The 54,914-nt window shown below is 62.0% G+C and carries 63 protein-coding genes (1 of these 63 running past the window's edge); 42 read left to right on the top strand and 21 right to left on the bottom strand.

Annotated elements, in window-relative coordinates:
* From AC13FN_RS14510 to AC13FN_RS14485, 6 genes are all read left to right on the top strand, one after another.
* Positions 1-1,099, top strand: partial view of a TraM recognition domain-containing protein gene (locus AC13FN_RS14510; protein ID WP_263934763.1) — the 3' portion only. 1,412 nt of this gene lie to the left of the window's left edge; the window shows 1,099 of its 2,511 coding nt (coding positions 1,413-2,511); its start codon lies off the left edge, out of view; its stop codon occupies positions 1,097-1,099.
* On the top strand, positions 1,096-1,725 hold the full coding sequence (locus tag AC13FN_RS14505) for a peptidoglycan L,D-endopeptidase MepK (RefSeq protein ID WP_263934764.1): 630 nt from the start codon (positions 1,096-1,098) through the stop codon (positions 1,723-1,725). Before AC13FN_RS14510 ends, AC13FN_RS14505 begins: the two co-directional genes overlap by 4 nt.
* Positions 1,710-2,570 (top strand): thiol:disulfide interchange protein DsbG, encoded by an 861-nt coding sequence (dsbG, locus tag AC13FN_RS14500; RefSeq protein ID WP_263934765.1) that lies wholly within the window; start codon positions 1,710-1,712, stop codon positions 2,568-2,570. Before AC13FN_RS14505 ends, dsbG begins: the two co-directional genes overlap by 16 nt.
* 80 nt (positions 2,571-2,650) lie before the next feature.
* Positions 2,651-3,127: a hypothetical protein gene (locus AC13FN_RS14495; RefSeq protein WP_263934767.1), complete on the top strand. Its 477-nt coding sequence runs from the start codon at positions 2,651-2,653 to the stop codon at positions 3,125-3,127.
* 515 nt (positions 3,128-3,642) lie between these two features.
* Positions 3,643-4,665, top strand: coding sequence for an ArdC family protein (locus tag AC13FN_RS14490; protein ID WP_263934769.1), 1,023 nt, complete (start codon positions 3,643-3,645; stop codon positions 4,663-4,665).
* Between the two features lie 6 nt (positions 4,666-4,671).
* Positions 4,672-5,238 carry a hypothetical protein gene (locus AC13FN_RS14485; RefSeq protein ID WP_263934771.1) on the top strand — a complete coding sequence of 189 codons (567 nt, stop codon included), beginning with the start codon at positions 4,672-4,674 and terminating at the stop codon, positions 5,236-5,238.
* A gap of 380 nt (positions 5,239-5,618) precedes the next feature.
* Here AC13FN_RS14485 and AC13FN_RS14480 read toward each other — a convergent pair whose 3' ends face one another.
* A complete protein-coding gene (locus AC13FN_RS14480) occupies positions 5,619-5,813 on the bottom strand; it encodes a hypothetical protein (RefSeq protein ID WP_263934772.1) in 195 nt (64 codons plus the stop codon).
* Between the two features lie 222 nt (positions 5,814-6,035).
* Between AC13FN_RS14480 and AC13FN_RS14475 the strand changes: the two genes are divergently transcribed.
* The 18 genes from AC13FN_RS14475 to AC13FN_RS14390 all read left to right on the top strand — a co-directional run bounded on the left by AC13FN_RS14475 (position 6,036) and on the right by AC13FN_RS14390 (position 23,617).
* Positions 6,036-6,635, top strand: coding sequence for a hypothetical protein (locus tag AC13FN_RS14475; RefSeq protein WP_263934773.1), 600 nt, complete (start codon positions 6,036-6,038; stop codon positions 6,633-6,635).
* Positions 6,636-6,645: 10 nt separating this feature from the next.
* Entirely contained in the window at positions 6,646-7,734 is a 1,089-nt protein-coding gene (locus tag AC13FN_RS14470) for a hypothetical protein (protein ID WP_263934774.1), read from the top strand.
* Between the two features lie 78 nt (positions 7,735-7,812).
* The gene (locus AC13FN_RS14465; RefSeq protein WP_263934775.1) at positions 7,813-8,595 is read left to right on the top strand and encodes a hypothetical protein; all 783 of its coding nucleotides are present in this window, start codon (positions 7,813-7,815) and stop codon (positions 8,593-8,595) included.
* Positions 8,596-8,786: 191 nt separating this feature from the next.
* Positions 8,787-9,380: a hypothetical protein gene (locus AC13FN_RS14460; RefSeq protein WP_263934778.1), complete on the top strand. Its 594-nt coding sequence runs from the start codon at positions 8,787-8,789 to the stop codon at positions 9,378-9,380.
* The gene (locus AC13FN_RS14455; protein WP_263934779.1) at positions 9,380-10,906 is read left to right on the top strand and encodes a DNA cytosine methyltransferase; all 1,527 of its coding nucleotides are present in this window, start codon (positions 9,380-9,382) and stop codon (positions 10,904-10,906) included. Before AC13FN_RS14460 ends, AC13FN_RS14455 begins: the two co-directional genes overlap by 1 nt.
* Positions 10,907-10,922: 16 nt before the next feature.
* The gene (locus AC13FN_RS14450) at positions 10,923-11,255 is read left to right on the top strand and encodes a hypothetical protein (protein ID WP_263934781.1); all 333 of its coding nucleotides are present in this window, start codon (positions 10,923-10,925) and stop codon (positions 11,253-11,255) included.
* A complete protein-coding gene (locus tag AC13FN_RS14445) occupies positions 11,252-11,578 on the top strand; it encodes a hypothetical protein (RefSeq protein ID WP_263934783.1) in 327 nt (108 codons plus the stop codon). The genes AC13FN_RS14450 and AC13FN_RS14445 overlap by 4 nt, the downstream gene beginning before the upstream one ends.
* Positions 11,578-12,948, top strand: coding sequence for a hypothetical protein (locus AC13FN_RS14440; protein ID WP_263934784.1), 1,371 nt, complete (start codon positions 11,578-11,580; stop codon positions 12,946-12,948). Before AC13FN_RS14445 ends, AC13FN_RS14440 begins: the two co-directional genes overlap by 1 nt.
* A 224-nt stretch (positions 12,949-13,172) precedes the next feature.
* Positions 13,173-14,924 carry a PcfJ domain-containing protein gene (locus AC13FN_RS14435; protein WP_263934786.1) on the top strand — a complete coding sequence of 584 codons (1,752 nt, stop codon included), beginning with the start codon at positions 13,173-13,175 and terminating at the stop codon, positions 14,922-14,924.
* An 84-nt stretch (positions 14,925-15,008) separates the two neighbouring features.
* Complete coding sequence (locus AC13FN_RS14430; protein ID WP_263934787.1) at positions 15,009-15,584, top strand: hypothetical protein; 576 nt, start codon at positions 15,009-15,011, stop codon at positions 15,582-15,584.
* Positions 15,585-15,966: 382 nt separating this feature from the next.
* Positions 15,967-16,494, top strand: a complete 528-nt coding sequence (locus AC13FN_RS14425; protein ID WP_263934789.1) for a hypothetical protein — start codon at positions 15,967-15,969, stop codon at positions 16,492-16,494.
* Positions 16,495-16,568: 74 nt separating this feature from the next.
* Complete coding sequence (locus tag AC13FN_RS14420; RefSeq protein WP_263934790.1) at positions 16,569-20,246, top strand: hypothetical protein; 3,678 nt, start codon at positions 16,569-16,571, stop codon at positions 20,244-20,246.
* 39 nt (positions 20,247-20,285) lie between these two features.
* Complete coding sequence (locus AC13FN_RS14415) at positions 20,286-20,696, top strand: hypothetical protein (RefSeq protein WP_263934791.1); 411 nt, start codon at positions 20,286-20,288, stop codon at positions 20,694-20,696.
* Positions 20,697-20,833: 137 nt separating this feature from the next.
* Positions 20,834-21,358, top strand: coding sequence for a type IV toxin-antitoxin system AbiEi family antitoxin (gene abiEi / locus AC13FN_RS14410; protein ID WP_263934792.1), 525 nt, complete (start codon positions 20,834-20,836; stop codon positions 21,356-21,358).
* Positions 21,358-22,260: a nucleotidyl transferase AbiEii/AbiGii toxin family protein gene (locus AC13FN_RS14405; protein ID WP_263934793.1), complete on the top strand. Its 903-nt coding sequence runs from the start codon at positions 21,358-21,360 to the stop codon at positions 22,258-22,260. Before abiEi ends, AC13FN_RS14405 begins: the two co-directional genes overlap by 1 nt.
* 65 nt (positions 22,261-22,325) lie before the next feature.
* Entirely contained in the window at positions 22,326-22,976 is a 651-nt protein-coding gene (locus AC13FN_RS14400; protein ID WP_263934794.1) for a hypothetical protein, read from the top strand.
* Between the two features lie 48 nt (positions 22,977-23,024).
* Positions 23,025-23,225, top strand: a complete 201-nt coding sequence (locus tag AC13FN_RS14395; protein ID WP_263934795.1) for a carbon storage regulator — start codon at positions 23,025-23,027, stop codon at positions 23,223-23,225.
* Complete coding sequence (locus tag AC13FN_RS14390) at positions 23,222-23,617, top strand: hypothetical protein (protein ID WP_263934796.1); 396 nt, start codon at positions 23,222-23,224, stop codon at positions 23,615-23,617. The genes AC13FN_RS14395 and AC13FN_RS14390 overlap by 4 nt, the downstream gene beginning before the upstream one ends.
* A gap of 56 nt (positions 23,618-23,673) precedes the next feature.
* On the opposite strand, the gene AC13FN_RS14385 is transcribed toward AC13FN_RS14390, so the two are convergent.
* A complete protein-coding gene (locus tag AC13FN_RS14385; RefSeq protein ID WP_263934797.1) occupies positions 23,674-24,084 on the bottom strand; it encodes a hypothetical protein in 411 nt (136 codons plus the stop codon).
* Positions 24,085-24,133: 49 nt separating this feature from the next.
* The gene (locus tag AC13FN_RS14380; RefSeq protein WP_263934798.1) at positions 24,134-25,363 is read right to left on the bottom strand and encodes a DNA methyltransferase; all 1,230 of its coding nucleotides are present in this window, start codon (positions 25,361-25,363) and stop codon (positions 24,134-24,136) included.
* Positions 25,364-25,524: 161 nt separating this feature from the next.
* Between AC13FN_RS14380 and AC13FN_RS14375 the strand changes: the two genes are divergently transcribed.
* The 4 genes from AC13FN_RS14375 to AC13FN_RS14360 all read left to right on the top strand — a co-directional run bounded on the left by AC13FN_RS14375 (position 25,525) and on the right by AC13FN_RS14360 (position 28,609).
* Positions 25,525-25,881 carry a DUF3775 domain-containing protein gene (locus tag AC13FN_RS14375; RefSeq protein ID WP_263934799.1) on the top strand — a complete coding sequence of 119 codons (357 nt, stop codon included), beginning with the start codon at positions 25,525-25,527 and terminating at the stop codon, positions 25,879-25,881.
* Between the two features lie 34 nt (positions 25,882-25,915).
* A complete protein-coding gene (locus AC13FN_RS14370) occupies positions 25,916-27,130 on the top strand; it encodes a hypothetical protein (RefSeq protein WP_263934800.1) in 1,215 nt (404 codons plus the stop codon).
* Between the two features lie 86 nt (positions 27,131-27,216).
* Positions 27,217-27,750 (top strand): hypothetical protein, encoded by a 534-nt coding sequence (locus AC13FN_RS14365; protein ID WP_263934801.1) that lies wholly within the window; start codon positions 27,217-27,219, stop codon positions 27,748-27,750.
* A 184-nt stretch (positions 27,751-27,934) separates the two neighbouring features.
* Positions 27,935-28,609 carry a DUF2026 family protein gene (locus AC13FN_RS14360; protein ID WP_263934802.1) on the top strand — a complete coding sequence of 225 codons (675 nt, stop codon included), beginning with the start codon at positions 27,935-27,937 and terminating at the stop codon, positions 28,607-28,609.
* A gap of 48 nt (positions 28,610-28,657) precedes the next feature.
* Here the strand turns inward: AC13FN_RS14360 and AC13FN_RS14355 are convergent, their stop codons facing one another.
* The 9 genes from AC13FN_RS14355 to AC13FN_RS14315 form a co-directional block, all read right to left on the bottom strand.
* A complete protein-coding gene (locus tag AC13FN_RS14355; RefSeq protein ID WP_263934803.1) occupies positions 28,658-29,332 on the bottom strand; it encodes a YkgJ family cysteine cluster protein in 675 nt (224 codons plus the stop codon).
* A 5-nt stretch (positions 29,333-29,337) separates the two neighbouring features.
* Positions 29,338-29,694, bottom strand: a complete 357-nt coding sequence (locus tag AC13FN_RS14350) for a hypothetical protein (RefSeq protein WP_482985107.1) — start codon at positions 29,692-29,694, stop codon at positions 29,338-29,340.
* Positions 29,687-30,058, bottom strand: coding sequence for a hypothetical protein (locus AC13FN_RS14345; protein WP_263934805.1), 372 nt, complete (start codon positions 30,056-30,058; stop codon positions 29,687-29,689). The genes AC13FN_RS14350 and AC13FN_RS14345 overlap by 8 nt, the downstream gene beginning before the upstream one ends.
* 99 nt (positions 30,059-30,157) lie before the next feature.
* Positions 30,158-31,213, bottom strand: a complete 1,056-nt coding sequence (locus AC13FN_RS14340; RefSeq protein ID WP_263934806.1) for a DNA-binding protein — start codon at positions 31,211-31,213, stop codon at positions 30,158-30,160.
* Positions 31,213-31,461 carry a hypothetical protein gene (locus AC13FN_RS14335; RefSeq protein WP_482995114.1) on the bottom strand — a complete coding sequence of 83 codons (249 nt, stop codon included), beginning with the start codon at positions 31,459-31,461 and terminating at the stop codon, positions 31,213-31,215. The genes AC13FN_RS14340 and AC13FN_RS14335 overlap by 1 nt, the downstream gene beginning before the upstream one ends.
* A 17-nt stretch (positions 31,462-31,478) precedes the next feature.
* Positions 31,479-34,433 carry a hypothetical protein gene (locus AC13FN_RS14330; RefSeq protein ID WP_263934808.1) on the bottom strand — a complete coding sequence of 985 codons (2,955 nt, stop codon included), beginning with the start codon at positions 34,431-34,433 and terminating at the stop codon, positions 31,479-31,481.
* Entirely contained in the window at positions 34,423-34,791 is a 369-nt protein-coding gene (locus AC13FN_RS14325; RefSeq protein ID WP_263934809.1) for a hypothetical protein, read from the bottom strand. The genes AC13FN_RS14330 and AC13FN_RS14325 overlap by 11 nt, the downstream gene beginning before the upstream one ends.
* Positions 34,781-35,239, bottom strand: coding sequence for a hypothetical protein (locus tag AC13FN_RS14320; RefSeq protein WP_263934810.1), 459 nt, complete (start codon positions 35,237-35,239; stop codon positions 34,781-34,783). The genes AC13FN_RS14325 and AC13FN_RS14320 overlap by 11 nt, the downstream gene beginning before the upstream one ends.
* On the bottom strand, positions 35,236-35,544 hold the full coding sequence (locus tag AC13FN_RS14315) for a hypothetical protein (protein WP_263934811.1): 309 nt from the start codon (positions 35,542-35,544) through the stop codon (positions 35,236-35,238). The genes AC13FN_RS14320 and AC13FN_RS14315 overlap by 4 nt, the downstream gene beginning before the upstream one ends.
* 183 nt (positions 35,545-35,727) lie before the next feature.
* On the opposite strand from AC13FN_RS14315, the gene AC13FN_RS14310 reads away from it, so the two are divergent.
* From AC13FN_RS14310 to AC13FN_RS14290, 5 genes are read left to right on the top strand one after another with little or no spacing between them, the layout of a single operon-like run.
* Positions 35,728-36,684 (top strand): hypothetical protein, encoded by a 957-nt coding sequence (locus AC13FN_RS14310; protein ID WP_263934812.1) that lies wholly within the window; start codon positions 35,728-35,730, stop codon positions 36,682-36,684.
* A complete protein-coding gene (locus AC13FN_RS14305) occupies positions 36,671-37,372 on the top strand; it encodes an RES domain-containing protein (RefSeq protein WP_482995113.1) in 702 nt (233 codons plus the stop codon). The genes AC13FN_RS14310 and AC13FN_RS14305 overlap by 14 nt, the downstream gene beginning before the upstream one ends.
* On the top strand, positions 37,369-37,890 hold the full coding sequence (locus AC13FN_RS14300) for a DUF6283 family protein (protein WP_263934814.1): 522 nt from the start codon (positions 37,369-37,371) through the stop codon (positions 37,888-37,890). Before AC13FN_RS14305 ends, AC13FN_RS14300 begins: the two co-directional genes overlap by 4 nt.
* A gap of 50 nt (positions 37,891-37,940) precedes the next feature.
* Complete coding sequence (locus tag AC13FN_RS14295) at positions 37,941-38,996, top strand: tyrosine-type recombinase/integrase (RefSeq protein ID WP_263934815.1); 1,056 nt, start codon at positions 37,941-37,943, stop codon at positions 38,994-38,996.
* Positions 38,989-39,843 carry a hypothetical protein gene (locus AC13FN_RS14290; RefSeq protein WP_263934816.1) on the top strand — a complete coding sequence of 285 codons (855 nt, stop codon included), beginning with the start codon at positions 38,989-38,991 and terminating at the stop codon, positions 39,841-39,843. Before AC13FN_RS14295 ends, AC13FN_RS14290 begins: the two co-directional genes overlap by 8 nt.
* 1 nt (position 39,844) lies before the next feature.
* On the opposite strand, the gene AC13FN_RS14285 is transcribed toward AC13FN_RS14290, so the two are convergent.
* Positions 39,845-40,309 carry a hypothetical protein gene (locus AC13FN_RS14285; protein ID WP_263934817.1) on the bottom strand — a complete coding sequence of 155 codons (465 nt, stop codon included), beginning with the start codon at positions 40,307-40,309 and terminating at the stop codon, positions 39,845-39,847.
* Between the two features lie 325 nt (positions 40,310-40,634).
* On the opposite strand from AC13FN_RS14285, the gene AC13FN_RS14280 reads away from it, so the two are divergent.
* From AC13FN_RS14280 to AC13FN_RS14270, 3 genes are all read left to right on the top strand, one after another.
* Complete coding sequence (locus tag AC13FN_RS14280; protein WP_263934819.1) at positions 40,635-41,117, top strand: translesion error-prone DNA polymerase V autoproteolytic subunit; 483 nt, start codon at positions 40,635-40,637, stop codon at positions 41,115-41,117.
* Entirely contained in the window at positions 41,101-42,351 is a 1,251-nt protein-coding gene (locus tag AC13FN_RS14275) for a Y-family DNA polymerase (RefSeq protein ID WP_263934821.1), read from the top strand. Before AC13FN_RS14280 ends, AC13FN_RS14275 begins: the two co-directional genes overlap by 17 nt.
* Positions 42,352-42,438: 87 nt before the next feature.
* Positions 42,439-43,104: an SOS response-associated peptidase gene (locus AC13FN_RS14270; protein ID WP_263934822.1), complete on the top strand. Its 666-nt coding sequence runs from the start codon at positions 42,439-42,441 to the stop codon at positions 43,102-43,104.
* A 183-nt stretch (positions 43,105-43,287) separates the two neighbouring features.
* On the opposite strand, the gene AC13FN_RS14265 is transcribed toward AC13FN_RS14270, so the two are convergent.
* Positions 43,288-43,827, bottom strand: a complete 540-nt coding sequence (locus AC13FN_RS14265) for a hypothetical protein (protein ID WP_263934823.1) — start codon at positions 43,825-43,827, stop codon at positions 43,288-43,290.
* Positions 43,828-44,251: 424 nt separating this feature from the next.
* Here AC13FN_RS14265 and AC13FN_RS14260 point away from each other — a divergent pair, with 424 nt between their 5' ends.
* A complete protein-coding gene (locus tag AC13FN_RS14260) occupies positions 44,252-45,178 on the top strand; it encodes a hypothetical protein (RefSeq protein ID WP_263934824.1) in 927 nt (308 codons plus the stop codon).
* A gap of 426 nt (positions 45,179-45,604) precedes the next feature.
* Here AC13FN_RS14260 and AC13FN_RS14255 read toward each other — a convergent pair whose 3' ends face one another.
* The 7 genes from AC13FN_RS14255 to AC13FN_RS14225 all read right to left on the bottom strand — a co-directional run bounded on the left by AC13FN_RS14255 (position 45,605) and on the right by AC13FN_RS14225 (position 51,213).
* A complete protein-coding gene (locus AC13FN_RS14255) occupies positions 45,605-46,177 on the bottom strand; it encodes a hypothetical protein (protein ID WP_263934825.1) in 573 nt (190 codons plus the stop codon).
* A gap of 144 nt (positions 46,178-46,321) precedes the next feature.
* Positions 46,322-47,134, bottom strand: a complete 813-nt coding sequence (locus AC13FN_RS14250; RefSeq protein ID WP_263934826.1) for a phosphoadenosine phosphosulfate reductase domain-containing protein — start codon at positions 47,132-47,134, stop codon at positions 46,322-46,324.
* A gap of 95 nt (positions 47,135-47,229) precedes the next feature.
* Positions 47,230-47,577, bottom strand: coding sequence for a carbon storage regulator (locus tag AC13FN_RS14245; RefSeq protein ID WP_482985108.1), 348 nt, complete (start codon positions 47,575-47,577; stop codon positions 47,230-47,232).
* A 50-nt stretch (positions 47,578-47,627) separates the two neighbouring features.
* Positions 47,628-48,566, bottom strand: a complete 939-nt coding sequence (locus AC13FN_RS14240) for a recombination-associated protein RdgC (protein ID WP_263934827.1) — start codon at positions 48,564-48,566, stop codon at positions 47,628-47,630.
* Positions 48,567-48,585: 19 nt separating this feature from the next.
* On the bottom strand, positions 48,586-49,410 hold the full coding sequence (locus AC13FN_RS14235) for a class I SAM-dependent methyltransferase (RefSeq protein ID WP_263934828.1): 825 nt from the start codon (positions 49,408-49,410) through the stop codon (positions 48,586-48,588).
* A gap of 298 nt (positions 49,411-49,708) precedes the next feature.
* The gene (locus AC13FN_RS14230) at positions 49,709-50,497 is read right to left on the bottom strand and encodes a hypothetical protein (RefSeq protein ID WP_263934830.1); all 789 of its coding nucleotides are present in this window, start codon (positions 50,495-50,497) and stop codon (positions 49,709-49,711) included.
* Entirely contained in the window at positions 50,494-51,213 is a 720-nt protein-coding gene (locus tag AC13FN_RS14225) for a DUF7168 domain-containing protein (protein WP_263934832.1), read from the bottom strand. Before AC13FN_RS14225 ends, AC13FN_RS14230 begins: the two co-directional genes overlap by 4 nt.
* 162 nt (positions 51,214-51,375) lie before the next feature.
* Here AC13FN_RS14225 and AC13FN_RS14220 point away from each other — a divergent pair, with 162 nt between their 5' ends.
* The 5 genes from AC13FN_RS14220 to AC13FN_RS14200 form a co-directional block, all read left to right on the top strand.
* Positions 51,376-52,032: a hypothetical protein gene (locus tag AC13FN_RS14220; RefSeq protein ID WP_263934833.1), complete on the top strand. Its 657-nt coding sequence runs from the start codon at positions 51,376-51,378 to the stop codon at positions 52,030-52,032.
* Between the two features lie 84 nt (positions 52,033-52,116).
* Positions 52,117-52,524: a single-stranded DNA-binding protein gene (locus tag AC13FN_RS14215; protein WP_263934834.1), complete on the top strand. Its 408-nt coding sequence runs from the start codon at positions 52,117-52,119 to the stop codon at positions 52,522-52,524.
* Positions 52,525-52,633: 109 nt separating this feature from the next.
* Entirely contained in the window at positions 52,634-53,206 is a 573-nt protein-coding gene (locus tag AC13FN_RS14210; RefSeq protein WP_482995112.1) for a hypothetical protein, read from the top strand.
* A gap of 54 nt (positions 53,207-53,260) precedes the next feature.
* The gene (locus tag AC13FN_RS14205) at positions 53,261-54,382 is read left to right on the top strand and encodes a hypothetical protein (RefSeq protein WP_263934836.1); all 1,122 of its coding nucleotides are present in this window, start codon (positions 53,261-53,263) and stop codon (positions 54,380-54,382) included.
* Positions 54,357-54,914: DnaB-like helicase N-terminal domain-containing protein (locus AC13FN_RS14200; protein ID WP_482995111.1), on the top strand; the 558-nt coding region annotated here is incomplete at its 3' end. The genes AC13FN_RS14205 and AC13FN_RS14200, both read left to right, overlap by 26 nt.

The following is a 54,914-nucleotide window of genomic DNA, read 5'->3' as shown; positions in this document are numbered from 1 at the left end:
CATTGTCTCCAACTCTAACGTCAAGATTTTCGGCAAGTTGGAAGATCCCAACGAGACCTACGATCTCTTCGAGAAGCGCGCTGGCGAGGCTTGGGTCTCCGAGCTGGACTCGTATGACCAGGATACCGAAAGCTATGTCGGGGGCTACCGGCCAGGTACCGGTGCGCGGCACACGCGCAGCAAGCGCGTGGATATGCAGGACATGGTGGAGCAGATTGAAGGTGAAGTGCACATCCTTGTGAAGTCCGACATCATCCGTGCACGGATGTTCTATGCGGTTCCGGATAAAGCCAAGCACTACAAGCTCAACCACTTCATCAAGGTGTTGCCGCACTCCGAGGCAGACATCAAAAAGCGGCTGGTAGATACGCAGGCGCTTCTCAAATCGCTGATGCAGTATCCGCTCGCCGACCAGGCCGTTGATCCGGACCATGTGCTTGGCGCCGTTGAGCGGGCGATTGCTGGGCCTCGCATCCAGTCGTACAGCACCGGGCGTCAGGGAGCTGAGATCGGCATCGCCATGTTCGTGGCTGCGCGGCGGGCGCTTCAGGCGCCCGCGGCGGTCGACGTCGGCGAGACAGGCGGTGCCGGCGGTGCGGGCGGGCATCAGCACACCATGGAGCCCTCTGCCGATGCCGCCGTCGAACCCGCTGTTGCCGTGTCCGTGGCCTCTCTCATTGAGCCTGGTGCTCCGGAGGAGGATGTGGTCTTTGACGGCGCCCAGCTGGACTCCTACTCGGTGTTCGGCCCGCAGGCGGGCGGCCTTGCGACCACCGATGAAGATGCGCTGTTCGCAACTGCAGCTGCTGACCTTGTGTACAGCTCGGTTGGTGCTGCTCCGGTCGATGGCGAGGTTCTGAGCTTCCTCAAGCAGAGCGAGACGGCGACGGCGTTGCGTGATATTGCGTCAGCCATGGGGGCCTCTCCGGCAGAGGCTTCGTCCGTCGCTCGCGGGATGGTCGCTGAAGCCGAGGGTGGCACGCGGTATCCAGTTCAGCCGAAGCCTGCCAGAACGCCGGAGGCGGAGGAAGAGATGAATCAGACGCTGAGCGACCTGCAGCAGCTGGTGGATCGGACGATCGAGGGCTCACGGCAATGAATGACCATGCGTTGCTGCAGCAGCGACGTCGCTTCCTCATGGCTGGCATCGGCGCAGGCATAGGCGCCTTGGCGAGCGGCGGTACCCGCGCAAACCCGTTGACACTGAGTAGCGGCATGGCGCTGCCGACACGCTACGCGAACAAGGCAGATGCAGACGCGTTCTGGCTTCAGCCCAGGGTGGTCCACTTGAAGAGGCAGGGAACGGGCGACCAGGTGCGCGCGTGCTATTGGCGTGACGGCAAGCTCGTGCCTGGTGGCTACCAGGAGATCTGCTATCTGCTCCGAGACGTCCGCGCCGGTAGGTCAACCCAGATGGATTTGACGCTACTGAACATGATGTTTGCCGGCCAGTCATGGCTCTACACGCAGGGCTTTGATGACCCCTTCCTGGTGACGTCGGGGTATCGGACTGAGACGACCAACGCAAACACCGAAGGCTCCGCAAAAAACTCGCAGCATACGTTGGGGCGAGCAATTGACGGTCGATTTGAAAGGCTCGATGCGGCGTACACGGGGACGCTTCTTGCGGGGTTCCGTGCCGGCGGCATCGGGTTCTATCTGAACACGAAACGAAACTTTATCCACGTAGACACAGGAAGGGTGAGATTTTGGACGCAAAAGTAGGGTTGGTACGAGTCGGAATTCTGGCGCTGGTGTTTATTTTGGCGTCATGCGGTGAAGGTGGCCCGGCGGCGCCTGCAGCGGGTGCCGCCGGTGCGCCGCCCGTTGATGCGTCGCTCCCGACACCCACCCAAGGTGTGGCCACCGATACGGGCGCACCCACGCCTGCGGAACAGTTCCTGATTGGCCAAGGTGCGAGCATCACCAAGGCGTTCGTGTCGGAAAGTGGCTTGAAAGCTGTGGTTGCGGACAACGGCCGCACCAAGAAGCTCTTCTACATCAGCCCCAACGGAAAGTACGTTTTGAGCGGCACCATCTACGACAGCGTCGGTGGAAACGTGACGAGCAACGACGTGGCTCGGGGCGGGATTGAGGATGGTGGAAAGGCTGAGGCGTTGACGCCTGAGGCAAGCGGCGCGCTATGGCAGCAGGCCGAACAGGCGAGCTGGATTGCGGAAGGTAGTGGCGATCGGGTCGTTTACGTCATATTCGACCCCAGTTGCCCGTATTGCCATCAGCTGTGGGCCAAAATTTTGGCGGAGGGTAGCAAAGAAAATATTCAAGTTCGCTGGATACCGGTCGCTATTCTCATGGAGGAGTCGAAAAATCTCGCGGCTGCCATATTTCAGGCGAAGGACGCAACCAAGGCGCTGCATGCAATGGGCGATCGAACCTTGACTCCCGTCTCGGTTCGTGAAGAATCCATGACGAAGATGGATCGGAACCTGAATCTACTCCGTACGTCCGGGTACACTGGCGTCCCCACGATCATTTATCAGGATCGTGAGGGCGTGCAGGTCACTATGGACGGGTTGAGGCCCGAGACGTTCCAAAAGATCTTCAACTAGGCACGCTCAGGTCCGCTGTCCAGGAAAGAGGCCAGCACAGATGCGTGACTGCATTAGGTATTGATCAGGGGATTGTATTCATGGATGTTGGTTCGCGTTCTTTGGCGGTAGACCTTTACGAGCGACTTTCGTCGGCTCGCGTTGATTGCAGCCTCATTGCAGACGCGATCGAGGAGGCCTGCGAGTCCCAGCGGCTGAAATTCGATCGCGATGATGTGATCGATCGGCTGACCGACGATGATCACGCGGCTGTGCTGCAGAAAGAGGTGACCGACGTCGTCGTGCTGGTTACCGGGGCGATGGAAGCGAAGTCGGTCCAGGTGTACCGCGACTTCGTGCTTCACGTTGAGCAGCAGGTCCCGCTGGAGGCCTTTGACGACATCACCGCCATCGTGCGCCAGGTGCTGGCAAGGAAGATGGCCGAGGCAGCGCTGGAAGACATCGTGGAAGACCGATCAACCGTCATCGCCAACCTGCGTATTGGTCTGCAGTTCCTTGGAGACGCCGATCCGTTCTTCGAGGACGAGCTGCCGGCCTCGGCAGCTGCTGTTGCGTAGAGCCGCGGTTGCGGCTTGCGCTGAGCGAAAGGCCCCGGTCGGTGATCGGGGCTTTTGCCTTTTAGGCGTGTGGGCCGGCCAGATGCGCCCAGGCGTAGCCTATGGGCCCGGCCGTCACGTAACGCACGCTGGCACCAGAGCGGCCAGCTCATGCTTAGATTCCGCGGCCGACTCATGCTTGATCCGCCTCGGGGCACGATGTTGACATTCGCGGTGACTCTTATAACAATGAAAGTCAGGACGGCAACCGCTGTCTTTTCTGAGGACGCCATCATGACCGTTGCCAATGACCCCCAGTTCGACCAGGACCCCGATCGCCTGTCTTGGACCGATGTTGATGAGTGCGGCTTGCAGCCGGCGGAAGCCTCCGAACCCAGCGACGAGTAAGGCGACCCATGTCCAGAGTCTCGATCGGTTCCCTGGTCGGTGGGCACGCGGTCGCTTCCTCGGCGCGCGCCCTGGCGAGCTCGTCCCCCCGGGTTTCCTCCACTGCTCCCGCCCAATCCCCCAGGCAGGTGAGCAATTTCGATCTGAATCGAGATGCGCTTGTTGATGCCGTGGAGGCGGGCTGTCTCGCTCCTGTGAATGCGTATGGCGATGTCGCTCCGTGGCCAACCTCGGCGTCGAGTGGACGCTCGTATCATGGTTCCAACGTGCTGCTGCTCGCGCAGCGGGCGGCTGAGAAAGGGTATGAGTCTGGCGCCTGGTGCACGTTCGATGCTGCAAAGAGCCGTGGTTGGAGCGTACGCAAGGGCGAACAGCACACGAAGGTGTTCTTCTTCTCCATGGCCACCCGTGACACCGGCGAAGTAGATGCCGAGACGGGCGATCCGGTGATGGAATCCTACCCCCGGTTGGTCCACCACAAAGTCTTCAATGTCGCCCAGCTTGACCTGGGCAATGGTCAGCCCGTTGCAGAGCCTATCGGTGTATCGCTCCCGCGCTCGCGCGTGCCGTCCAACGAGGCCGTCCACGCGCTGGAGCGCATCGCTGATGGCATGGGGGTTGAGATCCACCATGATCCGGCCCTGCCGCAACCGAAGATTTCGGCCGACCACGAGCGAATTTCACTGCCGCATTCGGCCACCGGCCGCGACGCGGCGGCTGTCTCTGATCTGGCCCGTGGGTTGCTGCGTGTTGCGATCTTCGAGAGCGCTGACCGCCCGAAGGGGGCTGGGCCCAGTCCGCTGGAACAGGCTGCGGCAGAGGCGAAGCTGCGAGTGGCGATGGCAGAGGCGATGCTCTCAATGCGGCTCGGCTTCCCGCTGACGAAGGGTGCCAGCGCCGTCACACCAGATGACATGGCGCTGGCCTTCTCAGGCGGCAAGAACGTCGGAATGCGCTCGGCCAAGGCTGCGGAGAAGGCAGTCACGTACCTGCTCTCCTTCGATCCGGAGCTGCACGACGACCTGGTGGAGGAGGCGCGGGCCGTCCATGACGAGATTCTGGATGCCGGCGGCGATCCGGTTGTCTTCGACGGCTCGCAGATCGACTTCAGTTATGTAGCAGAGCGCAACGCTAACCGGCCGAGGCCATGAATGACGATGAAGGCTGATTCCGAAGTAACTTCGAGGGCGCGTTACTTCCTGCGTGCCGATGGCCAAAGCGGTGACGTGATCGTGTTTCGTGCCGGCGATGCGGCTCTTGCGCGAGTCGACGCGGTATCGCAAGCGATGAGCCGCTTGGGCCTTCGCTCGGTGGAGCTGGAGGAGCCCGCGCTGCAAGCCATCTTCATCAGTGCGGCCAAGCTTGAGAAGTTTGGCGCGGTGAGTGGATGGGATGACGATCTTTTGCTCGGCGCCAGCTCGATTGCCTACTCGGACGACACCGACTACGTGGTGGAGCTGAGCGGCGCAAGCGTGGAAGACGGTTTCGACAGGCTGATGTCTGCCTATGTGTCCAGTGGTCTTTCTATCGACCCCGGCGGTGAGGGTATCGAGCTCGCAACGGTCGCCAGGATCACCCCGCAGGGCGAGGTAATTCACGAATGGTGGCGTGATGGCAGCGCGCCCGGTGAGCACACCGTTTATTCCTCGGAGTTGCCGCACCGGGAAGACCTGACGCCTCAGGATGTATCTTCGCCAGCGCACAGGGCTGCACACGCTCCCTAAAACAGTCGCCGTGCTTTACGAACGCCTTTGACGGCGGGTCCGCAGCTTACTCTGGAGGAAACTCAATGCACTTCACCAACCACCCGCTTCGCAACGTGAGCGGCCAATCGCTTCAGGCGATCATTGTCAACTGCGCTCACAAAATCGTGCTGGGCACGTCGGCTGGAGCCCCCGGTGGCCAGGGCCCGCGGGAAATGGCGGCAGAGCCTGCCTGACGAAGCGCGGGACATCCCGAAAGCAAGAAGCCCGGTCCTTTTGGCCGGGCTTCTTCTTTACGGCCAGGCAGGACCTGGATGCTGTCGGCCCTGGTTCCGGGAACCGTTACGCATGAAACAAAAAAGCGGCCATCGGCCGCTTTTTGTTTACCCACGACCCTTGGGTCAGCGGGGGCGTGGCATGTCGCGCAGCCGCTCCGCAGCCTCGCCGCCTCGCACGCGGATCTCGTGCAGGGTCGGATGGTCCGGGGCTGACTTGAAGGCCGCCTTCAACAGAGCCGCAGAAGGGGTTGTCAGGCGAACCACGGTGGGGTTTTCGCTCATCTGCTTAAATCCTGACGACGTGAGGAAGCGTTTCATCCGAGTATAGTACACCTTAGACGTTAGGCGAATGCGCACGTCATATTGGGACGGAAGTCAGGTTTGGAACGATGGCCGGTAGGAAGACCGGCCATCGTTCGCGTACCTGGTACGGGGGCTCCACCTAGCAGTGGGGATGGCTAAAACTATCGTTGCACTATCTTTCTGTGTGCATGATAATACAATGAAAGTCAGGATATGTCACAGGGATCGAAAACTAAGTTGCGCATCGTGCCGGACAACATCTCCAAGCAGGACGCTCATGCCCAGGCCAAGGCCGGGGCGATCCAGCGCATCCTGCACGGGGTATACATCGATAGCGGTGTTCAGTTGGAGCGCGTGTTCACTGAGTCAGGCATCCGACTTGCGAACAAGCTTTTTCCTTCGGCCGTACTGACCCATGCGTCTGCGTATTTGAAGGCGCCGCACATGGATCGCGTGTTTGTCGGCGGGGACTACCCGTACAAGAAGATCATTGCAGATGGAAAGGGGTATGAAGCTCGCATCGTGCAGAGCGTAGTGCGGCCCGACATCACCGATGCTCGCCTGTACAAGAAGCACACGTTCAAAGACGGCACAGGTTCTTTCGAGATGTACTGTGCCACTGATGAGCTTGTGTTGATTCAACACATGGATGCCACGAAGGTAAATCCAGAGAAGCATCTTCCTTACGAGACCATACTCAAGCTCTGGAAGGATGTGCAGAAAAGGGCTGGCGGCAAGGACAAGGCGTGGGCGCTGCTGAGCCAGATCGGGACAGCTGTTGACAAGCAAGCCGAAGCTGAGCGCTTCTACAAACAATTCATCATAAGTAGTACTTGACGGAGAAGATATGCGCTGGCTTGACTTGAAAGAACACGGCCTTGCGCTGTACTGCAGGGGCGAAGTCAGCCAGCGCTACCTGGTGCTGCAGGCGTTAGACGGTCATAGCCCTCCCAGCCAAGAGCAAGCAGAAGCGCTTGGTTTTCGGCTTCAGGATGGGGCGTTCATCCTCCCAGGCACGCAGATCTCGCTGAACACGGTGAAGGCCGTCTTCCCTAAGGCGTGCGTTCGTGAGATGACTCAGCAAGAGCTGAGCGGCCCCGAAGCTACTTCCGCTCCGGTGGACCGATCCGAGCCGGTTGAGCGGGCCACCGATGCTGGCACCCCCCAAGTGCAGCCACAAGGTCTCACCCGCGCGGAGTTCCTCGATCGCGCTATAGCGGTGCATTGCCAGGGCGGCTGGCAGGTTGAGTTGCACGGCATCCCGGTGGAAGTGCCTGACGATATTGCCGAGCTCTCATCGCGCACCCAGCCCAAGACGATTGCTGGCCGGGTGCATGAAGCGATCGTGCTTGCTGCAGACCAGGCCGATCCCAAGTCAATGCGTTTGGACGTGCTGGCGGACTACCCAGACATCAGCTGGCGTGGATCGATGACGCGCGGCCGTCAGCATTCCGTCAATGTCACAAAGCTGTTGTCCCGCCTGGGGATCGCCAGCAAGCTCATGGCAGAATTTCAAGGGCCGGAGCAAAGCGGCGCGTGTGTAGTGCATAACCCGCCCTACCAGCGTCTGGCGATCGAGCTGCTGCCGTATAGCAACCCCAAATACGAGGGTAAGGCGCTCTACCTGACGCACTATCGCGATGACGGTGAAGCGGATGGTGAGATGGTCTATGGCGTCGCCATGGGGCGACTGTGGCTTGCAGAGACCGCCGTGAATTTCGGACGGGAGCTGCGCGGTTGCGACGCCCAATTCGCCAACATGTTCTCCCGCAATCTTCTTGGACAGGGCTTTGACAAGCTGGGGAAGGTCACCGTGGACTTCCCGCGTGAAAGCCGTGTTCAGGCGATGAAGGCCTACGCCGAGCATCCGGAGATGTTCAGCCGCGATAGAGCTGAAGACGACGAGCCGGAGCCGCAGTTGAAGCCGGCTTTCTGAAGACGGCTTGCCGCTGACAGTAGCTCAGGTTCCACCTCCCCCCCCCCCCCACGCATAAACCATTGGAGCCACGTGCAGATGGACAACGATTACGCGTTCAACTCGGGCAGTGTGCGCCCTTCGACCTCGCCGCTTTCCGAGCTGGCCGCCGCCGGTGACCATTTTCTCCAGGATCAAGATCCCGCGGCGGTAGGAAACATCTGCGACGTCTCTTCGCTGGACTACGCCGGCGTTGGTTGGACGGGCGTGGTTGTCCGCGCACGGCAAACTGCTGCCGAAGAGCTTGAGTTTGAGAACATAGAAGCATTGTGGGTTACCTATGCCGCCAATCCAGCTGATCCAGCTGCGGAGTACGCGCTTGCGGTCAATGACGGTGAGCTAACGACCTGGGCTCGGGAGCTAGATGATCGCCTGGGTCGGGGTGACAGCACCGGCGATGGCCGCCCGTTGGAGCTGAACAAGGAGCTGGACGTTTACAGCGGGGAAGCTGAGCGCGTCGACGCATGGCAGGCTCAGCAGGCACGCGATTGGGCTGACCAGCAGCCTGACTATGAGGATTCAGGCCCGGGCGCTGATGCCTTGGGCATCACTGCCGACGGTCATGCGATGCCGCCCTTGGTGGTGTCTCGGGGCCCTACAGACACCGAGCTGGAAGAGCCGGCCGATACTGACAGTGTGCGCCAGCTCCTGACGGCGGAGTACGCGACCTGGAATGAGGCGCAAGGCTTGTCATTGGGCTCGGCCGATGAGCATCTTTTCGACAATCGCCTGACGCTTGCACAGCTGAAGTGGGTGCGGGATTTCTGTGACCGCTGGGACAGCAATGAGCAAGTCGCAGACGCAGCGCGGCCCCGCCCGTAAAGCCTCCGTGCGACCGCCGCCGTAATATGCGGCGTTGCTGTTGCCAATTACTATCATTGTAGTATCGTGACGGTCAGGCCTTTTGTGAGGTAGACCGTCATGCTCCAGCGTTCAACTGCTTTGCCGTTCTCGAACAAGCGCCGGAAGGCGCAGGCTGTTGCCCGGCAAGACGCGATCACGGGGGTGCCCCTGTGAAGGAGGATCTGCGGGGATATCCGCTGCTTCAGGCGATTGATCGGCTTCTAGACGTTGGCAACGAGATCCACGGCATCAGCCAACCGGCACCAGTAGCAATGCTGCAGGCGCTCGCGTCCTTGCAGCAGGAGCGCAAGCGGCTTTCCTTCCTTCAGCGGCAGGTCTATGCGGTTCCTGACGAACTGCAGCGCGGCGACTGGGTAATCGTACGAGGCGCCCTGCGCGAAGCTGCCGCAAATGTCCGGCGTGCAACCGGGGCTGCCCAGGACCCGTCCTGGATGAACCCCGCGATCCAGATCGCGGAAGATCGATCAAAACACCGCATGGAAAGCGCTGGAAGCAGCGCGGACCTGGTCATCTTCAGTGAAGCCGAGATGACCGCCAACGACGGCGCTGGCTTCTGGTCCAACGTTGATGGCTGGTCGAGCTTGGAGGCTGCAACCCGCTTTTCCTCTGGCGAGCGGGACCGGCTCTACATGCCCAACTCGCGGCAGCAAGATGCTCGTTCGCTATCGTACGGCGAGGCGGAAGCAAAAGTCGAAGCGTACCTGGACGCCACTGAAGGTCTCGAACTGGCAAGGCCGCGCTGATGGCAATGCGGCATATCAGGACCCTGATTGACCCTTCGACCGATCGCCAGGTGAGGCGCGATGGCCGGTTCCCTCCGCACAAGCAGGTCTCCTACACGAAGGTAGGGCAGAACAAAGGTTCCCCGCGGCTTTGGCTGGAAGGGCTGCGCCTGGCGGACTGCGGCTTTGCGCCGGGGAGTCGCTTCCGCGTTGAACTGGATGTCGCTAACCGCCAAGTTCGTCTGAAGATTGATCCCGCTGGGGATCGCGCGGTGTCCCAGCGTCAGCGCAACCTGGAAGGCGGGCGCACCAAGGTAACTCCGATTGTGGACGTCACCGGCGGTGCGCTCGCCGAAGTACTCGGTGAAGGTGCGCGGGTAAGGGCGACGCTGAGCGCAGGCGAGATCTTCTTTGACCTTCACCCGGTAGACCTCGCAATCGAGATGCGTGAGAAGCGTGCGCGTGCGCACGTCGCGGAGGGGTACGTTACAGAGGCCACACTGTGTGTCGGCGCCGGTGTATCGGCTATGGCGGTTCAGGATGGCATCGAGAGTACGGGCCTGCGTTCACGAATTGACTTCGTGGTGGACCGGGAGCTGAAGTACCTCCAGATCGCGGTGGACAACAATCCTGCGATCAGCGATGAAACCCGGCTCTACGAAGCCTCGCTTGAAGAGCTTGATCCGGCTGCGTTGACGCATGTGGACGTGCTGAACATGTCGCTTCCATGCACTGGGCATAGCAAGGCGGGCAAGTCCAAGCTGAAGCTGGCCAGCGCGGAGGAGCACCCGACGGATGCGCTGGCCGTCTATGGGGCGCTGAAGATCATTGATGCGGTGAACCCCAGTGTCGTCGTGAGCGAGAACATCGCCGACGCAAAGAATTCGGCTTCGTACGAGCTTCTTCTCGCCTACCTGCGCGAGCAGGGCTACCTGGTAGCAGACATCATCCTGGATGGTCACCAGGCCGGCACAATCGAGAATCGCAAGCGGTGGTGGGTCGTAGGGATCTCCCGCGGCCTGGCTGATGGATTCTCGATGGACAGCATTCCGATGCAGCCGCGCACCTATGCTTCGTTGGGTGAGGCACTTGAAGATCTCGCAGACGATGATCCGCGGTGGAAGGCGTACGACTACCTGATCGATAAGGCGCTGCGTGATGCAGCTGCAGGGAAGAACTTCAAGCGCAACCTCGTGTCGGCGCATGACACTGCGATCGGCTGCCTGACGAAAGGTCACGCACGCGTTCGCCAGACAGATCCGATGATCACCCGGGAGCAAGATTCGCTCACGCGGATTTTCACCGCAAAGGAGCACGCCCGGGTCAAGGGAATACCGGAGTCGCTCGTAGCGGATGTGAGCGAGACCACCGCCCACGAAGTGCTGGGCCAGTCGATCCTATACGGCCATGCCAAAGGCATTGGACAGGCAATCGGCATGCACTTTCAGCGGCTGGCGCCGGTCACCAAAGCCAGTGTTCGACAAGGCGAGTTGGCTGTGACCACGGCGGCCAGTGACGACGACACCCTTTCGCACGCAACCCCATAAAGGAGCGGTCAATCCAATGAGCAAGCCTACGATCACCTATCACACCCGTTCCGCTGATGGGTGTCTCTTGACGACGCAGTACGATCCATTCCACAGCAGCAACAATTACAAGGAGGTCAGCAAGGGCGATTGGTGGCCGCACTACCCAGAATCCGAAACGATCAGTGCCGAGATGGTGCTGAAGTGGCCCGGCGGCCGTCGCCATGAGCTGGTCATTGATGGCGATCAGCACCGCGAACTGGAATCGGAGGGGCTGCTTCCGGAGCTCTTTGCGCGCTTTGCCGATGGAGAGGACCCTGATGCTGCCTTGGAAGAGGTGCTGGAACAGACGGCAGTGCCGAAGCCATGAGTGGCCTCGTGCAACTTACGGCAGCGCAGGTGCGGATACAGGAACGGATCTGCGATCGCGGTTGCTCCCTTCATCGAGCCATCGTCACGGCGGGCTTCCGCTATCCAGGTGATATGCCGCAGTCGGTGTTCCTTGCGCTGCAGGCGATTGCAGAGGGGCAGGAGCTCGCAGTAGCGATGGGTCAGGACACCGACCCCAATTTCGCTGCCGATGTGGATGCTGTCGCCCGTCTGCTGGAATCCTCTCAGTGGTCACTCCATCCGGACCATGGCTGCGTCTTGACGGCAGACATTGACCAACTCGAAACGAGGCCGTGCCCGTGATGACAACCAGTGACTGCAAGTGGCTACTGGAACAACTGGGTCAGCCTGCGATTGCGGAATCGGCCAGGGCCGCATACTGGCTCGGCCGGCTGGATTCCTGGGAGGGCGCCGGCATGATTCGTGACGACACACGTCGGTGGTTGGGCGTGGATCAGTTCCTGAATCGGGAAGAGGGGGAAGTGACTCGCAGCGAGCTGACGGAGTTCGTGCGGGGGCAGGATATGGCCCTGCGCTCAGTCGATCGCCTTGCCAAGCAGTCGCATACGGAACACCGGCACCTTGTCGGATCGCGAAGCGCGGCGACGCTGGTGCTGATGACGTCGATCGACGAGTCGGCGCTCAAGGGTCTTGTGTTGGATCAGGTCTGCAAGGAGCTCGGGTATGGCGGCTGGCATGCGTGGTTGACCAGTACCCAAGCTGCTCATGCGGTGGCGGTCTTCGATGCGCAGGAATATGGCCCTGGGATGGGTCCATCGGCGCGGCCGGCGACGTACCGCCCCTACGATGCGGATATGCCGAATGCGATTGTGGAGATCAAGCTGGCGATGGTGAGGGCCGTCGACGGCCGCGATGTTGCCGTGATCACCGGCCTGGACAGTCCCTGGCACCGAGAGGGACAGCTGCTGGGGTATGGCCAGGCCGGAAACGGCAGCTCGCCTGGCGTTCCCGATGCGCCGATGAAGGATGCCTGGGAATGGGCGCTGCGTGCACTCAAAGAGGCGGTGATCTGGGCCGCTGCGCGTGGCGCCACGCAACTGGCTTGGCTGGACGGGCTGCAGAAGTGTCGCGCCGATCTGCGGGCTTTCCAAGGGTGCTCACTGAGGCTCAACCGGATCGATGAAGGCACCGTCGACTATCAGGTGCTACGAAGCGATGGGTGGATGCTAATGCAGGGGCGTCTTGATAGTGCCGAGGTGCTTGTGCACCTGGGCAAGAACGCCGCCGCGGTTGTTGCAGCGGCTCCCCTGGGCGTCAGCATTCATGAGGGCGTTGAGGTAACCATTCAGGGCCAGGAGAACAACCTGATCCATGATCGCGTTCTACCTGGTATTGCCTTGCCGTGGGCGCAGGCCTATGGCGCGGATCTCAGGGAGGCGGCTGTGGCCATCGACCTGTTTGAGATGGTCCGGACGTTGCCCGATGGCACGCGCGAGAGGGTGAGCTGCCACCTGAGCGAACAGGAGGCATTGCAGCGCCTTCATACCTACCGGCGTCCGGATCTCTCTGTGGAGCCCGTCACGGTCTCGTACGCGGCCTATGCGTTTCCCATCACCCCTGCGCTACGGCTCGCCGCGGGTCTGTCGGTTCTATCCGATGAGCCGCTCGATGACCTGCCAGATGTGGCCATGCGCCGCGGTGCTGGCCAGTGAGCGGCGGCACTGCTGGAGCTATGTCGACCAGGGACCCGAGTGCAAAGGTATTCGCTCCTGCATCGTGCCGCCCGGTGAAGGCTGAAGAGGGGAGGGCGCCTGCTAGATCGCCCCGGACGGATACGGCGATGGATCGGGGGCTTTCTGGGCTCATCGCGGAGGAGTCCGCAGACACGAGCCCCCGGCGCCCACTGCGTAGAACGCTCGGTGGGCGTCAGGATCTGATGCCGGTATACAGAGCGGCCAAGGATCTACTCATTGATCGCAAGGTCTGGCGGCTGAAGCACTATGAGCAGGAGGGCCGAACGAAGCGCCTTACCATCTGTAGTACATGGCGCATAGAATGGGACGGCCGCAGCGCGCCGCGCCTTTACGTCTACTGCTACAAGTCCACCGCCTGGAAGAGTTGCCGCACCGTTCAGGCCTGGGGCTTCCCCGGATTTGCGATTGCGCCAGGGAGAATGTGCACGAACGACCAGTTTGGGTTTGCTGTTCTCGATGCCGCCATTGGGCGGGCCCTCAGCAACGTCGGATACGATGAGCTGTCCGATGGGCACCACTACAATTGGGGCGGGCAGCGTGATCAAGCGTACCAAACGGTGCTTGAGGCGGACCGTCGCAAACGGGTCGCAAGGCGCAGGTTCGCGCACCTGTGGCACGTGGCGGTTGTACACGGCGGGCGGCGGGCCGTCCCCAAGCTTCCCATTGCAAAGCTTTCACCCAAGGACGGCAAAGCCATTGAGCGTGCCATGGTGGAGATCGGCCTGCAGTCTCCGGTCAAGCCAAAGCGGTGGCTTGTGGAGCTGCTTCGCCGGAGGCTCTTGCGCCCAGGAAGAACGGGTATCGCCACGAACTACAGAACAGTAGCTCGCGGGCTGCGGAACTGCTTCCGGGAGAACTTTGTAGATCATGAAGTGCTCTCAGCACTTGTGCGCCTGCGCGGACGCGCAGTTGATACCAACTCCTACCTGGCCCTGGCCAGATCCCGAGGTCGCGATGGGCTTGTGCGGCACGCCCGGGAGAGGCCAAATGCGGTACCGTTGGCGGCACTATTCAAGGAATCTGCCTGGCAGCGGACGGATCTTTTCAGCAAGTTGATTTGGCTCAACGCCACCGGCGCTTCGGAGCTGCAGGTTCTATCCGCAACGCATCATTTTAAGGGGCTGAACGATGCCGCATCTCATAGGTGGCTTCTTGGGTCCCCGCTCGCCGTTGTGCAGGGACTCATGCTGGGTAGGTTCCCGCATCCGGGCGTGCTGACGCTGCTTGCTAAGGCGGTTCAGCAGGCGAAGGCCGATCACAGGGTTCCTGTGGTTGCCGTCGTGCACCTGGCACGGAATCTAAGCACGGGGTGGCTGGGAGCGGAGACCAACCTGCCCAGGACGAACCCGGACCAGGTATTCCGCTTCTATCTTCTGTTCCTTCGTGAAAGCGCGGCGCGCTGGGCGGAGCTTGGGCACCGAGGGTTGCGGCTCTGGCTCAAGGACGAGGGCTACCAGCAGGTTGGCGCTGTGTGGGACTACCTGCGCGGCGGTGGAATTCAGGATCGGCAGCCAAACCAAGGTAGTACGTGGCAGTCGTTGCTGACACGGTCGAATGGCTGGCACCGTGCCCAGCAGCAACTGGCAGAGCAGGGCGAAAGGCCACAGCTGACATGGGAGTCAGCAATCGGCGAAATGGAGATCGGGTCTTATGTCTTCAAGCCTCTATGTAGCAGTCAGGAGCTCGCCGGCGAGTCCAATGAGCTGGAGCACTGTGTCTGGAGCTACGACACGCACTGTGCGACCGGGCAGTACCAGGTCTTTGCAGTCCGTGGCCCGGATCAGCAGCGTTCGACGCTTGGGCTTACTGTCGGTATCGACGGGGAAGCTGCTGTGCAGCAGCACTACGGCAGGTTCAATTCCGCGGTGTCGATGGCCGCAATGGAGGCGGGAAAGGCGTTGGCAGCGGTCTACACCGCTGCAGCTAAACGGTAAGCTGTGTCGCCGGCGTACGCAGGTTCTCCGGTTCTCGGCCTCAGGGATACACATCCGCGACAACAACATATAGGAGTGAATCATTTGACTACGAAGGACAAGCAGGTTTCCAAGGGCAAGCTGGTGCTGACCGTCGATCAGATCAAGCAGCTTGCGAACTGGGTCGGTGATGAGCCCGAGACCGAGGTCGTAATCACCCGGACTGTCGGGGACCAGGGAGAAGGCCTTTACGCGTACAACATTGACCATCCTGATGAGGGCTCTATTTTTCTCGACGGTCAAGAGGCGCAAACAATCCGGATCTTCAGCGCGGAGCAGCTGTTCGGGCGCAAGATACCGAATGCGAACGCTGAGCTGGCGCACGTTGCCGCGAAGATCCTTTACGACTTCCAGGCTGGTGAATCCATCGTTGGCCTGGTCGGTACGCACAGAACGCTGGTCGCCGTGCGTGCAGCTGTACTGACGTCACGACTGGATGCCTTCTTCCGGCCATGGGACAACAGTGAGGATCAGAGTGAGCGCCTCGCCCGCGACAACGTGGGTCGGCAGAAGCAGGTGCGTGAGCTATTTCTCGATATGGAAGGCGCACGCCGCCGGGCAATCGAAGAGTCGTCCGAACGTGTCAGGCGCGATTCCGTTGCTGCAAACATCGCAAGTTAGTTCTGCCTGTAGAAGCTACCGAGCGCCCACCATGCCCCGCTTCCGCGGGGCTTTTTTGTGCCCAGGCCGGCGGCATGGACATGCGTTTTCCGCTGACGCCACCCGTGAGTCTTCCGGCACTTTGGCGGGACAGGGCCACACAGAACCGGCTGGTTCAACGGCCTTTTGACGCCCGAAGCAATGACTTGCGTCACGATATTGACGCCCGGGGTCATATTACTTTCGTTGTTATAAGTGGTAGGATTGGGCGTCCGGTCAGCGGCAGGATCGTGCAGCTATAAGTCCTCTTTGCGGGCGCTGCGCGACACAGACGACCGGCTGTTTTTGACGCCATCCAGCCGGGCAGTGCCTGTCCGCGAACCGCATTGACCAGGATCTATCAATGGGATTCATTGCAAACCTCCTCGAACAGTTCAAGGGCAATCGCCCTGCGCCATCCGCGACAGTGGCTGCTTCCCCGCAGCATGTCTCACCTCCTGCGAACCGTGCCGCTGGCATCCATGAGGTGATGGGGCGGCCGCACATGAACATCCAGACGCTCGCGCGAGCCAATGACCTGGCGGCGATGGAAGCTGCAGGACGAATTGCTGCTGAGGCTCTTGGTATCACCGTGGCGATCAACCCGCACGGGCCCGGTTTTGTGACGCGTCACGCGTCCCAGCAGAGCCAGGTCGATTGGCGGCTGATGCATAGCGGGCGTACAGAGCGCGAGGTCTATGCGGGGCTCGGTATTGACGCCATGCGTGTGGCCACGTGCTCCAACGATGCGGGCACGATGCGATTCATTACCCAGCGGGCAGTCAATCTGCTCGAAGCCAGCCTTCCTCAGCGGATCGAGCAGTATGAAGCCCCCGCCCTTCGCGAACTGATCGAAGATCGTGAAGCGCTTACCCGCCGACTGCAGCCCTGACAGATCGAAATGGGCCAGATGCCGAGCTCGACGGCAATGCGCTCTCCGGCCCGACCACCTGAAGGATCTGACCAATGAACCAGAGTGCGCCCATTCGCTGGCCCGATCTGTCCGCCTTCGGCGCCGAGCTGATCGTGGAAGATCTAGGCGCTAGCCGTCAGCTTACGATCAAGGTCAGCGGCGCTCGCCGTTTGCGTGAAGCGGTGAGGGCGCTCGGGTTTCGTGGGGACGGACCTGGGCGTTACGTACGTTCCAAGCTGTCGATCTCCTTGTCTGAACTTCGTTCCGCATTCCCTGGAGCCAGCGAATCGCTGGTGGCGAGAGAGACAGTGCTGCATAGCCGAGACCCACTGCAGGAGTTGAAGACCTCCATGCAGCGGCAGATGCGTGACGCGGTGAGCGTGGAGCATCTGCACGAGGCCTCGCCGGACGCGGCAACCCAGATTCGCGCAAACGCGTTCAAAGAGCTTCTGGGCATTCGTCCGGTGTTCTTCCGCAACGTTGGCGATGACCCGCGCCTGAGCTTTGAGGCTGTGGATCTGCGCCGCGCGGGGGACGACCGAATATACGTCAACGTGGATGCAGCGCTGCCGATCACTGCGGTGCTCGGGCACGAGGCACTGCACAGGATGCGGCAGCAAGCGCCGGACCTGTATGACGACCTGGTCGTGGCCCTGCGGCCGATCATCGACCAACCGGCTTTCGCAAAGCACGCAGCTAGATTGCGTGCCATCAGCCGGAGCCAGGATTCTGTCCTGATCGGGGATGATGCACTCCGCGAGGAGGCAGTTGCCGACATCGTTGGCGATATGCTCATGCGTGAGGAAGTGTGGCGCAGCCTTGACGATCGCGCCTTGCTTACCAGGTTGATCGAGTTCCTGCGCGGATTTCTGGCGCAGTTACTCGATGCCATTCGCGGAAGGCCAGATGGCTACCAGACGGCCACCGGCGGCGCCGAGCTGGTCAACGATCTGGAAGCGGCCCGCGAAGCGGTTGCGGGCGCGTTGGTGGCCTGGCGCGACGGGCTGAGGACACAGGACGAGACGGCCAGTGAGCTCAAATTGGCGTTCCGACAGGCAAACGGGGCCGTAGCGGATACGGCCGCGCCAGAGTTCGCCGGCAGCAAAATTCGGCGGCCCGATGGAACGCTGCTCCCCGTATTCCGCGGAGAGTGGGGGCCGCTGGCAGAGTCGGCGTTTCAGGCCACACACCTGCCAAGCGTGCCCTACAGCAGCTCGCCTGACATCGCCAGCGTGTATGCCCTTACTTCGCCACGGAATTTCGACCCTCTGAATACGCCTCGGGTGAGCGCGGCGTTTCTCAACCTGACCAACCCGCTGCAGCTCGGCCATCCGTTCGAGGATGTGGTGGAAGTCGGTTCCCTGGTGGAGATGATGACCGCTGGGGGCGCTGTAACCGCGGACGAGGTGAAGGCAGCATTTGCGCGTACTGACGGCTACATTCGGCACCTGCCTGCCGGCGGCAACCCCGAGCTCGACGACTGGGAGGACTTCTCGGGTGAGCCCGCAGAGCTGCAATCCTGGGATTACGCATACAACCATGATGTGGCCGACAATCCTGCTTTTGTAGAGCTTGCCAAGCGTGCAGGTTTCGATGGTTTCACGTTCACTGGCCTGTTCACCTCCAGTGACCAATTTACCAGGCCAGTGGAGCTGGCGGCAGCAGATGGCTATGACCATGGCCTTGCCCAGGCGCCGGAGTACCGCGCGTTCTACCCGGAGCAGGTCAAGTCGATCTACCACGCCGACTTCAGCGCGAACCTGGCTCCAGACGCCGCGCCGGCGTTTCGCAGGCGGGTTGGCAACGGCCAGCCGTTCTATTCCGAGCTCCTGCAGGTTTTGGAGCACGGCAAGGGCCTGCCGCGCAGCGCCACCGCAGAGAAATGGCAGGGGTGGCTGAATGGCAGTCAGAGGCGCGGCGAATATAAGGCCGCCGAGCGTGCATGGGTAGGTGTCGATGCTTGGTTGGAGCAGCAGCAGGGCGAGGTTACCCGGGAAGAACTTTCGTCCTATATCAGAGCAAATGTTGTGCCGCTGGAAGAGGTTGTTCTCGGAGAGCTGCCCGAGGTTGCCGCGCTGTGTGATGAGCTTGGCTGGACACTGCGACTTTCAAACGGCGAGATCGAGCTCGTTGATGAGGACTACAACCACGTCGATCTGGATGCTGCACCTGAGCCGCTGAAGCTCGCGCTGGACAGTGCATTGCGGCAGGGGGGCGGGGCGACCTTGTATGACGGTTACCAGTTGCCTGGCGCAGGCCGCGACGCTGTCGCAATGCTGCATTCCGGAGAGACGTATCGCGAGATCCTCCTCTGTATGCCGGCGCCTGACGACTCTGCTATGCGTGGAGCGGCAGCAGCGTTCCGGGCCGCTGAAGCCCGGCTTGATGAAGCTCGGAAGCAGGGCGATGAGGGCGTAGATCTATCCGGGCTGTACGCTGAAGTTCGCGAGACATCTGCCAATTACCGTCGCGAATGCGATTCGCTGGCAAAGCTCAGTTACGAAGCAGAGCACTTCCGCAAAGAGCACAGCACAATCCTTGCGCATGTTCGTTTCGCAGACCGTGTGACGCCGGAGGGCGAGCGCATTCTTCTGATTGAGGAGATCCAGAGCGACCTGCATCAGAAGGGGCGCACCAATGGCTATCGCGATCGCCAAGCGCTCAAGCACGTGGAAGGGCTTGAGCTTGAGCTCAAGGAACTTGAAGCCGAGATTTTTCGTGTCAGCGACTTGCGAGATCCGATCACGAACAGTCTTCCGGAGGGCAGCAACTTTGGTGACCTCCTTCGACGTCGAAATCAGTTGATCACTCGGACCGTAGCGCTTGAGCAAGGTCGTGTACCAGACGCTCCGTTCAAGCGCTCGGAAGAGTGGGCAATGCTTGCAATCAAGCGGGTTGCCCGATGGGCCGCCGAGTCGCCGGTGCGGTACAAGCACATTGCATGGACGACCGGAGACCTGCAGGTTCGCCGGTACAGCAACGAGCTGCGGCAGGCCGTCGACAAGATCGACTGGACTACGTATGACGGTCTAAAGAGAGTGATCGCTTTCCAGGGCGGCAGGCAGTCGTTTGCTTGCCAGCTTGATGCAGAAGGCAGGGTCGTACAGTGCTCCCACGAAGGCGCAGTAGGCCTTGTGGCTGAAAAGATCTTTGGGAAGGACATCGCCTCCACGATCCGTAGCGATGCAACTGGCAAGCTGGTCCAAGACGGCCTTTACGTCGGCGGAAGTGGAATGCGGGGCTTCTATGACAAGATCGTGCCAAGCGCGGTTGCCAGATGGGCAAAGCGTTTCGATTCGGCGGTCTCGCAGACCCGCGTTGCCACTGGTGACGTAGATGATGAAAGCCTTGAGCTTCTCCTTCCTGATGAACTGGACCGGCTGGACGAGTTCGCGTCGTTCCGATCGGTCGAACGGCATAGCTTCAAGAGCATGCCAGGGGACGTGTCTGTGAGCCTGACCAAAGAGCAGGCCATGGAGCAGTTGAAGGCCGGCCGTAACGTCTGGGCAGAGGGTTTGGCTCCATCGGTTGCCGTGCACTGCGTCCAGATTACCGACGCAATGCGCGCATCTGTGCTGCAGGGGATGCCAATGTTCAAACGCTCCGGCGACAATAGCCTCCATCGGAGCCTGCCGTCGTCGCTGCTTTGCGATCAGTCGCCGCCACCAGTCCATGGGGAGATGGATCGCGAATTGGTGGTTGAGGGTGAGCAGGTTGCGTTGAAGTTTTAGCGCTCGACAGGCAAACGGGATTACGAACAGGGGATGTGTGTGGACGATGAAAAGGTGAGATTGGATCTCGAACAAGGGCTGATCAGCAGCCTTGCGCAGTGGAAGGCGCTGCACGCACGGTTTGCCCGCGCCCTGCAGGACCAGACGTACGTCATTCTCGATGCACACGGACGTTGCGTGCAGCGGGTTGACTGGCCGCGCGTTGAAGGTATTCCGACGCTCAAGTACGCGCGGCCGCGCGTTGCCGAAGAGAACTGGACATTGATGGACCGGGAGCGGGCCATTGCGGCGGTGGCCGACCTGGATGCGAAGCAGGTGGCCTTCGCGCCTCATCTAACGATGCCCCTAGTGGAGCTGATCGAGGCACGCATCCTGGCGGCAGACCAGGGGCTGCGTCAGCTTGCCAGCCAGGAGCCCGACGAGATGGATGCGCCGGCGTTTAGCCCGTGACCCTCCGTGGCCACGGCCGCGGAGCCGGCGGTATGGGGCTTGGGCTTGTCGGTATTCGCAAAATGTACGCTGGTGTAAATCGAGTGTCTACCGGGCATTGCGGAGGTGATCTAAACATGTACAATAATGTACATAATATGAGCACCGCCAACCTTAACAAAGCCTTCAGAGCGCTTGCCAAGCAGGGCGGCTGGGCTGTCAGTGAAGCCACTTTGCGCTTGGCCCTGGGCCAGAGCGTGAACACGTTCCGGGTGCTGATGTCTCGCTACACGAAGGCCGGTGAGGTTCAGCGACTGGGCCAAGGCATCTACCGGAACCCCTACCTGCAGCCTCCGTCCTGGGCGCTGGAGAGGTTGGCGGCCCGGCTGCGGCCTGACGATAGCTTTTATGTGAGCCTCGAATCTGCTCTCCACGAATACGGGCGGATCTCACAGATCCCGACGAGGCTGACCCTGATGACCACCGGCACGTCAAGGACGTTCGAGACCCCGCTTGGCGTGATTGAGTTCACGCACTCCAAGCGGGACATCCACGCGATGCGCGATCGCATGATGTTCTTGCCAGACCGTTCCATCCACTTTGCGAGCGAAGAGCTCGCGTTGGAAGATCTGCACCACACTGGTCGTAACACCGGGCTGGTGCTGCCAGCTGAGGAAGAGTGATGCGGTATACATTCGATGAGCTGCTGCAGTTGGCTGAGCGGGAAGCTGGTGGTATCGACGTTCCAGCACGGTCGGCGATCGTCAAAGAGCTGCTGCACTACTCAATCCTCTACGGACTTAGCCGTAGCGAGCTGGCCAACGCCGTGGTGTTCCAAGGCGGCACGTCTCTGCGGCTGGCACGCGGTGGCAACCGCTACAGCGAAGATCTCGATTTCGTCTGCGGCGCGGACGCTTCTGAGCCATTCGACCTTCGCGACATGGAGGCGCTGCTGAAGGAGCACGCCTTGGACCGCTATGGGCTGACCATGGATGTCGTCGCGCCCAAGCCTGGGCCGGATCGTGAGTTCAGCGGCGATAACATCGCGGTGAAACGATGGTCTTTCAACGTCAACGTTCCCGGTTTTGTGGCCAAGCAAAAGATCCACTTTGAGGTCGTCAACGTGCCGGCGTACGAGGTCGAGACTGTCCTCCTTCAGCCGCGCTATAACTTCCTTTCCGACGTCTATTCCGATGTGGCTCTCCGCGTCGAATCGGAGAAAGAGGTGCTGGCGGACAAGGTCGTCGCCCTGGTGGCCAGGAGGCATTTGAAGGCCCGTGACCTGTGGGACCTGGCGTGGTTGCAGGATCGGGGTAACAAGATTGACTTCGACCTGGTGCAGAAGAAGTTCGCTGACTACGGAGTGACCGACATCGCTGAGCGGATCGAGCTATGTCGTGGCCGACTGGATGGGCCAGATGCCGCTGCCGGGTTCCGCGCTGAGATGGTGCGCTTTGTCACCCCCACGCTTGCAAGGCAGCTGGATAACTCCAGCTTCGTCGAGCGATATCTGTCCGGCGCTCGCGAGGTCCTCAACAAGGCTGAAGAGGGGCTGGAGCTTGCGCCGGCCGCTCGGCCGGGCTGACCTCGCCCCCGTTCTTTGATCGACTATTGTTGTAGTAAGCTTCAGAGAACACTGAGGGCGCAACAATGACGTTTACCCATGAAGAAGCGAAGGCCTGGGCCGATTGCGGCATGAGCGAGGCCGATATCGCCCTCATCAAGGCTGCGGGCGGAATGGCCGGGCTTCGAGCGGCGAAGGCAGACGATGCTGTGAAGCTTGGCTACCAGGACATGCTGGATTCAGCGTTGCAGCGTCGACTGGTTGCCGTCCGCAACAAACTACGGGACCTGGGATGGGGTGGTGAACGCTTCAAGGCACTTCACCTCCAGGTCGATGAAGCCAATGTCGTGCTTGAGCATCAGTTCGAGCAGGTCGGGGCAGGGCGCAACGTCGTATCGATCTGCACTTCGCTACGAAGGATTGAGCAGTCTCCTGCCGAGCGGCAGCATTTGCCGGACACGATGGATGTTTCCGCGGCGGCCATGGCGATGCGAATTCATCGCGCTGCTCAGCAGCGTTTTGGTCTCAAGGTAGATCCGGCCGAGCGCCTTGACGAGATCAAGGAGCACCTTCAGAAGGCTGCAATGCTCTGGGGCGCCGTTGACGATGATGAGCGAGCACGGCTGGACGATTTTTCCTTCCCGGAGCTTCCCTTTGGCGAGAGGCTGGACTCGATGTTGGCCAGTGCGGTGGCGATGAAAGAGGAGCTGGAGCTGGGGCAAGGAATGGCTCCGTGACCAGCCTGCAGCGTGCAGTGCCTGGCGTTTGTGGGTAGGCTTCTCGGCATGAACGTAAGTGAAGGCCTGAGCCGCACTGTCGAGTTTACGCTCGACGTAGATGACGGGATTCGGATCGGCGACGAGGTCGTGATCCGCCTGTCCAAGATCAACAAGCTTCAGGCGCGCCTGCAGATAAGTGCGCCGCGGCAGGTCCACGTCTGGCGTGCAGAGATCTACCGGAAGATCAAGCAGGGCGGTACTCAATGACTTTGCATCGCCCCAGTACTGTCCAGGCCGTGTGTCTGTGCCTGGCTCTCTACGGGCTGACCACCGCCTCCAAGCTCCCCACGATGCTGGGCATCGCGGCCGGCGGTGCGCTGTTGGTCATCGCTGCGCATGCATGTACCAAGAACCGCTGGGAAGCGGCCACGATCGTCGCGTTTGCCTCGACAGTGATGGTGGCACTGACCCTTTTGATCAGGCACAGCGCCCGCGGCCTGGTCACTGCGTTCGGGATGCCAATCGCCGATGGCCCTTGGGACCATGCGCTTTTCATGCTCGCCGTGGCGATGCCATACGCCACGTTGAGTGTTGTGGCAGTCGGGATGGTATGGGCGCTTGCCCGTGACGCAGACGGGCCTTTGGCGCGGCCGCACTGAATGCCCGGGTGGCCGCAGCCGAGCTCAGTGCTTCGGCTGCGGTCGGGGGTCGAGGCTCAATGCTCGTTCTGGTCGACCCAGGCGGCGGCTGCCTCTCGGGTACAGTCCGCCAAAATGACTTCCGGGGCACGATCAGGGCGGGCAGACGGGCGAATCAGATGGTTGCGACCATCTCCGTCACAATGCAGGACTGCGCGTGATCGCATAGCTACCCATTCGGCCAGTTTGGTGTTGGCCAGCTCGGCAGCTTCCTCGACCGTCGCTGCAGTCCCAAGGGCCGAGCTCCGGTCCCATGCGCCTCCGTGGAGGCATCGCACGGCCAGGGCGCCACTGGGCATGGTCTGGGCGTAGGGAACGTCCCACCACTGGTCCAGCTCGGCCGTGGAGCGCTCCTCGTTGGGGGTGTCGTCGAAACCGGGCGGAAGCGTCGGATCAACCAGCAGGGTGGCGGCGGTAACAGGGGTCATGAATGATCTCCTTGCGAGGGTTTGGGCAAGCTTAGTTCGGTGTGTGTAATCACGCCGCGTTTTGATTGAGCCTGGCTCCAGGGAAGCGCGTTACGGCCTGAGCGAGGTAGTCCCATTGGGAGTCGCACGCCAGCCAGTTGCGCCCCGTCCGTTCGGCTGCAGCTGCCGTGGTCAAGCGGCCCCCGAATGGGTCGACCACCAGGTCGCCGGGCCGTGAGAGCCAACGCACCAGGATCTCCGCCAAGCGATAGGGCATGGGCGCCCCGTGTGCTTGGAGCCCGTTTGCCTTGGCGTACCGGTTCAGCGCAACCGACTCTTTATCGAAGTGACCAAGGTTGATCACATTTCGCATGATGGTCCCTTCAACCGGGCGGCCAAAGGAGCCCGGCTTGAGGGTGTGAGCGCCGTCACTATAGCTGGCTGTGCGCTGCTCCCCGCCGCGAGCGATCAGCCGGGCGTGGCGCTCGCTCACGGGCTGCAGCACTCGGTCGACAGACGCGAACCACTCCTTCGGGGAGTTTGTGAACACGAGGATGGGTTCGTAGGCCGCGTTCAACTGCTGCCTGGACTTTGCGCACCACTGCATAGGCACCCCGGGCACGGGAGAGCCCTTGGCCCAGATCACCTCATCGCAGAGCTGGAGGCCGAGCCGGTGGTGAAGGGCGAGTACGAGTCGATACTTGTAGAGCGATCGCGCTGCAGAGCCGCGCTCGAACACGTCATTGCTGATGTTCAATGCCACGGAGCCACCCGGCAAGAGCGCTTTTACGATCGGCTCCAACGAGCTGCAGATGAAATCGACGTACTCACGCTCTCCGACCTTCCCATACGCCCGCCCTTTGGCGACCGCGTACGGCGGTGAAGTGATGGCTACCGCTACCCCGTCATGGAGGTGAGGAAACACCGATTCGCACCTGGCGAAAATAGCCACCCCCAGCTTTGTGCTGAAGGCCACAAGCGCCATGCCCGCCGGCGCTTGTTTCGGATCGTCCTGTTGCCGCTTCTTCAAGCGCCATACACCGCGTTTCCCCTCCACCCGCTCCAGCAAGCCCATGCGCCGAGCGTTCTGCTGACACCACCGCAAACGGCGGTGAGCAAGGTTGTGGGTTCGCCCGGACTTGCCGACCGGTGCGGACTCGGACATCTGCATGTCAGTCAGGCCGAGCTTGGCCTGCACCTGTCGGTAGAGGTCGGTATTGGTGAGCGTGTCTTCAGATTCTTCGTACGCTGAAATTACCGCTCGTTGCACTTCGTCGGCTGAGAGGTTGGTGCCCGCCATGGCTGTACCTATCGTTGGGTGAATTTGCTTCGCCCCATTGTATGTAACGCCCCCTGCGTCAACAACTATCATTGCAGTATGCTACGAGTTAGCATTGCTCCAGCTGGGCCGTTTCGCCGGGCTTATGATGCTTCTTCGATCTTGCTGGTTAAGGAAACCTTGTGCACGCGCTGAAGCAACACGCCACAGAACTGGTCCGGCTCCTCAAAGAGGCAGAGCGCCCCGGCGCCATCGCTGCTGCTGATGACGTGAAGGCTGCGCTCTTCGCTCGACGGGAAGCTCTCGCGCCGCTTCGCCGCTTCCTGAACAGCCTCACGGATGCACAGCTGAAGCAGCTCGTCGGCCTGATGTTCTTCGGACGGGACTGCCGCAATGGCGACTCAGAGGACCTGGATGCGACTACTGAAACGGTCTGGCAGGGCAGGGCCGATGCGTACTTGGCATTTGAAACAAAGACGGCGCACAACCTCGAAAGCTACTTCACGACGGCGTTCAAGAACCTTCGCAAGAACAGTTGAGCGCATCACCCCAACACCGACAAAGGAACATTGCATGGCCCTCGCGACCCCTCCGCCGCTTCCGTTCGTTGAGCCAGATCCGGTGCCGATGCTTGTGCCCGAGCTTCGGGAGCAGATCTTCGCGCTCGCAAAGCGTCCGGCCCTGCTGAAGCAGCTGGGTAAAGCCGTCGAGCGGGCCGTAGGGTTGTCGTTGGTGACCAATACTGATGGCCAGCCGCGGGACCCAATGGTCATTTCACCGTTCGGCTTCCAGGCGAAAGAGGGCTGGGAGCTGATCATCGAGGGCAAGACACGCGAGGACGCCTATTACACCCTGGCAGAACAGGCCGCCGGCATGCTCTTAAGTGGGAAGCCGCGCCGCCCGTACGTGAGTGACAGCGCGTACCAGGATCTCGCTCGCATCTTCCCCAGAGGGTTTCCCATCGGCAATCTCGACGCCGTCGAAGCCGACTTGAGCGCATTTATGGCCGCGCCAGCCACGGCGGCGGCGGCCGATGAGGAGGCTGATCGAAACGTGATGGACGATCAACTGCCAGTTCCGGAGAGCATTGCAGACTATCACTGGGATGGCCGCTCCGTTCGAGATATTGAACGCCGGTTGGATATCGATAACTTCTGGCCCAGCGATGTGCAGCGCTTTCAGCACACCGTTCCTGAGGAGGTTCGCACCGCGCTCCAGTACGTGGAAGACAATCATCCAACCAATTCCATCGAAAAGGTAACGCATAGCTTCCAGATCTTGGCCGTGGACGCTGATCAGCAGGCACTGGTCTTCCGCAGTTCGTGGAATAGCTACACCGATGCGGAGGGGCAGTCATGCAACGTTGTTCCAGTCGAGACCGCGGTGAAGCAGTACATGGAGTTCAAGAAGCAGCCGCTTGTCGAGAAGGTTGCGGGGATGCTTGAGCTGCTTGAAAGCGACTTGCGCGATATTGCGGAAGCTCGCGGGACGCCGGACCTGACGTGCGAGTTCGCCGGCAATCTGTTCTTTCTCGCAGGAGCGGATCAGGAGCTGGCGCATGCGCCGGCCGAGCCGGGCTCGCAGGTCGCGTTGGCGAATGAGCTGCTGCGGAATGCAGAAGTGGCTGCGCTCGAAGAGCTAGCGGTAGCACTCAATCCAAACGGCAGGGCACCCCATGATGTGCAATCCTACGTCGGAGACCAATCGCAGGCGCAGCCAATGCCCGATTGGCTGCGAGAAGCGGTCGACGAGTTCAACGCCGAGAACTCTCCAGCGCCACGGATGTAGCCCCCGGTGATGGCGGCCGGCCTTCAGTTGCGAATGGCCGAGCCGCTATCCCTCCAACGCGTCGTATCACCCAAAGGATGAGTCGCATGAAGAGCAAGCCAAATCCGGAGCCGGCCCTGCCTGACGTTCTCTCAGATCGCCAGGCCACCAATCGCAGGTTGCGATGGAAGGTGTTTGCCTACGAGAAGTTCCTGAACCCGGTGCTGTGGTTCTTCATGGGAATGGCCGCCGCCGCTTCAGTCCTGGTGATCCACCTTGCCTCTCCGGACGATCGCGTGGTCGCTGCAGCTTGCGCTTTCCCCATCCTCATCTGTGCGATCCTCCTTTACGCTGAATTCAACCGAGAACTGGCCGGCATCGGGGAGCTTGATGTCCTGGATGCAAAGTACCTGGAGCATATGGAATGGCTCGCTGACAATGACGATGCCGTCGCCGAATGGCTGGCGGCAGCAAAGAAGGAGCGCAAGACGCTGAGGGGGCGAGATTACGGGGCAGCCCTCGATCACTACCAATGGCTTCTTGACAGCCAGGGACAGTCATACGGCGAGGGATTGTCGTGTATGGCCATGCCGCGCAGCAATCGAAAGCGGCTGCCGTCCCAAGCGCCAGAGCTGGCGTAGTGCGTTACAGGCAATCCGCACCACCGCACCTGGCATCGGGCAGGCCGACCGGCAGTAGCCAGATCCGCGGTCGTTGCACCACCACCTCGCGGCGATGGTGGTGCTTACAGGGCGGCCGCCCCTGATTGGGTGGAGTTCCAGGACTTGGTAGCATGCTGCGCTTATGCCGCCAGATGGAACTGCCATGAGCCCGACCCCGCCGATCTCCATCAACGACTACTGTCGCCTTCATGGCGTCATCCGGTCGGTGCTCGCCGTTGGTGGCGGGAGCCCAACCAAGTCCTGCATCTTCTACGCTCTGGCCGGCGCCTACCTCCTGAGTAAGCACCATGGGATGCAGGCAATGCCGGCGGTGGGCGGTGCATTCGTCTGTACTGGTGGTTCCCGTGAGGCTCCACAGGTTCTGAGCTATGCAAAGCAGGAGGACGGACGCTGGTACAGTGACCAGGACGCGTTCCACGCATGGATTCAGATCCAGACGCCGGCTGGTGAGTGGATGGTGGACCTCACGGCCCCGCTCTACAGGGAAGCGTTGATTGCCGCCGGCCTGGGCGAGGGCGTGCAGGTGCCGCGCCGGGCGTTCGTGAGGTCTGCCGCCGACATGGCGGAAGATGTCGAAGACCTTGCGGCCCCTGGTGACTTCTTACTGGCGCGTAGCGCAGAGCACACTGCATGGGTCCTGTCCCAAAATGGCGTGCGCCCAGATGTGGGCGACCTGATTGATATCTGCGCGCACTGGTACCGTCCTTGGCCGTCTGAGATTCCCGCTTCGATGCCGATCGGATCAACCGTTGCGGCGTCTCAACTGGCGGTTCTTTCTGTCCCCAAACTAGATGGCTACTGGGGCGTTGCGAGCTAGCCGCCTGGTTCCCGCGATATTTACCGTGACGCGTCACGGCTCTTAGCCTCAGGCCGGAAAGAAGTCTCGAATGTCAGCCATGACTTCCTCAACCATCAGCATCAGGCCGTAGGCGCGAATCATGGTCGCGTCCGCGTAGGGGACGTCGACGGGATGCCCTGGAACCACCTGGCAGAGCAGGGCGGTGGGCGCAAGGGACAGGTGCGATCGGCATACGGTGGGGCGGCTTTCATACGCAGAGCACGCCGAGTCGACCAGGAACGGGCAGGGGACGCCGTCATGCTGTGCGCCATCCCGCAGCTGGCCGGCGTCAGCCCCCTCGGTAAAGGCTCGCACGGTAAGAGCCCCAGCGGGTGCCTGCATTGCCCGCCCCGTTGCGCTCGCAAGCGCACGCGCTTCGGCCGAGGTAATGACAACGGGCAGATGGCAACACGCGTCACACCCTTGGCGACAGGGCGAGAGCTCTGCGAATGGCTCCGCCCAAGCGCTGGTGGCCTCCAGGATGAGGCGGATACGCTTGCCCTGGCGCGGGGTCCGCGCGGCGAGGGCAATCAGCTCCCGCGCCTTCCTGTCGCTCGGCGCACGAGAAGCCAGTTTGGCAACCTTGTCGGCCGCGTCGCTCGCGGCCGACTGCTCAATCGCTCGCTGCGCGAGCAGCAGCTCTTGCTGGGGCTCGGTGAGCCGCGGCAGTGAAGGTGGCAGTGACGCATGCGCACGACGCATTGCGATCAGTTTCCTGGCTTGTCATCCGGGAAACCGTCCCGGCAATCAGCATCGACCAACGCATATCCATAGGCCTTAGCTGCCGCCTCAAACCGCTCCTGGAACGAGTCAGCACCGGGGCGAGTTGCTTCGCCGAAGGTTGGCCAGGCTTCGCCGAGCAGCTGGTGCGACAGTAGGTTGGCCAGCCGGCCGAGCAGCTCCGTATCATCCGCTCCCCATTCCTCGATCATTTCCAGCAGCTCATCTTCGTCTGCCACCAGCTCACGCGCCTGACTGGCGCTCAGGCTAACGCCAGTCACCTGCAGCTCTTCTGCGATCTCAGCGAACAGCCCGTCCTGATCTTGACCGCTTCGATTAGACACCATTCTTTTCCTCGCATGTCTGCGTGCTGACGTGACGAAAAGCAGCAACCGCCAACCATGCCGCTCGATCCGCTCCAGTTAAGGTGTCGCGATTCATTTGAAAGTACCCGGGGAGCTGCGAATCGAGCTCGGTGTTTCCTACGCAGCTCGCGAGCTTCCTCTTTCCATCCTGCAGCAGTGCCGAATCAACGCCGATAAGTGCACGAGCTGTCATGAGGATCACCGTCTCGGGGCTCACCTCCCCGCGCATGACACTTGCGATGGCGTCGCCGAGAAACACCCCCACTTCCTCTGCCTGCTGATCCTCTAGATGGCTCGCTGCTGGAGTGATGGCGTTCTGAACAGATGTATTTCCACTAGTCAATTTCGTTCTCCTTAATCTGAAAGCAAGAAATGGATTCGGGCGTGGTCACAGCACGAAGGCGGAATGGTGGAAGCTATGTAGTTGTGCGGCGACGATCCACTATCCCTTTGCGACTGGCGCTGCCTCGTTCGTTGTCGACTTGGCAAGCTCACGAAGAGAGGAGACCAGCTCGCGAACCGTGTTTTGTGCCATATCCCTCTCAGCTTTAGCCGCTGCAAGATTGGCTTGGGTTTCGGCCAACAGCTCCACACGTGCCTCCATACCCGCAATCTTCTCCTTGGCGGCGTTGAGCTCTTGCAAGGCCGCGCGCAGCTCTGCCGCCTTTGCTTGCTCGCGGCTGGACGATTCAGTAATGACCCTATCCAGATCAGCCCGGAACGCCGCTGACAGCTGCGTGTTCAGCACCACGGCGCGTTCCAGAGCCTCAGCAGCCATCTGGCGGCGCTCCTGCTCTGATTCGTTCCAGGCTGACAGCGCGTCAAGGGCTATCTGTTCGGCTTCCCGGGCGGCTTCAGTGGCCTGCTTTGCTGACTGCTCTCGCGCAGACAGCTCCGCAACCCGAACTTCCAATGAAGCTACCTGGGCCAGCAGCTTGTCCCGCGTGGCATCGGCTTCCAACCTGCTGGCCGCGCCTCCTTCGTGAACGCGGTGCAGTTCTGCGTTGAGCTGGCCGACCTCGCTCTGCGAGCGCTCCAGCTGAGCACTCAGGGACGCTTTGTCCGCCCGCAGCTCGCTGATCAGCCGCTCCAGATTCGCCTCGCGGTCGGCCAGCTTTTCAGACTGTTCAAGCAGCGACCCCTCCCGCATGTCCAGGGCCAGCTGCGCCTCCTGCAACTGCTGCTCGCGCCGGTCCAGCGAAGTCCGGCGTTCGAGCTCTGCCGCCGACACGACCTGCGCAGCTTCGTCCACCGCCTGTCTGACTTTTGCGGCCAAGTCGTCGGCAGGTTTGCGATCGCGCTCGGCCACAACCTTGGAGGCAAATGCGGGACCGTTCGCGGCATACCATTCGTTGATATATCGCGAGATGACGGGCGGGCTGCCACGCCCGCCGACGCGCTCGCGCACAGCCTGATGGGTGGGCGTGACACCATCGGCCACCAAGGACTCGATCGCCTCGTACGCCTCATCGGGGCGAAGGCTGGGATTCTGGGCCATCAGGCCACCTCCGCTGCGGTAGATCGTGATGGTTCGCCGCCCCGAGCGAGCGCGGAACGAATCAGCTCGATGTCTTCCCCGCGCTGTCCGCTGGCGTTGTACTTCTTGCGACGTTCGAGGATCTGTCGAATCACATGCTCGGCATTGCCGGCACTGGCGACATCGGCAGCATGGCCTTGGCATGGCGTGCTCAATTCAGACATGGAGTTCATGATTGGTTTTTCAGCGTTCAAGGGAATTGCGATCATGGGATATGACGCAGCTATTACAGCGCGCTCAGCGTGCGTTGCGACAACCAAGGGAACAGGGCAGCGCCAGCCTCGGTCAGCGCCAGGCAGCGGACTTTGCGCTTCTCATTCTCCTTCACGCTGAGCGTTGGGTCGAATACCAGCTTCTCGTCGACCTCACCCCTAGAGACAAGCCCCATGCAATGGGGTTCATCTCGGTAGCGCCAAGCGTCCTCAAGCTCGACGTAGCGCAGCTGCCAGCCGTGGCGGCCGCTCTTCAACTCTTGAACGGCCGCTTCCGGATTCGCGTAACGGGACGTGATCCGATGGAGGGCAGCCGCGCGATCGGCGGCGCTGCCGGTGGTGTAGACATGTGCCAGCATGTCGTGGCGCGCGATCAGCAGACAGGGCGTCCCGCCGACGTGGGCGATGCCCACCGCAAATTGATAAGCATTCCGGACCACATACCCCCCTTTACTGTCCAGCGCCTGCTTGCAGACCCAATCCAGATCGAGCCCTTTCTGAAAATGAGCGGACTGAGCCGCCGGCAGCTGTAGCAAGGCCTGTGCCTGCTCGTAGCGGAGCGTGCCCAACAGGGATTTGGTTTCGAGCCACTTGGCAGCACCATCGTCAATCGTCCGGTCCAGGCGCTCGTGGTGATATCCGGCGGGATTGGCAGGGATGGTGGTCAGGTACTCCCAGTCGTGCACCACATGCTCGCCGGCGGACGGCCGTAGCAGCTCCCTGGCCCAGTCGGAGAGTACGGCTTCGCCAGTGCTGCCGTCGAACTGGACCGTGGCGCTCGTCGTGTGCCGGGGTTCGCCGAGCAGCGGATCGTGTTCGGCAATTGCCGGCTCCAGATAGACCTTGAAGCGCCCCTTGCCGGTCGAAACAAGACGAAGCGGCCGGCGTCCGTTCGCCGTGCACCACCGCTGAAGTACTTCGACGCGACTGTTCTGCGCCGACAACAGGGTATGCAACGTGTCGAGTACGTTGCGCATGAAGGCGGGGAAGCTGCTGTTAGTCGTATCGGGCGCACGACGATCACGGCGGGCCGCGCGGGCGATAGCCATGGCGTCAGTGATTGCAGCCTCAAGCGCTTCAGGATCATGGGCGATACGCCCTTCGGCCACGGCTTGGCGGAGTCGCTGGCGCAGAGGCGCCTCGGCGGCATCGCGCTCAGCCACCCATGCCCTGGCGACCTGGAAAAGCTCGACGTAGTGATTGTAGCGGCGACGCTCCGACCGGGAGGTCAAGTAGTAGGTCAGTTCCGCGGCATGCAGGCGATCGAGGACCAGCACGTCATTGAGCGCCCGGTCCTCCAGGTACATCCGGCCATTGATTTCGCGTTCTTTGTACTCATGTACCAGCGGCACTTCAATGTAGTTACCGCGTTTGTCCTGGCGGACGCACGCCACGACTGGCCGACTGTCCTTGGCGACGTAGACCCGGTTGTAATCCCATGTGTGTGCGTACTGATACGTCTCCTTTGATGCAAACGCACCAGGAATGAACTCTTGCTTGAACAGCGCCGAGGTCCGCACCGCTACCCAGGCGCCGGGGCCGAGGTACCGGTTCTGTGCGTCGCGGTATGAGGCGAAGCTGGGGCGCTGCACGCCGATCAGGTTGCTTTGGTCGACGAGATGCAGGTAGCGCTCCTGGAAGCCCCAGTCCAGCCACGATGCAAACGGCGGTACAGCCCAGTTGCTCAACACCGCGCCGCGATCGCGCAGGCCCCACAGCGCGGTCAGCACCTTGGCATAGGCATCCAGGGCCCCTAGCTGGCTGCGCTGCGCCTTGGCGTAGGCGATGTCGTCGCGGAGGATCTTGTCTCCGCCACGATCCGCGAAATGGGTGATCTGCTCGGCCGCGCTCGGCATGAGCTGGGTGATCTTCTGCAGGAAGTCAGCAGTGTCGATCAGGTAGATCTGCTCACCGTCACGCAACAGCAGCCGATGGCACTGATTGATGCGATTGAGCTGCTCATTTGCCAAGGCCGCGCCGATGTCACCGGTGCCTTTGGGCTTGACGAATTCCTTGTAGCCACCGCGGAATTTACACAGCACAATGCTGCGCTCAGCTGGCAGCATGCGCTGCACCAAGGCATCGTCGGCCAGTACGGCAACGATAGAGTCGAGGTGAGAATGGTCCAGCCCATCCTCCTCCAAGTGCAGCAGCAGCTCCTCATCGAGCGCCAGCAGATCCTGGTAGATGGTCAACGGGGCCTCAGCTGCGGCCGGCGCGCCTTCACGCAAGATTGTTACCTCCACCTCCTCGCCCGTGTAGACCTTGAGGTTTTCAACGGTGCGCAGGATACCCTTGACCGCGTCGAGCTGGCCTTTGGCAGCTGCCAGCGCCACGGTTGCGCGCTCGGTGTAGAACCGCGCCAGCTTCTCGCCCTGCGCCTGCAGGGCGCCGCTATGGGTCGCAATCCATTTCTTGGTGGCCTCTGCGTTCTCTCGCAGCTGCTCGGCATAGTTGGCCAGGTCGTGGACTTGGCCCGGCGTCGCCAGAGCCTGGCCGGCTTCGGGCGCGTCCGCGCTCGGGTCAAACCCCAGCGCACCCACCGGCGGGGCAACCGGTGCCGGTTGCATGAGGAGAGCCTGCGATTCCTGCATCTTCTGGTGGACGTTGAGCAGCTCGCTTTCGCGTACTTTGGTCCCTTCCGGGCAGTAGGTCCAGTATTGGAAGAAGCAGTCCGCGTGAAACTTGCTTTTATACGCGTGCCTTTCCGGCACGCTCGGGTGGGCGGCAAACTGATAGACATGCGGCTCACCGTCTGCGTACTCGATGTCTTCCAGCAGTAGTACTGTCCCGGCCTGCAGCTTGGGGGCCTGAACCTGTTTGTCGTTCTCCTGGCCGGTGACCGCCTGCAGCAAGCGCCAGTAGCTGCCGGGACGGGGCTCGTCCAGGCGCTCGACGGTGGTGCTGGTGCCGCGCTCGACGCGTCGGATGACCAGGTCATTGCTGGGGGTAGGTGAATCAGCAGCCATGGTTGGTGCTCCAGTCGCGATTGCGAACCCAGTCGATGAACGACTCGTTCGATTCCGAACGCAGATAAGCCTGATAGCGCTGCTTGGATCGCGACAGCGGTGGCGCTACCGCTACTGACACCGCCGCCGCGCGGCCGCAATCGGTGACCGTAAAAATGTCATCGCCACCGGACATGGCGCTCCCCGCATGCCGGGTCATCATGCCTGCCGCGACCAGCGAGGTGCACAGCGCGTGGTCGGCGCCGCCGGCGCCGGTCACAAAGTGGTTGCGATAAGCACGGCCGGTGCCAGCGCTACCGACGCCCAGGGCATGCCGCAGCACATGCAGCTGCTCGGTGGTGAGTACTTCATTGCTCATCGGATCGCTCCTGGGAACTGGCGGGGTTCGCATCGAGCATGGCGCTCGGGGCGAGCGGGGTCTTGGGGGTGGCCTCGTGCCGGTTGCGGCCGGGATCGGCGCTGACGTCGTACAGCTCATGGACCCGGCGCACCATGCTTTCGCCTTCCTCTCGGCGCCAGCCGTGGTGCTGGTAGACCGCCTGCAGCAGCTCCAGTGCAGTCGGCCGCGCCATGAACCGTGGTGCCACTGGGGCCGCGCCCAGGGTGGTAGCCACCGCCGCCGGTACCGCTAACGGTCCACGCAACTTGGTTAGGCAAAACTTGCAGGTGACCACCTCCCCCTCGCCAGCGATGTTCATGCCATCGCGGCTGCGGGCATTCATGCGGCCACACAGGGTTGTGGTGCAGGTCGCGCCGGGGCGCTGGATGCGTCGCCCGGCGTGCAAAACCATGTTCCGGCCGCTCATGGGTGCGCCGCCTGGCACAGCTCAGCGGTGCGCAGCGCGATCTCGTGCCACACGCGCTCGCGCTGTTGGCGCGCCTGCTGCAGGAAGGAGGCACGGTGCTTGCGCATCCTGGCGCGCTGCTGCCGGCGTTGCGCAGCCGTGCCCGCTGTGACATCCACTCCGGAACCGACGCCGCGGCTGGCCAACAGCCAGCGCTGTTGCTCCCTGGCCGCACCAACCCAGTAGGCACATGGCACGGCGATATGGACGCATTCGCGTGGACTGAGGGCTTGAACGTGCAAAAGCGGGAGTTTTTCCTGGATCATTTGGGAGTCCTAGGCTGCACACGTATAACGTACCATGGAGTGTATTACGTAATACACAATATGTGCAATAACTGTCGGGTATTGCATCTATCAGCAGGATTTCGAGGATTTGACGAACGACCACGGCTGGCGTAGGCTCGATCTGCACGGGTGCGCCTGCGCCCGCCAACTGGATCTGCCGCCATGACCACGCTGAAGTACCTGGGGCTGCCGGACCTGACCGGCCACGCACCTGAAAGCCTGACGCCGCACCTCGGACACCTCGAAGCCGATGCCCTGGGAGGCTATGAGCTGGTGTTGCCGGAGCTGCGGCAGGGCCTGCATGTTTGGACCCGAGGCACAGCAGCCTCCGATCCGACATGGGACGAACTGCAGCGCCTGACCGACGCTGTTCGCGGCTTCTCACGCGCGTTTTTGCTCCAGGGCAACCTGCGACGGTACCTGCGGGCTGGAGCCCGCCGCAGACCGATGGCATTTCGGCTCGATGCCAGGCGTCGCCAGCCCTATCAGTTCGCCATTGATGCCAGCCTCCACGAAAGCATGGCAACGTGGCTGCGTACATCTCATGATGGCGACGTGCTGGTAACGCTGTTTCCCCCGGAAGCGCGAACCGAGGCTCAGGTCGAACAGCAGCTGGAACAGGCGCTGCAGCAGCTGAGCGGCGGTAGAGCAGCTGAAACAGCAGACCCTTCCGAACGACACATCCCGGCCGAAACCACTGCCAGCGCTGTCGCGCGCTCAGAAGCAATTGACGGATGGCTGACCGCGCAGGAGGCCGGATTGCAGCTGCCTGGCCGCTCCGGGTCTCCCGCCCAGCGGGCCAGCAGACTAAGGCGCACCGGGCAGCTGTTCGCTGTGTGGGTGCCCGAGGAGCGGGCCTACCGCTTTGCGCCGTGGCAATTCATGCAGTCCGGTAGGCCCAGCCCGATCCTGCCCCAGATCCTCGAACTGGTCCGCGGCCCCAACGGCGTGGCCGCTGGCGAGCGCACCTCTGGATGGGAAGAGCTGGAATGGTTCCGGGCACCGCATGCGCTGGCCGATGGCCGCACGCCGGCCGAGCTGCTGGCCACCGATCCGCCCGCGATCCTGAAAGTCGCGCAGGCCGATTTCGAGGAAGGAGCCAACGATGCCCGGTGGTAGTCCGTGGTGTGTTGCCACCCCTACGCTGCAGGTAGTTCCGCAGATCCCGTTGTGGCACGTCTACAGCCGCGCCTACCACAGCCTTGCGCCCAATCCGTATTCCAAGGCCCGAATGGCCCTGGTGGGCTCGCACAGCATGTTCTATGCAGCAGACTCAGTTGCAGGGGCGCTGTGGGAAACCGTCTTGCGCAGCGTGGCGGTCGGTGCAAATCTGCAGGCCCACGTGCTGCCGATGCATCTTCATGGCTTCGACATCGTGCAGATCCGTGCGCGTCGCCCCGACCTGCCACTGCTCGCCCTGGGCCAACCCGGGCTGCGCGCCCTGTACCCAGATCCTGACTCTGCCGCCGCCCAAGCCGTTGCCACCCTGCTCCACCAACCCCACCACGCGGCCACTCACCCGCAGGCGACACAACTGCACACCGAACTGCAGGCAGTGGGTGTCGCTGATATGCCCGTGCTGAGTTGGCCGTCGCGCATGCACCACCCCAGCACGGCTTATCTGGCCTACGCCCCGCCAATGGATGACAGCTGGTGGGATGTGATCGCGCCTCCGGTCCAGCTGGACGACCCGGCAGCAGGCCACCCGCTGGTGGCCGCGGCACTGGCCAGCTCTGGCTACACCTGGGCCACGCCTTTGGCGACTACCGCGACGCCGCCGCCGCCAGTGCCAGGGACCGGGCCTTGAGCAAGTCAGCGCGTGCGGCAAACACACGGACCCTGCAGGTGCGGCCTGCAGGCGAACACCACCAGGTAATCACCGTTGCCAGCGACCGCAGCGATCGCGCCACGCACTGCACCCGCCCCTGCAGCGACTGCCCGTGGCGACTTGATGCGGTGGGGCAATTCCCGCCGGAGGCGTTCGTGCATTCGGCGGGCACCGCATACGACATGGCCACCTCGACCTTCGCCTGCCACCAGGCCGGTGCCAGCCGCCCCCGCATGTGCGCCGGGTTCCTCCTACGGGGCGCTGAGCACAACCTCACGGTGCGCCTGGCCAAGATCCGTGGAGAGCTCACCCGGCAACCAACGTCGGGCGGTCACCGGCTGCATGCCTCCTATGCCGCCATGGCGATCGCCAATGGCGTGGCCCCAGATCATCCGGCGCTGGCCCTGTGCCGCAGTGCTGACCACGATGCCGGCGGTTACTCGGCGCCGCAGCGAGTCGCCCCGGCGCCTGCCGCCTCAAAGAGATCACGCTCATGAGCGAGGGAAGGCCAGTACCAACCGCAGCGCGTGAACCCCAGCAGCTGCTGGTGGTCGACAACCTGGCCCCCGGTCTGCTGTTACCCCAGGGCGAGCCCTTGCAGCCCGAGACGCCCGCCATGCCCGGTCCTGCGGCGATCCGCGATCGCCTGCGTCGATGGGAAGCCAAGTACGTCAAGGGGCGGTCGGCGGCCACCATCAAAGCCGTCCGTGCCGATTGGGGGGTGGTCACCCACTGGTGCGAGCGCGCCGGCCGCTGCGCGCTACCGATGGCCGAGCCCGACCTGGTGCTGTTCCTCAACGACATGCTCACCCTGCGCCGCAAGAAAGCCACGCTGGTGCGCTACGTGCGCACCATTGCCCTGATTCACCGCGCCGCGCAGTTACCCAGCCCGCAGCAGCATCCGGAATGGAAGGATGATTGGGCGGTGATTTGCCGGCAATTGGGGGAGCTCGACCTCGTCGCGCCAAAGCAGGCTTCGCCCATGCGTACGTCACACCTTGACGCAATGCTGGCCACCTTGGGAGACACCCCCATCGAGCTGCGTGACGCCGCGCTCATCAGCCTGGCGTCGGACACGCTGTGCCGTGAATCCGAGCTGGTCCAGCTGCAACTGGGCGACATCCTGCCCACCGAGTCGTCAGATCGATTCACGGTCTACCTGGGACGGACCAAGACCGACCAGGACGGCATGGGTGCCTATCGCTTCTGCAGTGGGGAAACACATGCACGCTTGATGACTTGGTGCGAGTGTGCCGGCATCGCGAGTGCGAAGGACTACCTTTTCCTTCCGGTTGGTCGCCGTAAGAACTTCGTGCGGCCCGACACCGGTAAGCCAATGCTGCCGGTGCAGGTCGCCCGCGTGCTTGAACGCGTCGCCCGCCGGGCGGGCGTGGGGCCGCGCCTGACTGGGCATTCGGCACGCGTAGGAAGCGCGGTAGAAATGACGGAAGACGGTGCATCCGTCCGCGCCATCATGGATGCCGGCGGATGGCAGGGGGAGCGCATGGTGTTGCAATACACGAAGCAGTCGAGGGCCGGGCTGAATGCCATGGCCGATCTGCGGCGGAAACAGAAAACGACGGAGCACAAAAAAAATGGCTGATGTGGACACGAACGAGAGCCTAGCCGCACCTCCCGATGGAACGACTCACAACGGGGCCGCAATGTCTGCGGATGAATTGCAAAAGCGACTTGAGTACCTGGAACGGCTGGTTCTCCCTCGAACGGCGTCGCATGAACGTCTCCTGAGGGGTCAGAACAACGCGAGCAACAGTACCAAAGCATTGACCCGCGATGCATTTGGCGAGCTCATGCTGAGCATCGAAACCGCGCAAGGGATCATCGCCGATGTGTTCCATCGCCTAGATGGGAAGCGGTGGTCAGCAGAAGGTGATAATTTGAAAAGACACCTCTTGCTGGCGTCCTTCGCTTCAAACATGGCTCTGATTGAAGCGCTCACGGCCCAAGGTATGTATGTGTCGGCGTCAACGCTTGTGCGTCAGCAGATGGAAGGTCTCGCTGAGCTTGAGGGTATTGAAGCAGGCAAGCCGCGCAGAAAAGATAAGACAGCAAACGTCGGACTTCTGCGTTGGAAACTTAGCAAGGCGTACGGAAGCCAGAGCGACATTGCCCACAACGACCCTGACAAGCTGTTCCAGTTGCTAGCCCAGGAACAGACAACCGCAAAAGACGTTGATTCCATATCTCCTGCCGAAGAAACGGACCGGCCAACATTCTCCCTGGACCTCTATCCACGATTTATCGAAGGGAAGGCAAAGCAGCTGCTTGCACAGCAGGCATGTCTAGCATTGATTGTCTCGGCTCACGCGCTCTGCTTCATGCAGGACGTGTCCAATGAGGTGGTGTCCGATCATGATGTGGACTTGATTCAATTTCTTGGTTGGACGCTGGAAAAGCAAGGCATCGTAGAGCCAGCCACTAAAAAATAATTTACACCGTGGCGCTTCCTTCGCCATCGCACGGTAATCCATGAGCTTTGAGCATGGCGAGGATGCGGCCTTGGACGTAGGCCTCATCCTCGCCGGCATTGTCTTCGATCACGTCAGCCTGGCCAGCAAACGCTTGCCAGAAGTCGTCGCCATACTCCTGCTGCAGACGCGGTATCGCTGCATCCAGCTCGTCCAACGCCCGATCAATGGATGCGCGATTCCCCGTAAGAGGTGTGCAGGTCGCGCCCTCTGTCTCCGATGGGATCAGCCCTGCAGAGGCTAGTAAACAGGAAAGGTGGCCCTGAAGAGCTGCCCGGTCTTCATGGGGAGCATCATCGACCAACGCTTGCGCTTGAGCTTCAAAGGCCAAGTAGTCAAAGTCGGCGTCCTCATCGCTCCCCAAACGCGGAAGCCGGTTCCTCAAGGTGTCCAGCGCGGATTCAATTTCTGGGCGGGATTTGGGCATGGTGAGTGGCCGTAGATCGATTGCAGCAGCCTGATACCCCTGGCATCAAGAGCACGCGAAAGCGCGTCAACAGACTGAGCGCCCCGGAGAACCAGCATTTTGCGAGCGGCGCTGAGCAAGGGCGCGGCCACGGGCTCAATGGCCGCGTTCTGCCCGTGTTGGCTGCGGTACCGATGCGCGCAGGCGGTGCCGGCAGAGCCAAACGCCAAGGCCGGTCGGCCGCTGAACGGTCGCGGACATGAAAGGGTCATCTGGTCGGTTAGTATTTGTACTAACATTCGGGCTGTCTCGTGTCATGAGACACCACCCACGCAGAGTTCCCGCCATGCAGTCCCTCACCGTTCCCCACACGATCGCCACGTTGATCGGCCCAGCGGCCATCGACGGCCCGGCGCACGTCGTCCCGTTGGCCGGCGCGCGAGCCCGTCTGGGCTTCCCCTCCCCGGCCGACGACTTCATGGACGATGCCGTTGACCTACACCGCCTGCTGGTCCGGAACCCGGCAGCCACCTTCCTGTACCGGGCGGATGGCTGGTCGATGCTCGGCGTAGGCATCAGCGACGGCGACATCCTGGTGGTAGACCGGTCTGTGCAACCTCTGGCCGGTGACCTGGTCATTGCCATCTGGGACGGAAATCAGCCTACGTGCAAGGTGCTCCAGCTGTTCGAGCACCACCTGGAGCTGCATTCGGCCAACCCCGACTTCCCCCCAATCGTGCTCGATCAGGGCACCGAGGTGGAGGTGTTCGCCGTAGTCGGTGTCGTCCGCCAGATCCAGCGGAGGCGCGGCCATGTTCGGGCTCGTTGACGGCAACAATTTCTACGCCAGCTGCGAGCGGGTTTTCCAGCCGGCTCTGCGCGGCAAACCGTTGGTGGTGCTGAGCAACAACGACGGGTGCGCGATCGCGCGATCAGCAGAAGCCAAAGCCCTGGGCATCAAGATGGGCCAGCCCGCGCACGAGCTGAAGCACCTGGTACGGCATCACGGCCTGCAGCTGCGCTCCGCCAACTTCGGATTGTATGGGGACCTGAGCAGCCGCGTTGTATCTGTGCTGCGCGATGCGGCGCCCCGCGTCGAGGTTTACAGCATCGACGAGAGCTTCATCGACCTGGACCGCATTCGGAACAGGGAGCGTTTTGCGCGGGAGCTCCGCGCACGGGTTCATCGGTGGACCGGCATTCCGAACTGCATCGGTATCGGCCCGACGAAGACGTTGGCCAAGCTGGCGAACAAGGCAGCAAAGTCGGGTGATGGCGTTGTCGACCTGAGCGACCCGCTGAAGCGGGAAGAGCTGCTGCGGCGGTTTCCAGTAGAGGACCTGTGGGGCGTTGGGCGACGCTTGGCGCCCAAGCTGATGAACATGGGCATCAGGACCGCCTCCGCCCTGCGTGACGCGCCCCCCGATGACATCCTTGCCACCTTCGGGGTGACCCTCGCACGGACCCAGCGGGAGCTGCAGGGACATGCGTGCATGGAGCTGGAGGAGGTGGAACCCGACCGACAGCAGATCATGGTGAGCCGCTCGTTCGCGGATCGGGTTGCCGACCACGATGCCGTCGCCCAGGCGCTGGCTACCTTTGCAATCCGGGCCTGCGAAAAGCTGCGTGCCCGTGGGCTGGTGGCATCCGGCCTGTGGGTGTTTGCCCATTCCGACACCTTCCGGCCCGAACTGCCGCAGCACAACGCGACGCGATCGGTCGTGCTGCCGGCGGCGACCTCAGATACCACGCTCGTGCTTGGCGTCGTCAGACAACTACTACGCGGCCTGCTGAGAGATGGAATCGGCTACAAGAAAGCTGGAGTTGCATTGCTTGACCTGGCCAAGCCTCACGACCTGCAGGCAGACCTCTTCACCCCAGCCGTAGCTGGGAACGACGCACTGATGGCGACCCTCGATCAGATCAACCGCAAATTCGGGCGCGGTGTGGCCGGACTCGGGGCGTCAGGCTGGAAGGACACGCCCGCCTGGGGCATGCGCCAGCGCATGCTTTCCCCGAACTACACGACCTCAGTGCACGAACTTCCCCGCGCCCAGTGCTGACGTCCGATGTAGCGGTAGGGGGCCGTCACGTGGGCCGGTCAACGCTGTGCGAAGAACTCTACCACCGCTGCGGAGTATGGTTCGTCAATGTGCGGCCGATTCGTCCAGCTCCCCGTTGTTGACTTGGGCCAGCCCGGCCTGGCTGACCTTGCTCCCGGGTTGGCCGGGATCGAGGCTAGCTACAACCTGGCGCCGACGCAGCGCGCATCGATCATCATGGATTGCGGGGAAGGCCGGCAGGTCACACGTCTGGCATGGGGTCTGTTGCCGTTCTGGGTGACGGCCAAGGCCATGCAGGGCAGGGCCATCAATGCCCGCATCGAGACGGTAGCCACCAAAGCGACCTTCCGGACAGCGTTCAAGAAACGCCGGTGCGTCATCCCCATGGCGGGATACTACGAGTGGTCTATCAGCCCAGTCGACGCGAACAAGGACCCGTGGTTCATCCACGCAACTGGCACGCTACTCGCCGCCGGCCTGTGGGAGGACACCAGCCCTCTTCTACCCGACGGCAACCTCGGCACCTTCACTATCATCACCGGCGACAGCAGTGGCGTATCGGCTGACATTCATGACCGAATGCCAGTGTGGCTACATGCCGGCCAGATCGACGACTGGATGGCCGCCAGCCCGGACGATGCCATGGCGATGCTGTTGGCCAGCGAGCCACCGGCCATGGAGGCTTACCGCGTCAGCCGAGCCGTCAACAAGCCCAAGAACAACGACCAGGGCCTGCTGGAACCGATCTTTTGACCAAGCCTCCTCCTGGCCCGAGTGCTAGCCGGGGTTGTCCGCAATCCCCTAGCGGCGTTCTGGCTGTGGCTGAAGGAGCTCTTCCACAGAGGTCCACTTTTGGCGAATTACCTACAAAGTAGGTTGTGCGCCAAAAGCGGACCCAGCGGCCGTGAAACGGCTGCTTGCACTTCACCGCGCCTACTATTTCACCAATTGCAGATGCCTGGTGGCTGGGCGTGCATCCGCTGGGGTCACTTCCCCGCTACTCATGGCAACTACCATCTCGAAGCCCATCCGCGCGAACCAATTCCTGGTGAGTAGACCCCGACTATCACGAGGCAGTTCCGGCATGTCATTCTGGTTCGACCAGCACTCGTAACTGACGGGATGGACGTAGTCCATCTCACAGTTCCCATCCGGAAACACAAAGATCACCCGCTCCCACGACGGATCAGGCGGCTCTGGCCAAGCGTAGCCAAGTGGCGCCAAGCGCTCCAGACGCCCGCCGTCGCAGCACCCGGACAAGCCGACCGCAAACGCCCGCAGGTGCAGCACCTCCACCGAGCCGTCCGTCGCATCCCGATGATGGGCGCAAACAGACTTCAGCGCCTGTCGGGTAAGCCCGCGCGGCAAGCTCCAAAGGAAACACTCAAGGCCTTGCTTGTAGAACCACTCAACGTCCAGGTCGATGTAGTTGAGACCCCTGTCCTGATACCGGCCCTCATGGAAGTGCCCGCTCATGCTGCTGCCGCCGTGAGGTCAAGCGCGGGCCTTCCATCCCACACAGCTGTAAAACCGAGAGTTGTGGCGAGCAAGTGCATGGCGAGTCGGTTCCGTTGATGGGGGCTGAGGGGACCCGCCGATAAAAAGTGACTTGGGCGCAATAATACGCTTGCATACGCGGCGTAACTTTGATTATAGTATAAGCACGGCAAGCCGCCCGACAACACGCGACCAAGGAGGTCGGTGATGAACCAGGCACATGCGAAATCCATCTTGCAGGCTGCAGCAGGTCGTTGCGCTGCGCACCCGCCCATACCCTGAAGTAGCTTTCGCGGCGCGGGGCTAGCCGTCTCTTCGACGTCCACCCACGCCGGCGCAACGTGCGCACGCTCACTCACGCATCCCGCCTCGCAACGCTGAAGTCAATTTCCGGAGCCTTTCCATGTCTTTCGACAACATCAGCCTCACCAATCCCTCCCTCAAGAACCTCGACATCCCGCCGGCGCTGTTCCAGGCTGAGGTGACCCCTGGCGGCGTCAAGGCCATCAAGAGTTCTGCAAAGCGCAGCGACGCCTTCATCATGCAGGCTCCGGCAGATCTGGTTGTCGTCTCCGACTTGAACACCCGGATCAAGACGCCGGCACTGGCCGAGCGCATTCGCGTCCTCGCTGACGACATGAAGGCCAGGGGCTTCCGTATCGATCGGCCGATCAGCTGTTACGTGGAACGCCGCGACGGCGCTGATCGCGTCATCATCGTGGATGGCCACACTCGACTCTCGGCAGTGCTGCTCGCGATCGAGGAAGGTGCGGACATTGAGTCCGTGCCGGTCTGCCTGCTCCCCAAGTCGACCAACATGGATGACATCCTGGTCAGCCTTGTGGTGGCCAATGCCGGCGAGAAGCTCACGATGCTGGAAACGTCCATCGTGGTGAAGCGGCTGCAGGCGCGGGGCAGCATGGAAGATGGCGAGATCGCAAACAAGCTCGGCGTAACGACGACCCAGATCGACAACCTGTCCATCCTGGCGGCAGCTCCGAAGGCCGTTCACCAGATGGTGGCGGCTAACCAGGTTGCCGCATCTACTGTCATCGAGCTCATCAAGAAGGTCGGCGTGGAGAAGGCTGTCGCACAGCTCAAGGAGCAGCTTGCCGCAGCCAACGCGAACGGCAAGAAGAATGGCAAGATCACGCCGAAGTCGCTGCCCAGCATGCAGTTCGCCTCCGCCCTGAAGCGGTCCGCTCCCCGTCTCTTCGAGCACGCATCGAACATCCGGAAAGACCCGGCCTACGATCAGCTCAGCGCAGAGACGCGCGAGCAGCTGGACACCCTGCTTGCAGAGCTCGAAGCAGTGAAGCCCGCCGAGTAACATGCGAGTGCCGCGGGTGCTGACTTCGTAGCCAGCGCCCGCACTTGCCTCCACCAGACCTTGAAAAGCCACCCTGCTAGCCGGCACTGAGTTCGGACGCAATCAATGCGCTTTCACGCGGTGTCGCATAGGCTTCGCTGAGATACTCAGGATGCCTGATGGAAGCCAGACGACTCTTCGTTGCGCTACGCTTACTTGCCCGCCTGAAGCGGGCATTTTCACTGGCTCTGGTTGCACTCTCAGCAATGCTGGCGATTGGCGGCTACCCCTTGACGGCGGCCGCCGGCCTGACCGTAGCGGCTGCTGGCATCTTCCTGCGCCACTGTACACCTGCCTGGGCGAAGGTCGGCGTGGGTATAGCTGTTGTGACCTTGGCCGCCCTGTCAATTCAGTACGAAGGGCAGGCCAGAGGCCGGAATGCCCCTCTCACGTCTCCGGCGCGGCCTCTTGTCGCGTTTCTTGATCCTCAGCCGCTGGGCGTGCCCACGCTTCAAAGTGAATTCCACGCCGCAGCGTCACGCCCCGGGGCGGCACGAATTCGGGACGGTGGATCGCGGACACCAGCAGTTGGGTTTCGGCGCGCTTGTTAGACGTGTCACGGAAAGGCGCGCCGTGCCAGTTGCAGTTTCCGAGCGGGACACCGTGCGTGGCCTTCAGACAACGGCCGTCCCATTCCAGCAAGCCCCAGCCCGCCGGCAGGTCGTCGACCTTGATCACGCCCGCCGGAGCCGCGTAGAAGCGCCAGTCGCCTACGGCGTCCGCTGGGTCGATGCGGTGCGGTTTCTTGGCGTCGGCAAGGAAATCAGACCGACTGGCCTTTACCTCTACGACCAGCGATATTACCTCTACGGCCAGCGATATTCCGTCACGCCAGCCGATGGCGTCGGGCTGTTCACGCGGACCGGCTTTGAATGGGTCACACAGGATCGCGGCGCACCCGTTGCGCCGAAGCCAACGGACTGCCGCAGCAACGATTTCGTCATGGAGCGGCCCGGCCATCAGCGCACCCCCCGCAACCCGTAGCGCCGCTCACGCGGTCGGCAAGCAGCGCGATGCGCCCGGTCGGTTACGATCGCGCCCTGCTCACAACGCACGCCCGTGGCCAGCTGCTTCATGCGCCGGGCCCCACGGGGGGCGAGCTGGCTACTCACTGGGTGCCTCCGCGGCGCTCTTGGCCTGCAGCTGCAGCTCGCCGATGCGGATCAGCTCCTGCAGCGGCTTGCGCGACTGGTGCATGGTGTACCCCGTGCGCGCTTCCACTTCGAGGTACTGGGCCAACAGCTCCGGGCGATGTCGCGCGCCGTTGGCAATGTCACGGGGGCTTCCCATGATGCAGAACACGCAGGACAGCCGCTGATTTCCGGCCAGGTACGCCTGGTGCGGGGTCTGGCCGGCTGAGGCTATGGTTCGCCACACCTCAGCGGTGTCCATCTCGTGAATCGGCAACCACTCAAACCACTCGCGGCCGCGCACGGTGCCGCGCTTGTTCACCTGGAATGCGGCGCGGCGTGCCCGGCCCGGGCTCTCGGCCGCGCGGATGCCCAGGCAGGTCACAACCTGGCAGAAGTGGTTCGCCTTTGCGTACGCCCGCACCTCGCGCTGGATAGGGTCGCGCTTCAGGTCGCTGGTGCACTGGCGATTGGACGCCGAGGGCCAGCAGCTCGAACCCGGGCCGGGTCGGACCGCATACCGTCGTTCAACCATCTCCATGAAGGATTTGCGGGCCTTTGCCACGAGGAATGGGATGCCTGCCACCTGTGCCTGGTGCTGCGCGTGTTCGAGTGCACCGTGCCATTCAGCATCGCCCAGGGATGCGTGCACAACCAGCAACTGCCGGCGTGGTACTTGCTCCAGGAGGCGGATCATCATCGCCTGCGAATCCTTGCCGCCGGAATGGTTGATCACGAACAAGGCCCCAGCGGCGATGAGCGCCTCGGTGCTCGGCAGCTCAGCCATCGACCACCCCCGGCGCAGGGTCGCGCTGGCCGTCGATCAGGGCGCTTGCGAGGTGACGCCCACCAATTACTTCCAAAGCATTGGAATAGGCTTCTTCACGCATGGCTACTGCCTTCCAGTGCATTGACGGCGCGCTCGGCCAGCTCGCGGAAATGCGTGATCGAGTAGGCTCCGCCAAACTCGACAGCTTCTTTCAGGTCGGCAATGAGGTCGGCATGTGATGGCGCCTGCGGACCCATCTGATTTGCGTCGACGGCGGGCCTCCCCCCGCGCCGGATCTTCGCGCCGATTTCCTCACGGTGTACGGCAACGTCCAGTGGCGCATCGATCTTGAGCCGCACCTGGCCCTCCATGCCGCCCACTACCCTCACCGTAATGATGTCGCCGAACGGGTCGCCGATCTCGATGGCCTCACCGGGCCTACGCGTAACTACAAGTCCCATGCTATACCGCTCCTATAAGTGGATATGCGATCGCTTCAGCTCGCCTCCGATCACTCGCAATCACTGATCCTGAAGGCCGTGGCCAAGACGTCATAGAGGCGGCCAGCTTCAGCGCTCTGCAGCGCAAAGCGCGCATCCAGCTCCGCACGGCGACCATCCGCATCTCCGTGCTCCAGCTGGTCCAGGGCACCGTCCAGGAATTTCAACTTGCGGACGATCAGGTCATCACCCAGGACGAACGACACGTTGTCCTCCAGGACCACGGCGAGCTTGGATACCTGCTTTCCGGCTTCCAGGTGATTGTCGATCTCATCGCAGCGCAGTTCCTGATGCTGGCACTTGACGACTGCACCGCCTTCGGCGGGGTCTTTCATCTCGCACTCCTCACCCAGGCTCAGCCCGTCCGGGAGCGCTTCACCAGCGATCCATCCGGTCAGGATCGACCGCGGCGCCACCTCTGCATTGAGGGGCATGGCGGGGAAGCTCCCCAACAGCCCACGGATGTCGGACATCACGTTCTCAGCGACCTTCCGGCTGCTACTGTCCACGAACACGACGCCGCGCGTGGTGTCGATGAATGCGTCGGTCCTGCCAGACTTCACGAAGGCCTGGGGCAGCAACTCATGAATGAGATCGTCCTTCATTCGCTTGCGTTCGCGCCCACCAGGCTTGCGGCCCTCGTTCTTCTCGATCTCTTCAATCTTCTTTTCCAGCTTGTCGTTGATGACTGCTGCCGGCAGCATCTTCGATTCGCCTCCAACGGTCAGCCACAGATGACCGCCCGAGCGATGGAAGAGCACCTGCTCTTCTTCGCGGCCGAACGGTGAGATGAAGCCGCGCGACGTCATCTCCAGCGGACCCACCGGCTTCAACTTCACCAGGGCCAACATCGCGTTCAAACCATCGTCGCCCTCCGCTTCAGCAAGCTGGACGAGGCTGGCGCAGGTAGCGGCCGGAATGCGGAACATCACCATCGATCGAAAGAACATACGTCCTACTCCTTGGGGGTTATGCGGCCTTCTCGGCCTGATTGTCTGAATTGAGCTGCCACATGCCGGCACTTACCCGGTGGGCAACGGTGCGAAGCGTCTGGCGGACCTTGGCCTGCCACCACGGATTGGATGTTGGCCGGCAGCCACCGATGTCTCGATAAAGTTCCTGCAGCGTCGCGATTCCGCCATGTGCCTCAAGGGCTGCGCGAGTTACGGCCGCCCAGCCGGATCGCACGCCGCCCGCCAACAGTTGGCGATAGCGCTGTTCGAGCAACGAAACAGCATGTACCTCGGGGTAAAGAGCAAACCCCACCAAGCCGCGTAAGCCACCTTTGCGCAGCTGCGCAAAGCAGAGCGGATGCTGCAGCCTTGGAAAGAGGTTGCGAGGGAGCATGTGCTGCTGCAGCTCCCATCGTTTGCCAAGCCGATCAACGGTACTGGCGGTCTGTAGGACAAAGCATGGGAGGATCAGTCCGACACGCCCCTCCTCTGGTAGCACGGTCCACACGCGGTCGAGCATTGCCTCAACGAACGCCCTGGAGAACGGCGGATTGCCGATCACCGCCGTTGGACTAACGGGCAGGCCAACGCTTCGGATGTCACCTACCAGCACTTCACGACCGCTCAACCGTCGCGCTACTTGGGCGAGCTCGGGATCAATCTCAACTCCAAATGCCGTCACGCCATCGGGAATGGCTGCCAGGAACGCGCCATCGCCGCATGTGGGCTCAAGCACGACGTCACCCTCCCCCAGATCCGAGAAGAACCTCTCGACCAGTGCCTGTGCCGCCCACTGCGGAGTCATATACTGCGAGAGCTCCACGATTCGAGCCTTGCTCATGCCCCGTTCCTGGCGATCGGTGGAGGGGTCAGCACCAGCTCCCGCCCGGTGCTGGGCAAGGCCTTGTGCGCCTTGTAACGCCTGATCCAACTTAGGAAGGCAACACGCTTGCAGATACGCGCCGCAGAGGCGCCGCTTGCGTAGCACACCAACGGCACGTCAGCTCGGCTGATGTAGAGAATTCGGCGCGACTCGGAACGCGTTCTCTTCTGACTCCCTTGGCCTGCAGACTTCCTGCTGGCCACCCAGATCTGACCGGGCTCCAAGCTGCGGTATTTCCGCTTTGGCTTGATCGCCATCACGTCGTCCTCGCATGGCCACGGGCGAACGCGTCAATCTCCGCAACGAGCAGGGCGGCCTGTTCGCGAAGATCCTTCAGCCCGCTTGCCGTGAAGCGGGACGACCAGTCCGGGTTGGCGGCAAGGAAGGCTATCGCGGCAACCCATTCATGCGCTGGGGTCAGCGTAAGAAGGTCGACTCCTGTCTTTTCCTTGATCTCGGCAAGCTTGCGCAGACCATCCTCAGCGGCACGAACGCGCGTTCCCACCATAGACTCCACGGCGGCATCGGCACGCACCTGGATCTCTGCCCTCGACTTCTCAGTGAGGGCCTCGATGACCGCTCTGGACATCGCTTCATCCAGGCCGGCATGCCTTCGCAGCATCATGGCGAGGAACTCGCGGGTAAGGGGTTGCGGATCAAGCTTGTCTGGCTCTTTGCGCTTGCGCAGTACGCTGCCATCGAATTCAAGCAGGCCCCAATGCGCAGGCAACTCAGAAACCTTGCTCACTCCCTTGTCTGCGACCAACCACCATTGGTCGCAGAACTGGTGCACGGGCGGGTTGCTATCTGCGGTCTCACGATGCAGGAGCCACTCTTCGCGTGTCGCCTTAATCATGAAGCCGTCAACCGTAAGCCCGTGACTGGGCCAAAGGCCGACGGCTACTGCATCGGCGAAGCTCCCTGCCGCCGCACCAGTGCGTTCAGCCACTTCAAAGAGCAGCGCATAGGCGCGCTCGGGATACCTCAAGCGCAGGGCGTTTCTCAGGGCGACTGCAGCATTCGCCGCGGGCTGCTGTGCGGTCATGTCCAGTGCTCCAGCTCAAGCGAAGCGCGATGAGCATCTGATCCGATGCCCTCATTCAAGCGTGCCTCTCGCCCCTTGATGACACCCTTGAGCATGTCAAGGGCGTGCTGACGCCGTGGCGCTGCAACCGGGTTGCGGTCCGACGGTGAATCGTCTTGCTCGGCATGGGACGCTGCGCTGCGACGCTCGATAGCCGCGCTATGCAAGCTGCGCTGGGCAGCATCCAAAGCGGTCGCGGGGAACAGCGCGGCTACGGCCCGCACCCAGCCTTGCGCAAAGGCCTCTCCCCGTTCGACGCGATTGCGTGCCGACCGAACACGGCTGATGTGTTTCAAGCGCTCGGCATCCATCTGTCGCCGCAGTACCGTGAATGCATAGGCGCAGATCTCAGCATCCGCCGGGCCGCCGACGAACACGATCTTCGTCGTGCCGCCTCTTCCCTTGTAGCCGCCGCAAGAGCGTTCAGTCACCACACTGCAGCGATACCCCCGTGCGATCGCTGCCGCCAGCTGCAGCACCGACAGCAATGGGCGGGCGCCCTTCGCCCTGGTTCCGGCTTCCGCGAAGGCCAGGTCGCCGACCTCCGACTCTGACAACCCGAACTTCTCCATGAGCGCTCGGGCTTGAGCGGCTGCCCGTGCAGCCTCATGCGCATTGGATGACGCCCCGAGGCGTAGACACGCCTTGACCTTGCGAATTGCTGCTGCTCTGTCCATACGAAAGCTCCGTGCATTTCGAGGAAAGTGACTTTGAGTGCCGCCCGGATTGTTAACAGGACGTCCACCACACTGAGCTCTTATGTTGGCTTACTACAACGAAAGTTGCAACACGATAGTCAAACGACTAGAGTTAAGTGAACCCGCCGTTGACCAGTACCCATGACCAACCTTCCCTCCTCTGCCGGCCCCTTCAGTCGTGTCGGCATGACCATCGTTGGCGCTCGCGTGCCGCGCCTGGATGACGCTGGCGCTCCGATCCCGGGTCAGTACACCCAGCCAGCACTGGCTGAGCTGCTTGTGCCCCGGTCAAGCGCCGCGGAGCTGGAGGGAAATTTCGCTCTCTTCCTGTCTGCTCCAGAGCTGCGTGCAGAGCGGAACGAACTTGCCCTGCACCTTCGCAACGCGATCGACTACATCGAGCACGGCGAAGCAAATCGGCGGCACCTTGCCGATCTTGCCCAGCTTCGAGGCATGCTGGATCGTGAGATGCGCACCCAGGGCCCGATGCAACTTGCACTTGCCTCTGGCAACGGCAAGGCAAGCTTCGACATCGCCGCGGCCAGAACGGCACTGGCCCACGTGGGCCGGGACGCGGACAGCCAAATGCCTACGTACTCGCAGCTGGTTGAGCTCGCCGGGCGGCTGGCGGAGCAGCTCTCCGAACGCCAGCATCCGCTGGCCCCCCGTGACTCGTCTTCGACTCATGAGCAGGAGCTGCTGCAGAACGCTTTTGAGGTCCTCTCACGAACCCGCTTTTCGCCGACGCCGGCCTGCGCGGAACCAGACAACGATCACGGCCGCTCCCCGCTTCCGTGACGTTTGCGGCGCCGGACGTGGACAACCCGGCGTCGCCTCTTCTTTCCTTTACCTGCCTGTCCAGCAATGCAACGGAGCACCACCATGGCGCGTCGAACCAAGAACATGGTCATCCTGGTCGGATTTCTCGGCCGCCCCGCAGAACTCCAGGAACGCAACAACCGCAAATTCATCGTGTTCGATATCGGCACCACCGAAAGCTGGGGACCCAAGGAAGATCGTAAGGAAAAGACCACGTGGAATCGCTGCATCGCCGGCGGCCAGACCGCGGTCAACCTGGCAAAGTTCACGACCCAGAAGGGCGCGTATTTGCACATCGAGGGCTCGTTGCAGAACAGCCAGCGGGAAAAAGATGGCCACACGACCTACTACACCGATGTGCGCGTGAGCGAGTTCATCGCGTTGGACAAGCTGGAGCGCAACACCAGTGACGAAGAGCCGCCGCAGCCGGCAAGCACTGACGGCCTGGACGACCAGGATATCCCGTTCTAGACAACACCTAGTTGGAGTGCTGTGTACATAGGGGGCGGCGACCGCCCCCTTGCAATCGTCAAGGTGTGAAGTGAACAAATTTTCCCTTACTACGTTGTCGCAAGCTCTGATGGATAGCCAGGACTTGCTGCGCTCAATTCATGCGTGCGAACTCGATGGCTCCGAGCCGCTTGTCGCGGAGACCATTGCGATGCATGACCAGGTGATCAGCGACGCGTGTTCGCCCCACGTCGCACTTGTGCTATCGCAGCCCACCGTTGCTTTCATTCCAGTCAGATCTGTAACGCCCATGCGTGGGAATTACACTCCGGCGCCCGCTGCCATTGCAGTGGACATTGATCAGGCGTTCTTGGACCAGCTCCACGAGCTTCGCAGTGTATGCAGCGCCCTGAACGTTGAAGAGGTTCAGACCGTCCACTACCCGTATTGGGGTCGCGACAACGATGGCGAGCCGCTGCCGATGGAGATGGAAAGGCTGTGCGTTGGCCGGGACTACTTCCGCTTCGAGGCCAGGAGTGACACCTGCGATGCGCGCTACGAATCAGACGCTTTGCAGTTTGAAGAGCTGGAAAAGCGGCTTTCCGAGCAGGTGCCTGTTCTCAATTTTAGCCAAAGCGCCCGCACCGAGGAAGTTGAACAGTTCCTTGAACAGCGCGACTTGGCAGCGCGGCCCGCACCGTAGTGCCTGTGATCCACGGCACAAGGCGTTCAATCAAAAGTTCCTGAGGGAGTTCCAATGGGCATTGGCGTGTTTACAGAAAGCTTCAACGGCACCGGCAAGTCATTTCTCGTCTCCGGGCCTTCCTACCTGAAGGCAAGGTATCAGTCGGAGTGCCACACCTCCCCACACGCGCAATCAGAGCCCGACTTCTCCTATGTGACTTGGGCTGAAGAAAACGGTATCAACGCGCAGGAGGACATTGCCGGCATCGTCGATTCAACCTTGGCCTCTCTCGGCCTCGACGCCGGCTTTTTTGGGGAGGAAGAACGGGCGACGTTCGATAGCGACTTCGCTCTCATTGGCCGAAGTGACCCTATCGAAATCGGGCTGCGCGACTGGGATTTCGAGTACGACTTTGTTGTTGCCGCCGCCGCGGCGAAGGGCCGATACCGCGACGGACCGTACGAAAAGATTGCACAGCCCGAGCTCTATCTGGCCAATTCCCTATCCAACGGCCGCATTGCTTCAGTCTACGCCGCTACAGCTATCTGCCTGGCAGAAGATACCCTGGTCTGCCTGCGCCACGCGCTGCAGCAGGCAGGCTTTGAATGCCGGTACCCGACGTCGGCCTGGACCACAGCGCCCTACCCCGCGCTCGACGAGGACGTTGTTCGTGCAGCGGGCGAGCGCATCAGTTCCGCGAACAGGTACATGAAGCTCGACAGGGACGAGCGTTTCCGTGAGCTCTACGCTACCGCCGACGGCCGCGCCTCGGTAGTCCGGACGGTCCAATCCATCGAAGCGACCGGTGAATACCGGAGTGGCGAAGGTCACCTCTATACCTGGACCCCGTATTACAGCCCCACCCGTGACGAGGTCATTCTCCTGGACCCGTTCGATTTGGCAAGTGATCGTCCGGCCTGGTCCAACGGCGAGCTGAGCATGCCGCCAGCGCTTATTGCGCAGCTCGCCAAGGCAGCTCCCGAGGGATATCTGTACCCCGTCCCACGCGACGAGCACACAGAGGACTGGTGGGCCAGTCAGCAGGCGAATGCCTTGGGGAGGTCGGGAGTGCCCTACTTGCTGGTCTCTGAGGCCGAGTTCACGGAAACTACCGGCATTGAAGTCGGCCGCTGGCCGAGCGCCGACCTGGACGAAGAGAGCGAAAACGATGACAACAGCAGCTTCCGGCCGTAAGCCGCCCGGCAGGCGCGGTCCGGGTGAGGACAACCTGCGCCGCCTCTCGGTACCCCCGCACAGCGTGGAAGCCGAGCAGGCGGTGCTCGGCGGCCTCATGCTGGTCCCGGAGGCCTATGACCGCGTGGGCGACAAGCTGAACCCCGACAATTTCTATCGCCGGGACCATCAGTTGATCTTTGAGGCGATCCGCGAGCTGGCCACCCTCAACAAGCCCTTCGATGCCGTGACGCTAGGCGAGTGGTTCCATGCCGAGGGCAAGCTTGACCTTATCGGGGACGGCAGTTACCTGGTCGAATTAGCCAGTACGACGCCGTCGGCGGCCAACGTGCTGGGTTACGCCGAAATCGTGCGCAAGCACTTCCTGGTGCGCACGCTCATCGCCAAGGCAACGGAGATTGCAGAGGACGGTTTCAACCTCGGCCGCGGCGATGCTGAAGAGCTGCTGGCCCAGGCTGAACAGAAGATCTTCGCCGTTGGCGAACAGGCGCGGATGACCAAGCGCGACCTGGTGACGCTCAAATCCGCGACC

It is taken from the genome of Stenotrophomonas sp. 115C5 (assembly GCF_056861055.1).
Note: the sequence above shows the minus strand (reverse complement) of the source record. Positions and strands in the feature narration are given on the sequence as shown.

Coding starts and splice junctions, on each gene's coding strand:
- AC13FN_RS14505 (WP_263934764.1), top strand. CDS start 1,096: ATGAATGACCATGCGTTGCTGCAGCAGCGACGTCGCTTCCTCATGGCT.
- AC13FN_RS14495 (WP_263934767.1), top strand. CDS start 2,651: ATGGATGTTGGTTCGCGTTCTTTGGCGGTAGACCTTTACGAGCGACTT.
- AC13FN_RS14485 (WP_263934771.1), top strand. CDS start 4,672: ATGAAGGCTGATTCCGAAGTAACTTCGAGGGCGCGTTACTTCCTGCGT.
- AC13FN_RS14480 (WP_263934772.1), bottom strand. CDS start 5,813: ATGAAACGCTTCCTCACGTCGTCAGGATTTAAGCAGATGAGCGAAAAC.
- AC13FN_RS14470 (WP_263934774.1), top strand. CDS start 6,646: ATGCGCTGGCTTGACTTGAAAGAACACGGCCTTGCGCTGTACTGCAGG.
- AC13FN_RS14465 (WP_263934775.1), top strand. CDS start 7,813: ATGGACAACGATTACGCGTTCAACTCGGGCAGTGTGCGCCCTTCGACC.
- AC13FN_RS14455 (WP_263934779.1), top strand. CDS start 9,380: ATGGCAATGCGGCATATCAGGACCCTGATTGACCCTTCGACCGATCGC.
- AC13FN_RS14450 (WP_263934781.1), top strand. CDS start 10,923: ATGAGCAAGCCTACGATCACCTATCACACCCGTTCCGCTGATGGGTGT.
- AC13FN_RS14445 (WP_263934783.1), top strand. CDS start 11,252: ATGAGTGGCCTCGTGCAACTTACGGCAGCGCAGGTGCGGATACAGGAA.
- AC13FN_RS14440 (WP_263934784.1), top strand. CDS start 11,578: ATGACAACCAGTGACTGCAAGTGGCTACTGGAACAACTGGGTCAGCCT.
- AC13FN_RS14435 (WP_263934786.1), top strand. CDS start 13,173: ATGCCGGTATACAGAGCGGCCAAGGATCTACTCATTGATCGCAAGGTC.
- AC13FN_RS14425 (WP_263934789.1), top strand. CDS start 15,967: ATGGGATTCATTGCAAACCTCCTCGAACAGTTCAAGGGCAATCGCCCT.
- AC13FN_RS14420 (WP_263934790.1), top strand. CDS start 16,569: ATGAACCAGAGTGCGCCCATTCGCTGGCCCGATCTGTCCGCCTTCGGC.
- abiEi (WP_263934792.1), top strand. CDS start 20,834: ATGAGCACCGCCAACCTTAACAAAGCCTTCAGAGCGCTTGCCAAGCAG.
- AC13FN_RS14405 (WP_263934793.1), top strand. CDS start 21,358: ATGCGGTATACATTCGATGAGCTGCTGCAGTTGGCTGAGCGGGAAGCT.
- AC13FN_RS14400 (WP_263934794.1), top strand. CDS start 22,326: ATGACGTTTACCCATGAAGAAGCGAAGGCCTGGGCCGATTGCGGCATG.
- AC13FN_RS14395 (WP_263934795.1), top strand. CDS start 23,025: ATGAACGTAAGTGAAGGCCTGAGCCGCACTGTCGAGTTTACGCTCGAC.
- AC13FN_RS14390 (WP_263934796.1), top strand. CDS start 23,222: ATGACTTTGCATCGCCCCAGTACTGTCCAGGCCGTGTGTCTGTGCCTG.
- AC13FN_RS14385 (WP_263934797.1), bottom strand. CDS start 24,084: ATGACCCCTGTTACCGCCGCCACCCTGCTGGTTGATCCGACGCTTCCG.
- AC13FN_RS14380 (WP_263934798.1), bottom strand. CDS start 25,363: ATGGCGGGCACCAACCTCTCAGCCGACGAAGTGCAACGAGCGGTAATT.
- AC13FN_RS14370 (WP_263934800.1), top strand. CDS start 25,916: ATGGCCCTCGCGACCCCTCCGCCGCTTCCGTTCGTTGAGCCAGATCCG.
- AC13FN_RS14365 (WP_263934801.1), top strand. CDS start 27,217: ATGAAGAGCAAGCCAAATCCGGAGCCGGCCCTGCCTGACGTTCTCTCA.
- AC13FN_RS14360 (WP_263934802.1), top strand. CDS start 27,935: ATGAGCCCGACCCCGCCGATCTCCATCAACGACTACTGTCGCCTTCAT.
- AC13FN_RS14355 (WP_263934803.1), bottom strand. CDS start 29,332: ATGCGTCGTGCGCATGCGTCACTGCCACCTTCACTGCCGCGGCTCACC.
- AC13FN_RS14340 (WP_263934806.1), bottom strand. CDS start 31,213: ATGGCCCAGAATCCCAGCCTTCGCCCCGATGAGGCGTACGAGGCGATC.
- AC13FN_RS14335 (WP_482995114.1), bottom strand. CDS start 31,461: ATGATCGCAATTCCCTTGAACGCTGAAAAACCAATCATGAACTCCATG.
- AC13FN_RS14330 (WP_263934808.1), bottom strand. CDS start 34,433: ATGGCTGCTGATTCACCTACCCCCAGCAATGACCTGGTCATCCGACGC.
- AC13FN_RS14325 (WP_263934809.1), bottom strand. CDS start 34,791: ATGAGCAATGAAGTACTCACCACCGAGCAGCTGCATGTGCTGCGGCAT.
- AC13FN_RS14320 (WP_263934810.1), bottom strand. CDS start 35,239: ATGAGCGGCCGGAACATGGTTTTGCACGCCGGGCGACGCATCCAGCGC.
- AC13FN_RS14315 (WP_263934811.1), bottom strand. CDS start 35,544: ATGATCCAGGAAAAACTCCCGCTTTTGCACGTTCAAGCCCTCAGTCCA.
- AC13FN_RS14310 (WP_263934812.1), top strand. CDS start 35,728: ATGACCACGCTGAAGTACCTGGGGCTGCCGGACCTGACCGGCCACGCA.
- AC13FN_RS14305 (WP_482995113.1), top strand. CDS start 36,671: ATGCCCGGTGGTAGTCCGTGGTGTGTTGCCACCCCTACGCTGCAGGTA.
- AC13FN_RS14290 (WP_263934816.1), top strand. CDS start 38,989: ATGGCTGATGTGGACACGAACGAGAGCCTAGCCGCACCTCCCGATGGA.
- AC13FN_RS14285 (WP_263934817.1), bottom strand. CDS start 40,309: ATGCCCAAATCCCGCCCAGAAATTGAATCCGCGCTGGACACCTTGAGG.
- AC13FN_RS14280 (WP_263934819.1), top strand. CDS start 40,635: ATGCAGTCCCTCACCGTTCCCCACACGATCGCCACGTTGATCGGCCCA.
- AC13FN_RS14275 (WP_263934821.1), top strand. CDS start 41,101: ATGTTCGGGCTCGTTGACGGCAACAATTTCTACGCCAGCTGCGAGCGG.
- AC13FN_RS14270 (WP_263934822.1), top strand. CDS start 42,439: ATGTGCGGCCGATTCGTCCAGCTCCCCGTTGTTGACTTGGGCCAGCCC.
- AC13FN_RS14265 (WP_263934823.1), bottom strand. CDS start 43,827: ATGAGCGGGCACTTCCATGAGGGCCGGTATCAGGACAGGGGTCTCAAC.
- AC13FN_RS14260 (WP_263934824.1), top strand. CDS start 44,252: ATGTCTTTCGACAACATCAGCCTCACCAATCCCTCCCTCAAGAACCTC.
- AC13FN_RS14255 (WP_263934825.1), bottom strand. CDS start 46,177: ATGGCCGGGCCGCTCCATGACGAAATCGTTGCTGCGGCAGTCCGTTGG.
- AC13FN_RS14250 (WP_263934826.1), bottom strand. CDS start 47,134: ATGGCTGAGCTGCCGAGCACCGAGGCGCTCATCGCCGCTGGGGCCTTG.
- AC13FN_RS14245 (WP_482985108.1), bottom strand. CDS start 47,577: ATGGGACTTGTAGTTACGCGTAGGCCCGGTGAGGCCATCGAGATCGGC.
- AC13FN_RS14240 (WP_263934827.1), bottom strand. CDS start 48,566: ATGTTCTTTCGATCGATGGTGATGTTCCGCATTCCGGCCGCTACCTGC.
- AC13FN_RS14235 (WP_263934828.1), bottom strand. CDS start 49,410: ATGAGCAAGGCTCGAATCGTGGAGCTCTCGCAGTATATGACTCCGCAG.
- AC13FN_RS14230 (WP_263934830.1), bottom strand. CDS start 50,497: ATGACCGCACAGCAGCCCGCGGCGAATGCTGCAGTCGCCCTGAGAAAC.
- AC13FN_RS14225 (WP_263934832.1), bottom strand. CDS start 51,213: ATGGACAGAGCAGCAGCAATTCGCAAGGTCAAGGCGTGTCTACGCCTC.
- AC13FN_RS14220 (WP_263934833.1), top strand. CDS start 51,376: ATGACCAACCTTCCCTCCTCTGCCGGCCCCTTCAGTCGTGTCGGCATG.
- AC13FN_RS14215 (WP_263934834.1), top strand. CDS start 52,117: ATGGCGCGTCGAACCAAGAACATGGTCATCCTGGTCGGATTTCTCGGC.
- AC13FN_RS14210 (WP_482995112.1), top strand. CDS start 52,634: ATGGATAGCCAGGACTTGCTGCGCTCAATTCATGCGTGCGAACTCGAT.
- AC13FN_RS14205 (WP_263934836.1), top strand. CDS start 53,261: ATGGGCATTGGCGTGTTTACAGAAAGCTTCAACGGCACCGGCAAGTCA.